Genomic DNA, 56396 nt, shown 5'->3' with positions numbered 1-56396 from the left:
AAGCAGCAATCAATTCCTTACCAGCTTCAGATGAGCCCGATGCAGCTGCGCGGTTCGCAGAAGTTGAGCGCGTTCTTGCAGCGTCCAAACGCCATCTGGGTGACGAGCTGCATGGTCAGTTCAGCATTACCCTGGCGGATATGAAACCGGAATACGTGGACTAACGAGATTGGGAGGGTAAACCCTCCCTCAAGGAGAAGAAATGCGACTGATTAATCGCAGTAAGCAATCCCCTTTGGCTCGCCAGGCATGTGATGCCGCTCTCGCGAAGCACGTCGAAACTTACGGTGAATTCGCCAGACAGAAAACCAAGACCACATACACCGTAGTGGTTGATGGAATAAAGGTAACAGTGGAAGTCGTTAACCGCCGGGCCAGCTACGTTGCGACAGCCATGAATGGTGCCCGCAGGCTGCGCAATCTGCCGGGACAATGCAACTGAGAGGTGCAATATGAATGAAACAACTTATACGAATGTTGATATCTTGATCACCAGTGAAGTTTTATCAAGATACAAAATTTCGCGGAGCACGCTGTACTTTTGGAGCACCCCTTCCAGAATGCCGGCATATTTTTCACAACCATTTCCGAAGCCGAAGATAAATGGAAGCCCGAAGCGCTGGAGACTTTCAGACCTCCTGGAGTGGGAAGAAAAAGTGGGCATCAAACCAGAGGATGACCAACCAGTTTCTCCAAATGGTTCTGCCATACCGCAAGCCAATGGCGCTGATCATCAATGTAGTCATGCAGGTTATACCTCGCCATGACACCTGCCATATGATGTCCAAGCAGTTTCTCAACAACATGTGGCGGCGCACCTAATTCAGAAAGTCGCGTCGCCACTGTTCGTCGAAGGTCATGGAGGGACCACGGCTTCATTCCTGTCTTGGAAATTATTTGGGCAGAAAATAACGCAACGTTAGGCTGAAGAGGCGGCCTGTCATCCTCTGGCCCCTTATAGCGTGACAACGTAACAACATAGTTTGACAATGATGTTTCTTTATGAGATTTCATCATCTTTACAACAGCATCCGGCAACGCTCTCCTGACAGATTTACCTGTTTTATAATCACTTGCTGGAATGGTCCATGTTTGATCCATAAAATCGAACCATTCCCACTTTGCCGTTCTTATTTCCGTACTCCTACAACCGGTCAGAATGAGAAATTTCATGATCAGCTGTTGTCGTTCCCTCATTTCAGGCAAAGCATTCAAGACAGTTTTGATCTCCTCGTCGCTCAATCTTCGGTCTTTAACTGCCGCGGTAAGCCCCACATCAGATCGCCTGAGACTCTCAATTGGGTTAAGGTTGATTATTCCTCTGTTAGAGCAGAAACGAAAAACACGCTGCATCAACCCTAACATTTGCCCTGTAACCACCCTTCTTCCCATACCGTCGAACAGGCTAAGCCAATGTGCCTTTGTGGTCTGATCTACAAGCATATTCCCCAGCACAGGATTGATATGGTTGTTGAAGTCCCGGCGGTTCACGTGGATTTTTACCAGGCCTTCAGGAACGCAGTAATGCTTTTCCCAGTAATCAAAGGCTTCTTTCACGGTAATCGCATCAGTTCTTTTCTGTTTCTCCAGTACGGTCTGTCGTCTCGGATCGAACCCCTCTTTAAGCCAGATTCTGAACTGCTGTCGACGCTCTCGCGCCTGAGCTAATGATATGGTCGGATAATCGCCGATCGTCAATTGAGCCGCTTTTCCGTTCCATCTGTAGCGGTAAAAGAATGTTATACTGCCGGATGTAGACAATCTGACATTCAAGCCGTGAGCGTCTGAAATGACCTCGATTTTGTCTCTCTTTTTGCCAAGAGCTTTTCTCAGTTTTGTATCGGTTAGCAATGTGTACACTCCGGGAAAAGATATACACAATAGTGTACACATTTTGCGTAAATTGATAACCTTCAAATTAATGCGCGATATACAAAAATAAAGCACTTAGAGTAGGCAAGATGTTGATAATGGCGGAATTTTTCAAAAGACATGAAGCATGACAAACAAACTTAAAACGGATTCATATGCCCTACGATAGCGTATACAGTGAAAAGCGCACGCCCGGTGCGCTACGTACCGTGTGGCGTAAATTCTATGGTGACACCACGGCAATGATCGGCCTGTACGGCTGTGCCGGGCTGGTATTGCTTTGCGTGTTTGGATCGTGGTTTGCCCCCTATGGTATCGACCAGCAGTTCCTCGGCTATCAGTTGTTACCTCCGTCGTGGTCGCGCTATGGGGAGGTCTCCTTCTTCCTGGGCACCGACGATCTGGGTCGTGATGTGCTGAGCCGCTTGCTGAGCGGCGCCGCCCCGACGGTGGGAGGTGCGTTTGTGGTGACGCTTGCCGCCACAGTCTGCGGCCTTGCGCTGGGCATTTTTGCCGGCTCGACACACGGTCTGCGCTCGGCGGTGCTGAACCACATTCTGGACACCCTGCTCTCTATCCCGTCGTTGCTGCTGGCAATTATCGTGGTGGCCTTTGCCGGGCCGCACCTTTCGCATGCCATGTTCGCCGTCTGGCTGGCTATTCTGCCGCGTATTGTTCGTTCTGTTTACAGCATGGTGCATGACGAGCTGGAGAAAGAGTATGTCGTTGCCGCCCGTCTGGACGGCGCTACCACGCTCAATATTCTGTGGTTTGCCGTCCTGCCAAATATCGCGGCCGGCCTGGTCACCGAGATCACCCGCGCCCTGTCGATGGCGATTCTGGATATCGCCGCGCTGGGTTTCCTCGATTTGGGTGCGCAACTGCCGTCACCGGAATGGGGCGCGATGCTGGGCGATGCGCTGGAGCTTATCTACGTTGCCCCCTGGACGGTCATGTTACCGGGTGCGGCCATCATGGTCAGCGTGTTGCTGATTAACCTGCTGGGCGACGGTATTCGCCGCGCAATTAATGCGGGGGTGCAATAATGCCGCTTCTTGATATCCGCAACCTCACCATCGAGTTTAAAACCGGTGAAGGCTGGGTTAAGGCCGTCGACCGTATCAGTATTACCCTTGCAGAAGGCGAAATACGCGGGCTGGTCGGTGAATCCGGCTCAGGGAAAAGCCTCATCGCCAAAGCCATTTGTGGTGTTGCGAAGGACAACTGGCGCGTCACCGCCGACCGAATGCGTTTTGATGATATTGACCTGCTGCGCCTCTCTCCACGCGAGCGTCGTAAGCTGGTGGGTCATAACGTCTCAATGATTTTCCAGGAGCCACAATCCTGTCTTGATCCATCCGAGCGTGTCGGCAAGCAGCTGATGCAGAACATTCCCGGCTGGACCTATAAAGGCCGCTGGTGGCAGCGTTTCGGCTGGCGAAAACGCCGCGCCATTGAGCTGCTTCATCGCGTCGGGATCAAAGATCACAAAGACGCGATGCGCAGTTTCCCCTACGAACTCACCGACGGTGAATGCCAGAAAGTGATGATTGCCATCGCGCTGGCCAATCAGCCGCGTCTGTTGATTGCGGATGAGCCTACAAACGCAATGGAGCCCACCACGCAGGCACAGATATTCCGCCTGCTGACGCGGCTGAATCAGAATAACAACACCACCATTTTGCTGATCAGCCATGACCTGCAAATGCTCAGCAAATGGGCGGATAAAATTGATGTGATGTACTGTGGGCAAACGGTGGAAACCGCCCCCAGTGAAGATCTGGTCACCACGCCGCACCACCCTTATACGCAGGCGCTGATTCGTGCAATCCCGGATTTTGGCAGCGCCATGCCGCACAAGAGCCGTCTGAACACGCTGCCCGGTGCGATCCCGCTGCTGGAGTCATTGCCGATAGGCTGTCGTCTTGGGCCACGCTGCCCGTATGCACAGCGTAAGTGTATTGAAACGCCGCGTCTGACGGGGGCGAAAAACCACCTTTACGCCTGTCATTTCCCGCTGAACATGGAGAGAGAGTGAAATGGTCGAAACCTTACTGGAAGTGCGCAACCTGAGTAAGACCTTTCGCTATCGCACTGGGCTGTTCCACCGCCAGACCGTGGAGGCCGTGAAGCCGCTGAGCTTTACGCTGCGCGAAAAACAGACCCTGGCGATCATTGGCGAGAATGGTTCCGGCAAATCCACGCTGGCAAAAATGCTGGCGGGCATGGTCGAGCCAAGCGGCGGTGAAGTGCTGATTGACGATCATCCGCTGGCATTCGGTGATTACTCCTTCCGCAGCCAGCGTATCCGCATGATCTTCCAGGATCCCTCCACCTCGCTTAATCCGCGCCAGCGCATTTCGCAGATCCTGGATTTCCCGCTGCGGCTGAATACCGATCTGGAGCCTGACGCTCGCCGTAAACGTATTTTTGAAACCCTGCGTATGGTTGGGCTGCTGCCCGATCACGAGAGTTACTATCCGCATATGCTGGCCCCGGGTCAGAAGCAGCGTCTTGGCCTGGCGCGTGCCCTGATTTTGCGCCCGAAAGTGATTATTGCTGACGAAGCCCTCGCCTCTCTGGATATGTCGATGCGTTCGCAGTTAATTAACCTGATGCTCGAGTTGCAGGAAAAACAGGGGATCGCTTATATCTACGTCACGCAACATCTTGGCATGATGAAACATATCAGCGACCAGGTGATGGTCATGCACCAGGGTGAGGTCGTCGAGCGCGGCAGCACGGCGGATGTGCTGGCTTCCCCACTCCACGATTTAACAAAACGCCTGATTGCCGGACATTTTGGTGAAGCGCTAACTGCTGATGCATGGAGAAAGGATCGGTAACCGCCCGTCAGGTGTCTCCCGCGACAGCGAATATTTCGACTCAGAACGTCAAAGGATTAAACAGGACGTTTAATCCTTTTATTTTGCGTTGCACATCGCCATCCGCTTTATAAGCGGCTCTCCATTTCTCCTCCATACTCCAGGCAATAAAAATCAATCCTTCTCCTTCAGAATATGCAGATATTTCGGAGGAAAGAATGAACAAAATCACATATTATTTAAAAAGCCTGGAGTATCTGCTCAGGAAGTGTCGGTCTTATTTAATATCTGACATTAACTTTCATCTGTCCCGTCTCAAAGAAATTCACGGTGACACATTTGATATAAAATCACCTGCTACCCTGAACGAAAAAATTTGTCATCGACTGGTCTATGACCATAATTCACACTATACGCTGCTGGCTGATAAACTGGCGGTGAGGGAATATGTGCTATCGAGAACGCAACGACTAAACGTAGTGCCATTGATTGGCGTATACCGTCGCGTTGAGCACATTGACCTGACGAAACTGCCGAATAAATTTGTATTAAAATGCAACCATGACAGTGGAAGTGCGGTCATATGCACAAACAAAGCAGAGTTTGACCTCAAAAAAACGCAAAACAAACTCCGGCTGGCATTAAAGAGAAATTTATATTACACCACAAGGGAATGGCAATATAAAAACATCCTTCCTGTTATTCTGTGCGAGCAGTACATCGACCTGTTTAATAACACCGACAAAAGCACAACATCAGAGATGTTAAGGATCCATTGTTTTCATGGCATCGCGCAGTTCGTGGAAGCGGATTTTACCGATGAAAGCGGCAATGGATTTATCAACATTTACGATCGGCACTGGCAATTGCAGCCTTTCCAGATGGAATATCCTAACACCCCGCAGGACATCCCCAGACCTGCGTCTTATCAGGAGGCAGTGCTGGCGGCGCAAGACCTGGCCCAGGGGATTGATTATTGCCGTGTCGATCTCATGCTCACGCAGGATGAAATCTATTTTAGTGAAATAACGTTAAGCCCGAAACGAGGCAAACTTACCATCACGCCCCCGGAATGGGACGCCAGGTTGGGCGAAATGTGGCAAATGACGCCTGTCACAAACAGGCTCATTTGAGTCATGCCGCAACCGGCCAGGTTAATTTGAATAGCGAGTGGTTTCGCTTCGTCAGAACATAGGTAACATCGCCACCGTGCGCAAGCATGATGGCTTTTACCACCGACAATCCTAAACCACAGCCTTCAGGATTCAGTTGTCTGGCCCCTTTGTCGCGCTGAAAGGGCTGGAAGAGAAAATCATGAAATTCCCGGGGTATGCCTGGCCCCTCATCCTGAATCAGGATGTAATTTTCTTTACCATACACCCCGTTTTTTATGATGAGTTTACGTGATGTCGAGTAATGCAGCGCATTGTCAAATAACACGGTCAGACATTGATTAATACGTAGCGGATCGCAGATACACCGCTGTGTTTTAAGTTCGGTATGAATATCATATTGCTTACGCTTAAACTCAGGCCTGAAGGTCTCAAGTGCTGTTTCCAGGGTGTCCTTAAGATCGATTTCGCTCTTGCATAACGTATAACCCGCGCCGCCGTCCGAGCTGACAACACGGAGATCCTCTATCAGGCGAGCCAGACCTTCGGTTTGCTTTAGCAGGTTATTGAATAAAGCCGGATCTGGTGCAAACACACCGTCGACAAGACCCTGAAGCCGCCCACGTAAAATCGTGACGGGTGTTCTCAGTTCATGCGCAATCGCCGCATTCCAGGATTTGCGCTGAATATCCAGCGTTTGCAATTTTTCAGCCATTTCGTTGAAGTCGTTGACGAGATGATTTATCTCGCCAAGCTGTGAACTCGCGCACCAGGCCCGGGCATCCAAATCGCCCTGAGAAATGCGTTTCAGGCTGGAGGCTACCGCGTTCAAAGGCGTCAGAATTCGTGATGACAGTTTTACGGTCAAAAAGAGAGAGATCATCAAACTGATTGTCGAGACCGTTACGAGCCACAACCAGTCCCACATCGTCATATTCTCTTCGCTGCCAGCGGCGGTACCTCCCGGGAGGTAATCCAGCACGAAGCTGTAAAACAGCCAGGAGCCCAGAATAGCGATGGCAATAATAATCAATGCCAGCGTAACCATATAGGTTAAGATTTGGCGGCTCAGAACAGATTCTTTACTCATTTCTTGTCACCCAGCCGGTAACCCATCCCTCTTATGCTTTCAGGCACACCATGAAGACCGGCAAGTTCCAGTTTTTTGCGCAGCTTACTCATGTGGCTGTCCACCGTTCTGTCTAAGGTATCGCCCTCCGGCAGACAGGCGTTAAGTAACTCTTCGCGGGAGCAGACCTTTCTCGGGTTCCTGACCAGATAGGTCAGCAGTTTAAATTCTGTGGTGGTCAATACAGGACATACCACCTCCTCCCCAACCGTGACTTCAATATAGAAATCATCCGGGTAGACCGTAATAAAGGATGTCCGGAGCGGCATTGCTGCAACCTGTTGAACGTTGGCCTTCGTTCTGCGCAGTACGGCTTCCACTCTCGCGACAACTTCAGAGGGATTGAATGGCTTTATGACGTAATCGTCAGCGCCCAGCCGCAACCCCATCAGCTTATCCACATCCTGATCGAGGGCGGTGACCATAATGACGGGCACCGTACTCTCCCGGCGCAGCGTGGTAAGGACGCTCCAGCCATCAAATACCGGCAACTGGATGTCCAGCAAAATGAGATCCGGTTTATGCAGACGCGTCATGTTAATCGCCTGCGCACCATCTGTTGCCCTTAAGGTTTTCATTCCTGCCCGCTGCAGGTAGCTCATCAGTATATCGGCGATTTCATCTTCATCTTCGGCGACAAGAATTAAATTATTTTGGTACATTTTCTCTCCACAGGTACGGGAAGGCGTCTCTTTTATGTTGCGAAATCATGCTAAGCGCCATTTTATAAAAAGCTCAGACCTACGCATGACAAAAAAGTGCCGTTGTGTTGTGACTTTTTTATAAGCATTCCTGCAAAAAACAAAACCCTTGATGTTATTGCCTCCACACTTTCTCCACATTTCGGATATAAACACTCCATATAAACAGTTGAATCTTTTTATTCAGAAAAAAAAGCGACCAAAGAGAATAAACCATTGAACTTCTCGTATGTGGCTCGGTCTATCAATTGCTTTCATTAATACCCAAAGACACTCAAAATGAATATTAATAGATATGTCTCACCTGCTAACGTTGGCACGTCATGTTTGTTTCTTATTGTATCGTGGGGATTATTGCATCTTTGGATGATCCTGATACATGAAGTCGATGAAAAAGTGGCGACAACCATTATCTCCTCACCTGTTATTTATGGTTGTATCGCAGCAACATCGTTTTTTCTTGCGATTCAACATAAAGGAGGCGGATTGTCGGAACTCCTTGTCATGGCCCTGTGCCTGGCATTGATTTTTATCTACCTGATCATCATTTTCAGTATTTTGTTAAACATCGCACCTGATATCGCCGATCTGGTGTTTTACTGCGAATGTTTTCTCATTATATTTTTTGTTGGCTCACCCATTTATCTCATGTTAAGGATGATTTAAGTTTACTGTCTCCATATAACCTCCACAAATTGCACATCAGTACTAAACATGCGCTGTATAAAGTAACGGTTAATGGATAAATTTCTGACGGAATTCCCCTGCTCTCTGGCATTAATAACTCGAAAATATGATCCTTAAAAATACTCATCGTCCTCCGGTCGTTTCCGGGGTTGTTGGCTCGCTCAAGGCACTTGCCGTGCGACACCGCAAGAAGCTGTTTATTACCTTCTTTCTGGTTATTGCCGAAAATGTGACCTTTTTACTCTATCCCGTACTTGCGGGGATTGCGATAAATGCCATTCTCGCCGGGGATACCGTGAGCGCTGCACTGTATGGGCTAATGGTCCTGTTTATCTGGTGCATTGGTGCCGCCAGGCGCAGCGTGGACACGCGCACCTTCGCACGGATTTACGCCGGGCTTGCGGTCTCTGTTGTGCTGGCTCAGCGAAAATACCAGCTTAATCATTCGACAATCGCGGCGAGAGTTACCTTGTCGCGTGAGTTCGTGGATTTCTTTGAAATGCATCTGCCCATGCTCATTACCTCAATGAGTTCGCTTTTTGGTGCAGCCATTATGCTGCTGATCATTGAATTCTGGGCTGGCATCGTCTGCACCATCGTCGTCTTGATCCTGATGGGATTTGTTTCCGGTTTCACCCATAAGAATGAATTGCTCTTCAGACGCCTCAATAACCGCCTTGAGAAAGAGGTCGATTATGTACATAAAGCGGGCTCTGCGACCCTCAAACGTCATTATTCTACGCTTGCACACTTGCGTATTGCGCTCTCTGACCGCGAAGCGTGGGGATATTTACTGATTGGCTCGCTGATCGCCCTGCTTTTTACGCTGACCATCATCCTGATGACCCACACAACGGGGATTACCGCCGGTCACATTTATTCCGTGATGACGTACATGTGGATGTTCGCGACAAGCCTGGATGACGCCCCGCAACTGCTGGAGAAATTTTCACAACTCAGAGACATCGGCAAGCGGGTATCGACCAGTGATGAGACATCGCACACCTGATGCGTTTTACTGTGAGTTGACTGGAAGTAATCTTTATGCCGCAATTTTTTATTGATCGTCCTGTTTTCGCCTGGGTCGTGGCGCTTTTTATTGTGTTGACAGGGGTATTGTCGATTCCCAGGCTACCGGTGGCGCAGTATCCGGCTGTTGCGCCGCCAGGCATTATTATTACTGTCTCGTATCCCGGCGCCAGTCCTGATGTGATGAATACGTCGGTCGTTTCCCTTATCGAGCGTGAAATATCCGGCGTGGATAATTTGCTCTATTTTGAATCATCGAGTGACACCACCGGCTCAGCCTCGATTACGGTGACCTTTAAACCAGGCACCGATATCAAACTGGCGCAGATGGATCTCCAGAATCAGATAAAGATTGTCGAGCCGCGCCTACCTCAGTCGGTCCGGCAAAACGGCATTAACGTCGAGGCGGCAAACGCCGGTTTTCTGATGATGGTGGGGTTAAAGTCCACCTCCGGGACATTTCAGGAAGCGGATTTGAGCGATTATTTTGCCAGAAATATCAGCGATGAACTTCGCCGCGTGCCGGGGGTTGGCAAAGTCCAGCTTTTTGGTGGTGAGAAAGCGCTACGTATCTGGCTCGATCCGATGAAGCTTCATAGCTATGGGCTGTCGGTAAGCGATGTGCTTACCGCGGTCAGCCAGCAGAACACCATTGTTTCCCCCGGCAGAACGGGCGATGAACCGGCAACAGAAGGCCAGGGAGTGACTTATCCGATTACGGTTAAAGGACAACTTTCTTCGGTCGAGGCATTTCGCCATATTACCCTTAAATCCGATACCACAGGGGCCCGCCTGCAGTTGTCGGACGTTGCCCGCATTGAGTCCGGCCTACAAAGCTATGCGTACGGTATTCGCGAAAACGGCGTTCCGGCGACGGCAGCCGCAATCCAGCTGTCGCCGGGCGCGAATGCCATCAGTACCGCCTCAGGGGTGCGGGCACGGATTGATGAACTGTCTCACGTGCTTCCGGAGGGAATGACCTTCACGGTGCCTTTTGATACGGCGCCCTTCGTAAAGCTTTCAATTATGAAAGTGGTTCAGACATTTGTTGAAGCGATGGTACTGGTGTTCCTGGTCATGCTGCTTTTTCTGCACAAGATACGCTGCACGCTTATTCCGGCAATTGTCGCCCCCGTGGCGCTGCTGGGCACCTTTACAATAATGCTGCTTAGCGGCTATTCCATCAATATTCTGACCATGTTCGGGATGGTGCTGGCTATCGGTATTATCGTTGATGATGCCATCGTCGTTGTCGAAAACGTCGAAAGGCTGATGGAAGAAAAAAAGCTTTCCCCACGCGAAGCAACGCGGCAGGCCATGCATGAAATCACTCCTGCCATAGCGGGTATCACGCTGGTGCTTACGGCGGTGTTTATCCCGATGGGCTTTGCGCAGGGTTCGGTGGGGATCATCTATCGACAATTCTGTATTTCAATGGCGATTTCCATTTTGTTATCGGCATTCCTCGCGCTGACGCTGACCCCCGCGCTTTGTGCCACGTTACTCAAGCCCCACGCGGCGAACAAGAGAGGTGCCGGAAGATTTGCAACCTGGTTTAACACCCATTTCCATGCCCTCACGGCAGTGTATGCGTCCAGCCTGGGCGCGGTGCTAAAAAAAACGGGGCGCATGCTGCTGCTGTATGTTGCCCTTTGCGCTGCCCTGTTTATGGGGTTGTCTTCTTTGCCATCCTCATTTTTGCCGGATGAAGATCAGGGCTACTTCATATCATCCCTGCAACTGCCTTCTGACGCGACCATGCAGCGTACCCTTAAAGTGGTTGAAAAATTTGAAGAGGAAATTGCATCGCGACAGGCGATTGAAAGCAACATCATGATCCTGGGCTTTGGCTTTTCGGGTTCCGGCCCTAACTCGGCCATGGCCTTTACCACGCTTAAGGACTGGAAAAATCGACAAGGGATCACCGCCCAGGGGGAAGCAGACGCTATCCAGTCCCGCATGGCTGGCGTTTCTGATGCCGTCACAATGAGCTTACTTCCTCCGGCTATTTCGGATATGGGGACCTCATCCGGATTCACTTACTACTTGCAGGACAGAGCGGGTCTGGGATATCAGGCCTTAAAAAATGCCGCCGATGAGTTTGTTCAGCATGCAAATCAGCGCCCTGAACTGAATGATGTCTACATTGATGGCCTGCCTGAGGGAACCAGCCTTGCACTGCAGATTGACCGGGAAAAAGCAGAGGCCATGGGCGTCTCGTTTGATGAAATTAATCAAACTCTGTCTGTCACCATGGGCTCCAGTTACGTTAATGACTACACCCATAACGGTCGCGTTCAACAGGTCATTGTACAGGCCGATGCGCCATACCGTATGCAACCTGAACAATTGTTAACCTTATCGGTAAAAAACCGGACAGGTCAGATGGTGCCGGTATCTACGTTTGCAACACTGTCATGGAACGTTGCGCCTCAGCAGTTGAACCGATACCAGGGATATCCTGCGATACGGATTACGGGAAGTGCCGCCTCGGGTGAGTCCAGCGGTACGGCAATGAAAATCGTGGAAACGCTGGCAAAAGAGCTGCCTGCGGGTATCGCAGGCGACTGGGCCGGGAGTTCACTGCAGGAGAAAGCGTCTGAGTCACAGCTTCCTGGCCTGATTGTGCTGTCAATCCTGGTGGTATTTATGGTTCTCGCCGCCCTTTACGAGAGCTGGTCGATTCCCTTCGCGGTCATGCTGGTCGTTCCACTGGGTCTTATTGGCGCGGTTGCAGCCGTATCCATTGCAGGTATGACTAATGATGTTTTCTTCAAGGTTGGTCTGATCACCCTGATTGGGCTTTCCGCCAAGAACGCCATTCTGATTGTCGAGTTTGCCAGGCAGCTTCAGCGGGAGGGGCAAACAACCGTCGCGGCAACATGCCAGGCCGCCAGTCAGCGCTTGCGCCCCATTTTAATGACCTCGTTAGCCTTTACGCTAGGCGTTGTCCCGCTAATGCTGGCCACCGGGGCGAGTGACAGCACGCAGCATGCCATCGGCACCGGCGTATTCGGCGGCATGATTAGCGGTACGCTTCTCGCCATCTTCTTCGTACCGGTTTTCTTTATTGTCGTCGCGCGTTTCATTGAGCGCGCCAGGAAAAGGTGAAACGCTGTGCAGGATCACGCTTCCACGCTGGTTGGATGAGGCGAAGCTTAACCCGGGTGATATACTGGACGAATGGCGAAATTTTAAGACCTGCGTCACCCGTGTCTGCCCCTTTCGGGACCCCGTTCATGGGCAATGCGCGAGAAATAGCGTGACACAAGGGGCAGTGAGTGGGCTATAATTTCGAGCTGATTTCGAATAATTTTGAAATACTGCCTGTAACGCTATGATTTACAAGGCAAAAAACAAGCAATGAATATAAGGATTAAAGCTATGGGTTTTCTTTCCGGTAAGCGCATTCTGGTAACCGGCGTTGCCAGCAAACTGTCCATCGCATACGGCATCGCACAGGCTATGCATCGCGAAGGCGCTGAGCTGGCGTTCACCTACCAGAACGACAAGCTGAAAGGCCGTGTTGAAGAGTTTGCCGCGCAGCTGGGTTCCAGCATCGTTCTGGAATGTGACGTTGCTCAAGATGAAAGCATCGATGGCATGTTTGCTGAACTGGCAAAAACGTGGGACAAATTCGACGGTTTCGTTCACTCCATCGGCTTCGCACCTGGCGACCAGCTGGACGGCGACTACGTTAACGCGGTTACCCGTGATGGCTTCAAAATCGCGCACGACATCAGCTCCTACAGCTTCGTTGCGATGGCGAAATCTTGCCGCGCCATGCTGAACCCGGGCTCCGCCCTGCTGACGCTGTCCTACCTGGGCGCAGAGCGTGCTATCCCTAACTACAACGTTATGGGTCTGGCTAAAGCGTCTCTGGAAGCAAACGTCCGCTACATGGCGAACGCAATGGGCCCTGAAGGTGTGCGCGTTAACGCCATCTCTGCAGGTCCAATCCGCACCCTGGCCGCTTCTGGCATCAAAGATTTCCGTAAAATGCTGGCACACTGCGAAGCGGTTACGCCGATTCGTCGTACCGTTACCATTGAAGATGTGGGTAACTCTGCAGCATTCCTGTGCTCTGACCTTTCCGCGGGTATCTCCGGCGAAGTGGTTCACGTTGATGGCGGCTTCAACATCGCTGCAATGAACGAGCTGGAAATTAAATAAGTTTGTGACTCTCTTCCCGCCCGGGAAGAGAGTTTTTCTCCCCCCGCCGCCTCTCGTTATTCCGTTCTGCTATTTGTTATCACCTAACAATATTTTTCCCCTCATCCGCCTTACGCCAGGATATTGATCGCCATTTTGAGATCAAGGAACGCCCATGGAACAACGCCGTTTTTCCGGCAAAGGCCACTGGTATCACGAAACCCAGTCAAACCACGCGCAGACGGATGTCCTGCCCCTGGTGCCCGAAGCCGCTAACGTCGACGATCGTTTTTTGCTCGATTTAGCCTTACCTGATGAGATTGTCGCCGCCTGTTCTGGCTGGCTAACCCCTGCCAGAGCCTTATGTCATCTGCTGTTCCCGCTCGATATCCCCGTCAACCGCCTGCACACATTAAGTGCTTATGACAGGCTGAGCACCGCGCTGACGGTCGCGCAGGCCTGTGGGGTTCAGAGGCTCTGTAACCATTACGCCGCCCTTCTCGCCCCACTTCCTGGCCCGGACTCGTCACGTGAAAGTAACCGCCGTCTGGCACAAATCACGCAATATGCCCGCCAGCTTGCCAGCTCACCGGATGTTATTGATGATAAAGCGCAGAATCAGCTCGATGAGGTGGGCCTGACAACGTATGACATCGTGCTCATCAGCCAGATTATTGGCTTCATCGGTTTTCAGGCCCGCGTAGTCGCGGTGTTTCAGGCGCTACTGGGGCACCCCGTACGCTGGCTGCCAGGACATCATATTCAACCGCACACACTGCCCGTCAGGCCCGGCGCCTGGATCGCTCTCCTGCCTGTGGTGGAACTGCGCTATGCCAGTGCGCATCAACTCGAGTCCCTTTCACGCTGGCAAGCCGAGCCTGCCCTTCAGGCGCTAACGCCTGTGCTGTGCCATGAACCCATGCTGCTCGATCTGACGGGGGAAATCCTGAATCATTGCCGTGAAGAAGCCTGGGTAACCTCGCCGGCGCTCTCGGCGGCCGTGGAGTTGTTAACACGTTCTCCGGACCGTTTCAGTGCAGCACAGTTTAACCCGCTCACGGAGGAAGGACTTCCCGCTGACCGGGCGATTGCGCTGCTTACGCGAAGCGCGTTTGATGGCTGGCTTGAGCGCCTGAAAGTCGCGCTTGGCAAAGCGGAATAACCATACTATTTACCCAAAGACCGCTTGCTGTGGCAGTGAGAATCGCGTAAAACTGTCAGCCGCTCAATGGCTACGAAAATAGAACATTATGTTTCAGGACAACCCGCTGCTAGCGCAGCTTAAACAGCAACTGCATTCCCAGACGCCGCGTGCAGAAGGGGTCGTAAAAGCCACGGAAAAAGGCTTTGGTTTCCTTGAAGTCGACGCGCAGAAAAGCTACTTCATTCCGCCACCGCAGATGAAGAAAGTGATGCACGGTGACCGCGTCATGGCTGTCATTCATACTGAAAAAGAACGTGAATCTGCCGAGCCGGAAGAACTGATCGAGCCGTTCCTGACCCGTTTTGTGGGCAAGGTGCAGAGAAAAGACGACCGTCTCTCTATCGTGCCAGATCATCCCCTGCTGAAAGACGCCATTCCATGCCGTGCCGCTCGCGGCGTTGAGCATGATTTCAAAGAAGGTGACTGGGCCGTGGCGGAAATGCGCCGTCATCCTCTGAAAGGCGATCGTGGGTTCTATGCGGAACTGACCCAGTTCATTACCTTCGGCGACGACCATTTCGTGCCGTGGTGGGTTACGCTTGCGCGCCATAATCTTGAAAAAGAAGCCCCGAACGGCGTAGCCACCGAGATGCAGGATGAAGGGCTGGAGCGTAGGGATCTGACCGCACTGGAGTTTGTCACTATCGACAGCGCCAGTACGCAAGATATGGATGATGCGCTGTATGCTGAAGAGCGCGCCGATGGCAAACTGCTGTTAACCGTCGCCATTGCCGATCCTACCGCCTGGATTGCCGAAGGCAGCAAGCTGGACGATATCGCGAAAGTCCGTGCGTTCACTAACTACCTGCCTGGCTTTAACATCCCGATGTTACCGCGTGAACTCTCCGACGATCTCTGCTCGCTGCGTCCGAATGAAGTGCGTCCGGTTCTCGCCTGCCGCATGACCATTGCTGCGGACGGCACGATTGAAGACGATATCGAATTCTTTGCTGCCACCATTGAATCAAAAGCCAAGCTGGCTTATGACGACGTTTCTGACTGGCTGGAAAATACCGGCACCTGGAAACCGGAGTCAGACGCCATTGCTGCACAGATTCGTCTGCTGCACCGCATCTGTCTGAACCGCAGTGAATGGCGTCAAACCCATGCGCTGGTATTCAAAGATCGTCCGGACTATCGCTTTGTTCTGGGTGAAAAAGGCGAAGTGCTGGATATCGTGGCCGAGCCGCGCCGTATTGCAAACCGCATCGTCGAAGAGGCGATGATTTCCGCCAACATTTGTGCCGCACGCGTGCTGCGCGACAAGCTGGGCTTCGGTATTTATAACGTCCATACCGGCTTTGATCCGGCCAATACCGAAGCGCTGGCCGCCCTGCTGAAGAATCATGACGTGCATGTTGACCCGGAAGAGGTGCTGACCTTGCAGGGCTTCTGCAAGCTGCGTCGCGAGCTGGACGCACAGCCTTCTGGTTTCCTCGACAGCCGTATTCGTCGGTTCCAGTCCTTTGCTGAAATCAGCACAGAGCCTGGCCCGCACTTCGGCCTCGGCCTGGATGCCTACGCGACCTGGACATCTCCAATTCGTAAGTACGGCGATATGGTTAACCACCGCCTGCTCAAAGCGATCATCAAGGGCGAATCCATTGCACGTCCTCAGGATGACACGACCCTGCAGATGGCAGATCGTCGACGCCTGAACCGCATGGCGGAACGTGACGTGGGTGACTGGTTGTACGCCCGCTTCCTGCAGGATAAAGCCGGTACAGAGACTCGCTTCGCCGCAGAAATCATTGATATCAGCCGTGGGGGTATGCGTGTGCGTCTGGTGGATAACGGGGCGGTTGCCTTTATCCCTGCACCGTTCCTGCATGCCGTTCGCGACGAACTGGTCTGTAGCCAGGAAAATGGTACTGTGCAAATCAAAGGTGAAACGGTTTACAAAGTCACGGACGTGATTGACGTCACTATCGCCGAAGTCCGCATGGAAACCCGCAGTATTATCGCGCGCCCTGCCGCCTGATAAGCTATTCAAATGTCGGCCCTTTCCTTACAGGGCGGGCCGACATTTTTTTCTTCCACGCCGCTCTGCAAAATCATCATTTTTTCTTACTATTTTCAGTCTTCTTCCGCCCAATTTCGCCATAATTATCTACAGTAAAAGAGTGCCGTTATATCCGGTTACGTGAATTTTTATTGGCTGAGTATCCTTTTTTACCTGACTCGTTTTATTATAAGAAAACCGGGAAAAAACAATAAGTTCACATCGGTTCAGCCGTGGTCTCACCTCGGAAAAGCCGATCGCAAATGAATAAATTGTGCGCTAACAGGCAGCTTCAGGAGAAAACATGATGGACGATTTGGAGCAGAATTTGCTGTTTCGTTACATGGGAACTCACAGCCCCTGGTGGCGACTGACAGCGGACAGCAATGCTCTGCACCTTGCCACCAGCGAAAATGCCGATGTGACTCAGGTGGTGGCGCTGGATGATGAACAGGCCGAACTTATCCGCCAGTTAACCGTCATTACGTCCAGCATCTCAATGACGCTCTCGTTGTATGGCGAAGATGTGCCTGTTCACCTTGTCGGACGCAAAATAACCCGTAATGAATGGGCCGGTACCGCCTCTGCGTGGAACGATACGCCTTCCGTGGCCCGCGACCTGGCTCAGGGCCTGTCCTTTGCTGAGCAGGTCGTCTCCGAAGCCAACTCCGTTATCGTCATTCTCGATCAGAATGGCAATATTCAGCGGTTTAACCGCCTGAGCGAAGAGTACACCGGTCTCAAAGAACAAGAAGTTATCGGCCAGAATGTGTTTAAGTTGTTTATGAGCCGCAGTGAAGCCGCAGCCTCAAAGCGCAACATTACCGGTTTCTTTCGCAACGGCAGTTCTTACGAAGTCGAACGCTGGATCAAAACGCGAAAAGGACAACGCTTGTTTCTGTTCAGAAACAAATTTGTCCACAGCGGCAGCGGTAAAAATGAAATTTTTCTTATCTGTTCCGGCACCGATATTACGGAAGAGCGCCGCGCCCAGGAGCGCCTGCGGGTGCTGGCCAACACCGATACCATCACCGGCTTGCCGAACCGTAATGCGATCCACGAACTGATTTCAGACGCCATCGACAACCGTGGTGAGACGCAGGTTGGCGTGGTATATCTCGATCTCGATAACTTCAAAAAAGTGAACGATGCCTACGGGCATATGTTTGGCGATCAGCTCCTGCAGGCGGTTGCGCTGGCCATTCTGAGCTGTCTGGATGAAGGCCAGGTACTGGCGCGACTCGGCGGCGATGAATTTATTGTCATGGCCACCCATACCTCTCAGGGTTCTCTGGAAGCGATGGCATCACGCATTCTGACCCGTCTGCGCCAGCCGTTCAGAATTGGTCTGATTGAAATTTACACGGGCTGCTCATTAGGGATCGCCCTCGCCCCGCAGCACGGCAACGATCGGGAAAGCGTCATCCGCAATGCCGATACCGCTATGTACACCGCCAAAGAGAACGGCCGGGGCAAGTTCTGCGTCTTCTCACCGGAAATGAACCAGCGCGTGTTTGAATATCTCTGGCTGGATACCAACCTGCGTAAAGCACTGGATAACGATCAACTGCTGATCCACTATCAGCCCAAAGTCACCTGGCGCGGCGAAGTCAGAAGCCTGGAAGCGCTGGTGCGCTGGCAATCCCCAGAACGCGGATTAATTCCTCCGCTGGAATTTATCTCGTATGCTGAGGAGTCAGGGCTGATTGTGCCGCTTGGCCGCTGGGTCATGCTTGACGTGGTTCGTCAGGTGGCCAAATGGCGCGATAAGGGCATTAATCTGCGTGTGGCAGTGAACGTCTCGGCTCGTCAACTGGCCGACCAAACCATTTTTAGTGATTTAAAACAGGCCCTGAAGGATCTGGATTTTGAATACTGCCCTATCGACGTGGAGTTGACAGAAAGCTGTCTCATTGAAAACGAAGAGCTGGCGTTGTCAGTGATCAAACAGTTCAGCCAGCTTGGTGCACAAATTCATCTGGACGATTTTGGGACCGGTTACTCGTCTTTGTCCCAACTGGCACGATTCCCAATCGATGCAATCAAGCTTGATCAGTCATTTGTCCGGGATATTCATAAACAGTCCATTTCCCAGTCGCTGGTGCGGGCCATTGTCGCGGTGGCGCAGGCACTGAACTTACAGGTCATTGCTGAAGGTGTGGAGAGCGCAAAAGAAGACGCCTTTCTGACTAAGAACGGCGTCAACGAACGGCAGGGTTTTCTCTTTGCTAAGCCCATGCCCGCTGCCGCATTCGAGCGATGGCTAAAGCGATATCAGTCGCGTAAACAGCGTTAACTGGCTTTGCGTAATCCCGCCGCATGGTGACGGTTTTGCAGCATCACCAGACGCTCCATATAGGCGATATCTTTTGGCTCAAGGCAGAATGCCGCATCGACCCAATCTTCCGTGATGTCCATCAGCTCACTGCGGGGCAACTGCAGCACGCGTGTACGGGCGCGTAACATCGCCCTTACGCCGTTCAACTTCGGCCGCAGCGTGTCGATGAACGTTCTGACAGAGACGTAGCTTTGTCCAGGTTCGAACAGCACATCCACTAAACCGTGCTGTTCATACCACTCTGCCGTATGAGACTCCCCTTTATAGATGAGTTCCTCTGCCAGTTTCATGCCTGAACGGCGTGCGACCAGCGAGTATCCCCCCATGCCGGGGAAAAGATTGAAGGCGATCTCAGGGAAGCCTAAACGGGCATCGCGCTGGGACAGCACGAAGTGGTGCGCCAGCGCGGCCTCAAATCCGCCCCCTAACGCACTGCCTTCAACCATCGCCAGCGTGATAGCCCCCGTATCAAAACCCCGTGACGCCGCATGGACACAATCAACGCAGGCACGAGCATAGGCCCGTAACGCTTCGCGACGTCCATTCTGGATGCATTCTACGAAGAACTGTAAATCACCTCCCGTATTGTACATCTCGGGCACCAGCGAACCGGTTACCCAAAAATCGACCGCAAACCCGGACTGGCGAACCAGCCATGAGAGGTTCATGATCTCCTCAATTAACGCATGGTTGAAACAGGGTCGTGGCTGCGCCCGCAACATCATCCAGACTGTGCGGCGCTCCTCTTCGTAATACCCTGACAACTGAGTGAAACGTTCAGTATCGGTAAACAGTGTGCAGGTAGTCTGATTGATAACTGTCATAGTCTAATTCCTCATATAAAAAAGCGCCTTGCGCGCAGTTTTAGACTAATCCACTCATTCATCACGCTGCATGCGGGGGAATAAATTTATTACTTTCATTTATGTAATTTAGTTATTGCATTTTTTCCCTTCTCTTTTGAATCCATTTTCTGCATCATTGAAAATATTAACTTTTCGTACCCGGGATGAGATTATGTCTAACATTGATGCGCAGGCCGTAGCCCAACGAATTGATACCGTGCTGGATATACTGGTGGCGGGCGATTATCACTCTGCGATCCGTAACCTTGAGATCCTGAAGTCTGAACTTCTTGCTCAGAATGGCGCCGAAACTGCACCAGAAAACAGACAGCCAAAAGCCCCGTGGGAAGTTTAACCCCACCCTTTCCGCCCTCGTTTCGCTTTATTAAATGGATGCTATGAATTCCCGACAACAAATCATTCTGCAGATGGTCATCGATCAGGGACGCGTAAGCGTCGTCGATCTCGCTAAAACGACAGGCGTTTCTGAAGTCACAATCCGTCAGGATCTGAATCTGCTGGAAAAACAGAGCTACCTGCGTCGTGCGCATGGGTATGCGGTCCCGCTGGACAGCGAGGACGTTGAAACCCGCATGATGAACAACTATGCCCTCAAACGTGAACTGGCTGAGTTTGCCGCGTCCTTAGTGAACAATGGCGAAACGGTCTTTATTGAGAACGGCAGTAGTAACGCCCTGCTGGCCCGCACCCTGGCCGATCAAAAAGACATCACCATCATAACCGTGAGTAGCTATATCGCTCACTTGCTGAAGGAGACACGCTGTGAGGTCATTCTGCTGGGCGGCATCTACCAGAAAAAAAGTGAGAGCATGGTAGGCCCACTGACGCGTCAGTATGTTCAGCAGGTGCATTTTAGTAAGGCCTTCATCGGTATTGACGGCTGGCAGCCAGAAACCGGCTTTACCGGACGGGATATGATGCGTTCAGACGTAGTGAATGCGGTGCTGGAAAAAGAGTGTGAAGCTATCGTGCTGACCGACAGCTCAAAATTTGGCGCGGTCCATCCCTATACGATGGGGCCAATTTCCCGATTCAGTCGCGTAATTACCGATGACCGGCTGAGCGATGCACACCGGAATAAACTCGAAGAAGACGGCCTTATCGTCGATATTATTAAAAAACCCGCATGATGCCAGGTGCGCCTGAAATTCAGGCGCACCTCAAACGCTCTCTGAGATGATTCCTAACCTCCCTTTAAGAGTTTTTACCTGTTTAACCTGCCCTAAAGTCGTAAAATTAATGTTAGCGATATAACAGGAAGTGACTATCACTTGCGTGATTACGTAACACCTGCGCGACCAGCTTTCACGGAGAACAGAATTTAAGTATTCAGCTAGTCTATACTTAAAACGTACATCTTTCCGTGAATCGATAATTCAGGAGAAAGTATTATGACCTTAACCAGCAAAAAATTAGCCGCCTCTGTTCTGGCAATCACTGTAGCGATGTCCCTGAGCGCATGCTCTAACTGGTCTAAACGTGACCGTAACACCGCCATTGGCGCCGGTGCTGGTGCAATCGGTGGTGCAGTATTAACAGATGGTAGTACGCTGGGTACATTAGGTGGTGCTGCTGTTGGTGGTATTATCGGTCACCAGGTAGGCAAATAATTATTATACGCCCTGACGGGCTTTGCGTTATTTAACGCATTTCAGGTCTGACTTACGCACGTATAAAACAAGAGCCACGGTAATTACCGTGGCTCATTTATTTTAACCGCCCGCCAGTTTCACTTTCATCCCTTTGGCTTCAAGATGCGATTTAATGACATCGCGTTTATCGCCCTGGATTTCGATTATGCCGTCTTTTACGGCACCGCCGCAGCCACATTTCTTTTTCAGTTCAGCCGCCAGCTTTGCCAGCTCTGCGTCATCCAGATCAATACCCGAGATCAGACATACGCCCTTTCCTTTACGACCGCTGGTCTGGCGCTGGATGCGAACAATCCCATCGCCTTTCGGGCGCTCCGCTTTCGCTTTCGGTTCGTCAATACGCCCGGTTTCGGTTGAATAGACCAGACGACTGTTGGAGTCCGTCATTACGCCCCCTTTTTCAGTGATGCATTGATAGCCTTAAGCGTCTCTGCCGGATTAGCAGATTGGGTCACCGGACGGCCAATGACCATGTAATCCACGCCTGCCGCCAGCGCCTGCTCAGGGGTCATAATACGGCGCTGATCGCCAGCCTCACTGCCCGCAGGACGGATACCCGGCGTGACCAGTTTGAAATTCTGGCCCAGTTCCGTTTTGAAACGCACCGCTTCCTGCGCAGAACAGACGACACCATCCAGACCGCAATTCTGGGTCAGACGGGCAAGGCGTTCTGCGTGATCGGCAGGTGACAACGTCACACCCAGGTCGCGTAAGTCGTTTTCGTCCATGCTCGTCAGTACCGTTACCGCAATCAGCAATGGCGCATCCTTACCAAACGGCAGAAGCGCTTCACGCGCGGCTGTCATCATTCTCGCCCCACCCGATGCATGCACGTTGACCATCCATACACCCAACTCGGCGGCGGCAGCAACGGCGTGTGCCGTGGTGTTAGGGATATCATGGAATTTGAGGTCGAGAAAAACGTCAAAACCGCGTTGTTGCAGATCGCGCACGATTTGCGGTCCAAATAACGTGAACATCTCTTTGCCCACTTTCAGACGGCAGTCGCGAGGATCGATACCGTCGACAAAAGCCAGAGCGGCGTCACGCTTATTATAATCGAGAGCAACAACAACAGGAGAATCAGTAACTACGCGGGAAGTGGAGGAAGTAACAGACGTCATGACCAGCCCTTTTCGTCTATGGGCGCGCAGTGGCGCGGAACAGATAAACGGCGTGCATTCTACCTGTCAGCGCCACAAATTGACAGGACCGTTTTACTTCCTGCCCGGCTGGCAAACCGCACGGTGCTGAGCAGGTTTGTAAAAGCGATAAGTATGTTGTAACTAAAGTGAGGTGTTTTAAAAAATCACTGCCCATCGAGACCGCGAATGGGCTTGATGGTTGACCAGGCCCGGCATGAAGGACAGTGCCAGTAAAGCGTATAGGCGGTGAAACCACACTTCTGACAGCGGTAGCGCGGTTTGCTGCGCACCTGTTCGCCAACCATGTCACGCAGCACCATCAGGCTCTCTTTGGCGCGCCCTTCTTCTGCGTCGTTCAGGTGGTAATCCATCAGCTTGTGGAAAACCCGCATTGTAGGGTGACGCTGTAGCTGACGCGTTATATAAACCTGTGCCGTGTCGCTGCCCTCATGTTGCTCAACCACGTCGGAAAGCATCAACTCTGCGGTGGCCCCGGTGTTCTCTTCCACACAGCGACGCAGGAACGCAACCCATTCATCCTGTTTATCCAGTTGCTGATAACAGGTCTGCAGCATTTCAAGGGTTTCACTGACCAGCTCTTTGTCCTGGTCAATGACGCGCAGCAGGCTTTCAACGGCTTTGGCATAGTCGCCACTCGCCATAAAGACGCGCCCCATCATGATGGAAATACGCGCGCTGTTGCGATCTGCGGCGGCCCCTTTTTTCAACAACGTCATGGCTTTATCCATGTCGTCGTTCCCCATCTGCTGCAGAGCCAGTTCGCAGTAAAAATGGGCTATCTCAACGCGCTGTTTGTCTTTACCCAGCTTCACCAGACGTTCAGCGGTATCAATGGCTTTCTGCCAGTCGCTGGTGGCCTGGTAAATCTGCAATAACTGCTGTAGCGCGCCAATGCGGAAATCTGTTTCGTCCACCAGCTGCGAGAACATGTCTTCGGCACGGTCATACAACCCTGCCGCCATGTAATCACGTCCCAGCTGTTGTACCGCCAGCAGACGCTGATCATAGGTCAACGAGGCGCTTTCCATGAGGGTTTGGTGAATGCGAATGGCACGGTCAACTTCGCCGCGCGAGCGAAACAGGTTGCCCAGGGTCAGGTGTGCTTCAACGGTCCCGGTGTCCTCTTTTAACATGTCGAGGAACAGATCAACCGCTTTGTCCTGCTGATTGCTCAGGAGGAAGTTCACCCCCGCAACGTAGTCGCGGGAGAGTCGGTTCGCCTCATCCTGTTTTGTTTGTTGCGCACTTCTGCGGCCCATATACCAGCCATAGGCAGCGGCTACAGGCAAAAGCAGAAACAACAACTCCAGCATATTCGATTATTCCTTGACGACCGGCACACCAGAGCTTTCCGGAATGTCGGACGCAGGCGCAATTTGATGTTCGAGGCGTTTAATTTTACGTTCCGCACGCGCAAGTGAAACACGCACTTTTAACCAGAACAGGCCACAAACCAGCCAGCCAATGGCGAAACCGGCTGCGAACAAGACCGCCAGCAGGCTTGAAACACGATACTCGCCCTGCGCCAGCAGATAGTTAAACGTTACCTGTTGATCGTTTTGTGCACCCAATGTGACTGAAATGACAAAAATCGCCAATACCAGTAAGAAAATGAGTAAATATTTCACATTACTTCCCGTTATGTGGTTCAAGCGAATAAAGTGTGTTCAACTCACCGCAATCAGCCTTATAAACTACCATTTTAGCGACGGGCGCGAAACGGAAAAAGTGACGCGCCAGTCATGGATTTATGGGCAAAATGCGCAAAATCAACCATCAGACGCCGCTGTGCTCCCTTTCGGCGATCTCTTCTCTCTCTTCCGGCGGCGGCGTTAACGGACCGCAGAGCCGTTCAGCAAGCCAGGTTGCCAGGGTCACCAGCAGCCATGAAATGAGCGTCGCCACCACTAAATCACGTGGCCAGTGCATGCCCAGCAGTAAACGGCTCCCCATCACTCCCGTCGCCCAGACCAGCAAGATGGCGATAGTCACCGTACGACGCCGCGGCCACAGCAGCCCGACACCCAGAAGTGCCCAACTGGCGGCAAACATGGTGTGTCCGGATGGAAACGCAAAGCCGGTCTCTTTTTGCCAGTGCTTACGTAAGAATTTCGGGATATCCTGCTGTTCCGCAAGCTGTTCTTTCACCAGCGCACCGCGATCTTTACGTTTTAAATTGTAGAACTCATTCACCGGAACATGATGCGTTTTTTCCAGCCAGACCACAAAAGGACGCGGCTCCTGGACATGATCTTTCACCCAGGATTTCACCCCCTGGCCTACCAGAATCGCCCCACCGAGGATAGCAAAGAGCACCAGCGCTGCGCGTAGACGAAAGCGCAAGCACCACAAAAACCAGGCGCAAAGCAATACATGAGTAATGATGCCCCAGGGTTGGGTAACGGTCTCTGTTATCCAGTATAAGGTTTTCAGCCACATGGCGTTTTGCCCGGGCTGCCACATCCAGCCTGATACCCATACGGCCAGTGGCATAATCAGTAATAGGGCTGCACCTGCTGCCGTTCGTCTGGCGATTGAAAGCATGTCTTCTCCTTTTTCGCTAAGCATCACAATCATAACTGAAATTCATCCGATGGGTGGATATGTCGGATCGTGCGTTTAACGTTCGTATAGCATGGCAGCCATTAGGCGAACTCGCTGAGCTTGTGGCAAAATGAACGGATACAGAAAGCAAAAACAGGCGAAAGACACGAAAGGTGTCAGCCTACTCTGGAGAATCACATGCAGCTTAAACGTGTGGCAGAAGCCAAACTGCCAACCCCATGGGGCGATTTCCTGATGGTGGGATTTGAAGAACTGGCTACCGGACAAGATCACGTCGCCCTGGTGTATGGCGACATTTCAGGGCAGACCCCGGTACTGTCTCGCGTTCATTCGGAATGTTTGACCGGCGATGCGTTATTCAGCCTGCGCTGTGATTGCGGTTTCCAGCTGGAAGCAGCACTCTCTCATATTGCCGAAGAAGGCCGTGGCGTGCTGCTTTATCACCGCCAGGAAGGGCGTAATATTGGCCTGCTGAATAAAATCCGCGCCTACGCACTGCAGGATCAGGGTTACGATACGGTGGAAGCGAATCACCAGCTTGGCTTTGCCGCCGATGAGCGTGATTTCACGCTGTGTGCGGATATGTTCAAGCTGCTGGGCGTGGATGAAGTGCGACTGCTGACCAATAACCCGAAAAAGGTCGAAATTCTGACCGAGGCGGGGATCAATATCGTTGAGCGTGTACCGCTTATCGTGGGACGTAACCCGAAAAACGCGCATTACCTCGATACCAAAGCCGCCAAAATGGGGCATCTGCTGAGCGAGTGATCGCGAAATGCCCGGCCACGCGCTCGCGTACCGGGCTGGTTTCATCAATCCAGCATCTTACGAATCACGTAATGTAAAATGCCGTCGTTCTGGTAATAGGTAAGCTCTGTTGCCGTATCAATGCGGCACCGGCATTCGAGCACCTCTGTTTTACCGTCTGCACGCGTTAATTTTACTGGCACCGTTTTACCCGGCTGCAGAGTTTGCAGGCCGCTGATGTCAATCTGCTCTTCCCCGGTGAGGCCCAGCGTTTTGCGGGTGACGCCCTGCGGGAACTCAAGCGGCAGGATCCCCATCCCAATCAGGTTTGAACGGTGAATACGTTCAAACGATTCGGCAATGACAACGCGAACGCCAAGCAGACGCGGGCCTTTCGCCGCCCAGTCACGGCTGGAGCCGGAACCGTATTCTTTACCGGCAATCACCGCCAGCGGCGTGCCTTCCTGCTGATATTTGACGGCCGCGTCATAAATTGAGATCACTTCACTGCCCGGCAAATGACGCGTCATGCCCCCTTCCACTCCCGGCACCATTTCATTGCGGATACGGATATTGGCAAACGTGCCGCGCATCATCACTTCATGGTTACCACGACGTGAGCCGTAGGAGTTGAAATCCCGGCGCTCCACGCCCCGGCTCTGCAGATAACGGCCAGCGGGACTGTCGGCTTTGATGCTTCCTGCAGGCGAGATGTGGTCCGTGGTGACGGAGTCTCCCAGCATCGCCAGAATGCGCGCGCCGTGAATATCTTTCAGCGGCGCAGGTTCAGCCAGCATCTCATCGAAGAACGGCGACAGGCGGATATAGGTCGAATCATCCTGCCAGTCGTAGGTGTCTGAACCCACGACGTCGATGGCTTTCCATTCCGGCGTACCTTCAAACACCTCCGCATACTCTTTGCGGAACATTTCGGTAGAGACCTTCTCAACGGCCAGCGCGATTTCCCGGGCAGACGGCCAGATATCTTTCAGATAGACCGGATCATTCTTGCGATCGTGGCCAATCGGATCGGTGACCATGTTGATATTCATATTCCCGGCCAGAGCGTATGCCACGACCAGCGGTGGAGACGCCAGCCAGTTGGTCTTGACCAGCGGATGAATTCGACCTTCAAAGTTACGGTTACCGGAAAGGACGGCCCCGACGGTGAGATCGCCCTGCTTAATGGCCATTTCAATCGGTTCAGGTAGCGGGCCAGAGTTACCTATGCAGGTGGTACAGCCGTACCCTACCAGGTTAAAGCCCAGTTCATCCAGATACGGTGTTAATTTGGCCTGTGCCAGGTAATCTGAAACCACTTTGGAACCCGGCGCCAGAGAGGCTTTTACCCACGGCTGCGGTTTCAGCCCCAGCTCTACCGCTTTCTTCGCCAGGAGACCGGCCGCCATCAGCACGCTGGGGTTCGACGTGTTTGTACAGGAGGTGATGGCTGCAATGACAACCGCACCATCCGGAAGCTGATACTGATGTCCGTTCATGACATAATCGATTGGGCGGTGATCTTTTTTCGCCGTGTTGACCTCCAGTTCATTACTGGCGGCAAAGGCTTTCGGTACGTCCGTCAACGCAACCCGATCCTGTGGACGTTTTGGCCCCGCCAGGCTTGCCTCGACGGAGCCCATATCCAGTTCAAGTGTGCTGGTAAATACCGGTTCATCGCCGGGATTGCGCCACATCCCCTGCGCTTTGGTATACGCTTCAACCAGTGCCACCTGCTCTTCGCTGCGGCCACTCAGGCGCATGTATTCGAGCGTGACATTATCGATAGGGAAAAAGCCGCAGGTGGCACCATACTCCGGCGCCATATTGGCGATGGTGGCACGGTCAGCAAGCGGCAATGAATCCAGCCCGTCACCGTAGAATTCGACAAATTTCCCTACCACGCCATGCTTACGCAGCATCTGCGTAACGGTTAGTACCAGGTCGGTGGCGGTAATGCCTTCCGACAGTTTGCCGGTAAGCTTAAAGCCCACCACATCAGGGATCAGCATCGATACCGGCTGGCCGAGCATGGCGGCTTCGGCTTCGATCCCGCCAACGCCCCAGCCCAGAACGCCCAGGCCGTTAATCATGGTGGTGTGCGAATCAGTGCCCACCAGGGTATCCGGATAGGCCACCCACTCTTTATCCTGCAATTCACTCCAGACCGCTTTGCCCAGGTATTCAAGATTCACCTGATGGCAGATACCCGTACCGGGTGGAACGACGCTAAAGCGGCTAAAGGCCTGCTGCCCCCATTTGAGGAAGACGTAGCGTTCGTGGTTACGCTCCATCTCCAGACGCACGTTTTCGCCAAAGGCATCGTCGTCACCGAAGTGGTCCACGGTGACAGAGTGGTCGATAACGAGATCAACGGGAGAAAGCGGATTCACTTTTGCCGTATCGCCGCCAAGGCGCTTCACCGCTTCACGCATTGCCGCTAAGTCAACCACGGCAGGTACCCCGGTAAAGTCCTGCATCAGGACCCTTGCTGGTCGATAGGCAATTTCTCTGTCAGCATGGGCATGCTTAAGCCATCCTGCCAGCGCCTGGATATCCTCAAGGGTGACAGAATCACCATCCTGCCAGCGTAAAAGATTTTCCAGTAAAACTTTCAAGGACTTGGGTAAACGCGAAATGTCCCCAAGCGTCCTGGCTGCCAGCGGCAGGCTGTAGTAGTGCCAGGTTTTATTTTCTGCCTGTAATGTGTCCTTACTGGCTTCGCGTAGGGTTACCGACATAAGCTCCTCCTTAATTACAGAGATGTCCTGACAATCATCAGGGCTGTAATTAAAGATAACACAAAGATGTCGTAACGTTTTGATAACAACCCGAAATGATAAATCCAGGAATGTTCCCGTTCAGGGGGTAAAACAAAAAACCCCGCCGAAGCGAGGTTTTACGATTTAGTGGAAGGCCAGCCAGATAAGCTGAGACCAGAACAGAATCGACGCGGAAAAAACGCCGAGCCATGACCAGTATTTCATAGACATCATGTTATTCATCATAGGGACACCAGGCATTATTATTAAAGGTTCCGAGGTCTGTCCTCAGTTCAATATTGCTGATGTGTATTTATTAAAGAGTACAAAAGCATTGAGCCGTTATTCAGACTATTTGCATCATTACGCAATTTACTAAATTATTGTTTTTTGGGTTCGTCTTCTGCGAACACATCAATAAACGCTTGCTGCTGCGGCGTCAGTTTCCAGGACGCGGGTACGGCAGTGGCAGGTGCTTTGCGCACTTTGTGGCCGCTGTCACGAAGCTGACACATCTGTTTAACTGTTTCTGTACGTACCGTCACTGCCATATTCAACCCCAATAGTTCCAGGCCAGGAGAGCAACCACCACCCAAAACAGGGCGGAGACGAGAAAGACCGCCAGCCAGGCTTTACGCTTGAGCGCTGGATCCCTTTGCGGTTCTTCACTTCCTGAAGGCATTGCTAACCTCATACAATCGATATCGCTTATCATTTAGAGACCAAACAATTGGTACAATTAATCATCTGTTGAGATAAATCCTAAAGAAACTTTAGCCGAAAAGCCAGTGAATTTACGTATCTATTGATGGGAAATATTCATTCTTTTGACCAGAAATAAATATTTGAAAGGAAATATTTGCGAAGCTAAAAATTAGTTCTACTTTTGTCGCCAATTCACGACATTATAACCTTACTAATTAAATGGTTAATGACATTATATGGCAGGAAACTGCAGATGATGATAATTCTAATTTAGCTTTGAGAGGTTATTTCGGTATCTTTCCTGGAGGGAAAGATACCGGGAGTGATTATTTTGCCGGAAGTTTGATGTCTTTAAACATCTCTTCGATATCTTCATTTGAACGTAATGCCACGGCCGTGTCGACGACATCACGCGTTAAATGTGGGGCAAAGCGCTGAATAAAATCATACATATAGCTACGCAGGAAGGTGCTACGGCGGAAGCCAATCTTGGTGGTGCTATGGCTGAAAATATCGTGCGCATCAAGACGGACGAGGTCAGGGTCTGACACCGGATCGACCGCCATGCTGGCAATCACGCCCACCCCCAGTCCAAGCCGAACATAGGTCTTAATAACGTCAGCATCCGTTGCGGTAAAGACGATACGCGGCGTTAGTCCTGCCCGGTTAAAAGCCGTATCAAGCTCAGACCGCCCGGTGAAGCCAAAGGTATAGGTCACTAAAGGATACTGTGCCAGCTCTTCAATCGTCACCGACCCCTTGCCCGCCAGCGGGTGATCGGGCGTCACAACAATTGAGCGGTTCCAGTGGTAGCACGGGAGCATCACCAGATCGTCATACAGGTGAAGGGCTTCCGTAGCGATAGCAAAGTCCGCATTGCCCTTCGATACCGCCTCGGCGATTTGCGTTGGCGAGCCCTGATGCATATGGAGAGAAACTCGCGGATAACGTTCAATAAAGCCCTTGATGACGCCCGGTAGTGCATAACGCGCCTGGGTATGGGTGGTGGCAATATACAGCGAGCCTTTATCCGGCCAGGTATGCTCCCCCGCCACGGATTTTATGGCATCGACTTTAGAAAGGACTTCCCGCGCGATGCGGATAATCTCCTGCCCCGCGGGCGTCACCTGGGTGAGGTGTTTACCGCTACGAGCAAAAATCTGAATACCTAACTCATCTTCCAGCATGCGGACCTGCTTGCTGATGCCCGGCTGGGAGGTATATAGCCCCTCAGCGGTAGAAGAGACGTTAAGGTTGTGATTTACCACCTCAACGATATAACGAAGCTGCTGTAATTTCATGCCAGACCATCCGATTTAGCGCACGCGGTCAATCGCTTAAGACGATTTGATAATAAGAAAAGGGTTAACTATAACCACTATATCATTTATAGCCTGACTGTATAGTACGGAACAAAAAATAATAACAAGGTAATAAAAAAGGGCCGGAAGTCCGGCCCTTTAACAGGTAAGTTACGGTAAGGAAAGATTATTTCTTGCCTTCAACCCATTTACCATCAACAAAGAATGCTGACCAGCCGGTTGCCTTACCCTCTTTCTCCGCCGCAACATACTGCTGCTTCGTTTTACGGCTAAAACGCACAACGGTTTTATTGCCTTCCGGATCCTGCTGTGGCGCATCGGCCAGATAGCGCAGTTTCTCAGGCAGGCGGTCGCGGAAACGGTACAACTCTTCCACCAGTGGCGCACGGGTTTCGCGCGATTTCGGGAAGGTGTTTGCCGCCAGGAACACGCCGGCAGCACCATCACGCAGCACGAAGTAAGCGTCGGACTTCTCGCACGGCAACTCTGGCAGCGGAACCGGATCTTCCTTCGGCGGCGCGACTTCACCGTTACGCAGGATTTTACGCGTATTCTTACACTCGTCGTTGGTACAGGCCATGTACTTACCGAAGCGCCCCATTTTCAGGTGCATTTCAGAACCGCACTTCTCACACTCAACGATCGGGCCATCGTAGCCTTTAATGCGGAACTCACCCTCTTCGATCTCATATCCATCACAGGTCGGGTTATTACCGCAGACGTGCAATTTACGTTTTGGATCGATGAGGTAGCTGTCCATCGCGGTGCCGCATTTCTTACAGCGACGTTTGGCACGCAGGGCGTTGGTTTCCGCATCATCACCTTCCAGCACGTTGAGCACTTCGTTCTCAGGTACCAGGTTAATGGTGGTTTTGCAGCGTTCTTTCGGCGGCAGAGCGTAACCAGAACAACCCAGGAAAACGCCCGTGGTCGCAGTACGGATCCCCATTTTACGGCCGCAGGTTGGGCAGTCGATGCTGGTCAGGACCATCTGATTCGGCAGCATGCCGCCCTCTTCAGGGTCTTTTTCGGCTTTTTCAAGCTGGTTGGTAAAGTCGCTGAAGAAGCTGTCGAGAACCTTTTTCCACTCAGCCTGGTGGCTGGCAACCTGATCGAGGCTGTCCTCCATTTGCGCGGTGAAGTCGTAGTTCATCAGTTCGCGGAAGTTGGCTTCCAGGCGGTCAGTGACGATCTCGCCCATTTTTTCCGCATAGAAACGACGGTTTTCAACACGAACGTAACCGCGGTCCTGAATGGTCGAAATAATCGACGCATAGGTGGAAGGACGGCCGATACCGCGTTTTTCAAGCTCTTTAACCAGAGACGCTTCGCTGAAACGCGCAGGCGGCTTGGTGAAGTGCTGGGCAGGCACGAGGTCGACCAGAGAGAGCTCATCCCCTTTGTTTACCGCAGGCAGCGTTCTGTCTTCATCACCCTTACGCAGCGCAGGCATCACTTTCGTCCAGCCATCGAAGCGCAGGATACGGCCACGCGCTTTCAGGCGGAAATCACCCGCGCCTACAGTCAGCGTGGTGGAGTCATACTGTGCAGGCGTCATCTGACAGGCCACGAACTGACGCCAGATGAGCTGATACAGCTTCTGGGCATCCGCTTCCATATCTTTCAGCGATTCGGCTAACACGGAGACGTCAGAAGGACGAATCGCTTCGTGCGCTTCCTGTGAGTTCTCCTTGCTGGCGTACTGGTTTTCACTCGCTGGCAGGTATTTCTTGCCGAAGTTGTCACTGATGTAGCCGCGCACCATGTTGACGGCATCCTGACTTAGGTTGGTCGAGTCAGTACGCATGTAGGTGATATAACCAGCTTCATAGAGACGCTGGGCCATCATCATGGTTTTCTTCACGCCATAACCCAGGCGCGTGCTCGCCGCCTGTTGCAGCGTAGACGTAATAAACGGTGCGCCAGGTTTGCTGCTGGTCGGTTTGTCTTCACGCTCAAGAACCTGATAGCGTGCTTTTTCCAGCAGCGCCACAGCAGCCATGGTCTGGTCACGGTTTTCTGGACGGAACGGTTTGTCATTCTGATGACTCACCTGCAGCGGCAGTGCATCTCCGCCTGGCGTGGTGACATTGGCATCCACTTCCCAGAACTCTTCCGGGACGAAGGCTTTAATTTCACGCTCACGCTCAACAACAAGACGCACGGCAACGGACTGCACACGCCCTGCGGACAGGCCGCGGGCAATCTTTTTCCACAGCAGTGGAGAAACCATGTAGCCCACAACGCGGTCCATGAAACGGCGTGCCTGCTGCGCGTTAACACGGTCAATGTTCAGTTCACCCGGCTTCTCAAACGCCTGACGAATCGCATTCTTCGTAATTTCGTTAAACACTACACGGCTGTAGCGTTTGTCATCACCCCCGATCACTTCCCGCAGGTGCCAGGCAATGGCTTCCCCTTCGCGGTCAAGGTCGGTTGCGAGATAGATGTGGTCTGCTTTTTCAGCAAGCTGCTTCAGCTCGTTAACGACTTTTTCTTTGCCGGGCAGCACTTCATAGTGTGCATCCCAGTTATGCCATGGGTTAACACCCATGCGGTTGACAAGCGCGCTACGTTCATCCTTTTTAGGCTTTTTAGCCCCTTTGGTGGAGGTAGAGTCTGCGCTCTTTTTGCTGGCTGAGCCACTGGTCGGCAAATCGCGGATGTGACCGACGCTGGACTTAACCACGTAGTCATTACCCAGATACTTATTGATCGTTTTGGCTTTTGCCGGGGACTCAACGATGACGAGAGCTTTACCCATATTCACCTTTACCTAATTTAATTCTTCCAGGAATACGCCGCATGTTGATTTCCCTTCCGCTGACGACGAGCCATTGATATTGCGACTGCGTCAGGGGATATCAACCCCTTTGTCTAACTGAACGTCAAAGCGTTAACGCCCAGGTGATTGAGTTATCGGGTATTTTTCTCACATCGGATGTAATTCGTGACGAATTCCCGCTTGAATGTCAAGCAATTCTGTTGCCAGAATGACGAAAGCGCACACTCTACCTGATAAAATTCGTTACGCAACTTTATTAGCATGCAAAAGCAAATCCCGCCAGCCAGGTCACCGCGCCTTACCCCCTCACATTACAGGGAAAATTTGCCCCTAAAGCGCCCCGGGCGTAGACTATTGTCACTGTTTAAGGAGTGGATTATGCAGAATACAACCCAACCGATTGATCGAGCCTCACTGCTTATCGAAGCAAATAAGCTGATTCGTGACCATGAAGACACCCTGTCGGGCATTGAAGCGACCGGCGTGGAACAACGTAACGGCGTGCTGGTATTCAGCGGCGAATACTTCCTTGACGAACAAGGGTTACCTACCCCGAAAAGCACCGCCGTGTTCAATATGTTTAAATACCTGGCGCACACGCTTTCAGAGAAATATCACCTGGTCGATTAACGTAAAACGCGAGGCACTGGCCTCGCGTTTTTGTTTACAGCAACGGTTTTTGTCCGCGTTGCAACCAGCGGAGCAGCAGGCGATCCGCGCTTTCCGCCGCGCTATTCGTAAAGCGGTCAAGCAGTCGCTTACGCTGGGTAAAGCGCACGCCAACCAGTTCACGCCCTTCCATCAGATTCAACAGCAGGTCGTCACTGGTGCCCACGTCATCCACCAGCCCTTTTTCCTGCGCCTGCGTACCGCACCAGTGCTCACCTGTTGCCACCTGCTCAATATCAAGCGCCGGGCGCATACGGTGCACAAAGTCTTTAAAGAGGTGATGGGTTTCATTGAGATCTTCTCGGAATTTCTGACGTCCTTCTTCCGTGTTCTCCCCCAGCAGCGTCAGGGTACGTTTGTACTGACCCGCCGTATGTAATTCAATGTCGATCTCTTTGCTTTTCAGGAAGCGGTTAAAGTTCGGGATTTGCGCCACCACGCCGATGGAGCCAATAATAGAAAACGGTGCCGCGACAATTTTATCCGCCACGCAGGCCATCATATAACCGCCGCTCGCTGCGACTTTATCCACCGCGACGGTCAGCGGGATCTGTTTTTCACGCAGACGCTGTAGCTGCGAAGCCGCCAGCCCATAACCATGAACGACCCCACCCGGACTCTCGAGACGGACAACCACCTGATCCTGCGGTTTAGCCACGGCAAGCACAGCGGTGACTTCTTCACGCAGGGAGGCAACTTCATGGGCATCCATACTGCCTTTAAAATCGAGCACGTAGACGCGTGGTTTAGCCTTTTCCTGCGCCGCATTAAGCTTCGCTTTCGCTTTTGCCGCTTTGGCGTCCTGTTTATGCTTTTTCTTCTGCGCTTTGTGCCACAGTTTCTGTTGATGACTATCAAGCAGAGCCAGCGACATCTCTTCCTGCATCTCTTGATACTGTTCGCTCAGGCGGGTAATGCGTAACTCACCACGCTGACGTTTGCGCTGCGTCAGGTTGACAACCAGAACGGCAACCACCGCAATGGCAATCACCACCGTCGCGATTTTTGCCAAAAACAACCCATATTGAGAAAGTAATTCCACGCGTTCCACCTTGATTTAACCACGAATCTTTCACGGCAGTGTACAACAGCCCTGCCCATGCGTCTCGCTCGTGACATTACCTCTGCGAGCCGTCTTCAGGAATCCCCCGATTCTGGTTTAAATATTTGCAAATTGTTAATTTCACAGCAATGCGTCCTGTAGACTGATTGAATTCTCATGCTAATTCGGGCATAAAGCCGAAAAGTCATAAAAGAAGGCGTCTTTGAGTTACTGTGCGCCAGGGGGTCACCGTGCATTATCAACCGCAAAAAAATCTGCTGCAGAACCGCATCATTCTTGTCACCGGTGCCAGCGATGGAATTGGCCGCGAAGCGGCACTCACGTACGCTGAATATGGCGCAAGCGTCATCCTTATTGGCCGTAACGAAGAAAAACTGAAAGGTGTGGCTCAGGAGATTGAAGCCGCAGGCGGCTCTTCCGCCCGCTGGTATACGCTCGATTTGCTCACCTGCACACCCGCAACATGCCAGGAACTTGCCCAACGTATCAGCACCCACTACCCACGGCTGGATGGCGTACTGCACAATGCCGGCTTGCTTGGGGAAGTTCGCCCAATGGATGAACAGGATCCTGAGATTTGGCAGCAGGTCATGCAGGTCAATATCAACGGAACGTTTTTCCTGACCCAGGCACTGCTTCCTTTATTACTTAACTCTGATTCCGGCTCACTGGTGTTCACCTCCTCGAGCGTAGGACGCGAAGGTCGCGCAAACTGGGGGGCGTATGCCGTCTCAAAATTCGCGACCGAAGGGATGATGCAGGTGCTGGCGGAAGAGTATCAAAGCCGTCATCTGCGTGTGAACTGCATTAACCCAGGCGGAACGCGTACCAAAATGCGCGCCAGCGCCTTCCCGACGGAAGATCCACAGAAGCTAAAAACGCCGGCAGATATCATGCCACTCTATCTCTGGCTGATGGGCGATGACAGCCGCCGCAAAACCGGGATGACCTTTGATGCCCAGCCAGGCCGTAAACCCGGGATTTCGCAATGAGTGAAGAACGTCATCAACAGCGCCAGCAGCGCCTGAAAGAACAGGTTGATGCCCGTGTTGCCGCTGCGCAGGACGAGCGCGGGATTATCATCGTGTTTACCGGCAACGGCAAAGGCAAAACCACCGCCGCGTTTGGTACGGCCACGCGCGCCGTAGGACACGGGCAGAAAGTGGGCGTGATTCAGTTCATTAAAGGCGAATGGCCCAACGGTGAACGTAATTTACTCGAACCGCTCGGGGTTGAGTTCCAGGTGATGGCAACAGGATTTACGTGGGATACACAGAACCGGGAGACTGATACAGCCGCCTGTCTCGCGGTCTGGGAGCATGCCAAACGAATGCTGGCGGATCCCACGCTAAACATGGTGCTGCTGGATGAGCTCACCTACATGGTCGCCTACGATTATCTGCCGCTGGACGCCGTGCTGGAGGCGTTGAAGAACCGCCCGGCGCATCAGACGGTGATCGTCACGGGGCGAGGTTGTCATCGGGATATTCTGGAGCTGGCAGATACCGTCAGCGAATTGCGCCCGGTGAAACATGCTTTTGATGCCGGTATAAAAGCGCAAATCGGTATTGATTACTAAGAAAAAAGCCCGGCGATGTTAGCCGGGCTTTTATTTTTAACCGTTGTTATTACGGCTGCCAGAGCGGCGATTGTTGCTTACCTGGCTGTGACGTTTCACCGCACGGCGGATCTGGTTCGCCTTCATGCGACGACGATCTTTCTCTACCGCCACTTTTGAGGTGGTTTCTGGCGTCAGGCCAACCAGCTCACGCAAGTAGTTGGTCTGGGTCAGGTCCAGTTCGGTATACCCACCGCGTGGTAAACCTTTTGGCAGCAGAATGTCGCCATAGCGAACACGGATCAGACGGCTAACCTGCACACCCACCGCTTCCCACAGACGACGAACCTCACGGTTACGGCCTTCGGTCAGGGTGACGTTGTACCACTGGTTGATGCCTTCGCCGCCGGTAAATTTGATCGTTTTGAACGCCGCAGGGCCGTCTTCCAGTTGGACGCCACGAGACAGGTCGCGCAGTTTGTTCTCATCAACCTGGCCAAACACGCGCACGGCGTATTCGCGTTCCACTTCACGGCTTGGGTGCATCAGACGGTTTGCCAGCTCACCATCCGTCGTGAACAACAGCAGACCGCAGGTGTTCACATCCAGACGGCCAACGGCAATCCAGCGTGCGCCACGCAGTTTAGGCAGACGGTCAAATACCGTCGGACGCCCTTCAGGGTCGTTACGCGTACACAGCTCACCTTCCGGCTTGTAGTACGCGAGCACGCGGCAGATCTGTTCAGCAGATTCTTTGACCGAGATAAGATGACCGTCGATACGGATCTTAAGCCCCGGAACGATTTCTACGCGGTCACCCAGCGTGGCGATTTTACCGTCCACACTCACGCGGCCGGCTTCAATAATGGCTTCGATTTCACGGCGTGAGCCGTGGCCGGCACGCGCCAGCACTTTCTGTAACTTCTCGCTCATTGAGCTTCCTCAGGTGTCGCCTTCACAGGCGTCGAATCAGGTCAAACCAGGGCCATGCCCCGATTTGATGGCCGCGTAGTATAGCTGCTTACACCCTTACAAGAAAGGCTTAACATCACCCACACCTTCACGAATCACTTCCGGTGCATCTTCAGTTAAGTCGACCACTGTGGTCGGCTGTTGGCCAAGATAGCCACCGTGAATAATCAGTTCAACCACCTTCTCCAGACGATCTTTAATCTCTTCCGGATCGGACTCGGTGAATTCACTGCCGGGCAGCATCAGCGAGGTCGAGAGCATCGGCTCGCCAAGGGTTTCCAGCAAGGCCTGGGCAATTGGGTTAGAGGGTACGCGCATCCCGATGGTTTTGCGCTTTTCCTGCAACAGACGGCGTGGAACTTCCTTCGTCCCTTTCAGGATGAAGGTGTAGTTGCCCGGCGTGTTATTTTTAATCAGACGAAATGCCACGTTATCAACATAAGCATAGGTCGACAATTCGGACAGGTCGCGACACATCAGGGTAAAGTTGTGGCCGTCCGGCAACTGGCGAATGCGGCAAATACGCTCCATCGCCCCTTTATCTTCAATCTTGCAGCCCAGAGCGTAACCCGAATCGGTCGGGTAGACGATAACGCCACCTTTTCGCACGATCTCCACGGCCTGATTAATCAGACGCGGCTGCGGGTTATCCGGATGAATATAGAAAAACTGACTCATACTTCCCTCTCTTCAAGTTGCTGTGGCTGTTCCCAGAGCTGCCAGACAGGATCGACGCCTGCGGGTAGCCAGAGCTTACGTCCCAGCTCGATCCACGCACAGGGCTGATGAAAATCTGAACCTTGTGACGCCAGCAAACCGAACTGACGCGCGTAGGTCGCAAGCTGCGAACGCTCGTTGGGCGCCTGCTGACACTGGGCGACTTCCATCGCCTCGCCACCGCATTCGGCAAAATGCGCCAGCAGTCTTTTCAGCCATTTAGCAGAAAGATTATACCGCCCCGGATGGGCCAGCACGGCCTTACCGCCAGAATGATGAATCACATCAATAGCTTGTTTTATTGTACACCACTGTGGCGGAACGTATCCGGTTTTCCCGCGAGCCAGATAGCGTTTAAAGACATCCGCTATCGTCGTCGCCTTGCCCGCGTCCACCAGAAAACGGGCAAAATGGCCGCGCGTCACCGCTCCACCGTTCGCCAGCTTTTGCGCACCTTCAAGTGCGCCCGGAATATGCGCCTTTTCAAGACGCTCACCGATCATTGCTGCACGCTGGTTGCGGCGCGTTTTTTGTTCTTGCAAAAACGCACACATTACCGGATGGTCTATATCGATATTCAGGCCAACAATATGAATTTCGTGATTCTCCCAGACGGTCGATATCTCGACGCCGGGAACCAGATTGAGCGCCAGACCGCTGCGGGCAATCTCAGCGCGCGCAGCCGGAATCGCATCGGTTGTATCGTGATCGGTTATGGCTAGCGTGCCGACACGCATCTCAACGGCACGATGAACCAACGCTTCGGGCGTCAGCAGACCATCAGAAGCCTGGGTATGGCTGTGTAAATCATAAATTACGGCGTAGGTGGTATCGCTCAAAGCACTTCCCGTCACAGGTTAAAGACATCTTAAAAGCCCATGATACCGACTTGCCACGAAATTCTGAAATCAAGGGTTGACAACACGCCATCGAACTAGTTAACTAGTACGCAAGTTCACACGAGAAAGGTATCTGAAAATGACTGCACATTTTACTCTGCACGGTTGGTGGCGCACTTCCTGACTTTCGGGCAGTGTCACACGTCTGCGTACAGCAAACAGATACCCGCCCGCTCACCAGCGGGCTTTTTTTTGAACAGAATAAATGAGAACAACATAATGCAAACAGCCAAACCACACCTCGAATTGCTGACCAGCGAGGCGGCCTATCGCCACAACCCAACCGCGCTGTTTCATCAGGTCTGCGGTGCGCGTCCAGCCACGTTGTTGCTGGAGTCCGCTGATATCGACAGCAAAGACGATCTCAAGAGCCTGCTGTTGGTCGACAGCGCACTGCGCATTACCGCGCTAGGTGACACTGTCACTATCAGGGCGTTGTCAGACAACGGTGCGGCCCTGCTGCCATTGCTGGATGCGAGCCTGCCTGCTGGTATCCAGAATGAACACCATCCGGAAATGCGGGTTCTGCACTTCCCGCCGGTGAGCCAGTTGCTGGACGAAGACGCGCGCCTTTGCTCTCTTTCCGTTTTTGATGCCTTCCGCCTGCTGCAAAATCTGGTCACCGTGCCGGAAGACGAACGCGAAGCAATGTTCTTCGGCGGGCTGTTTGCCTACGACCTGGTAGCCGGCTTCGAAGATTTACGGGAGATCGAACAGGGTAACCGCTGCCCGGACTACTGCTTCTATCTGGCCGAAACCTTACTGGTGATCGACCACCAGAAAAAATACACCCGTATTCAGGCAAGCCTCTTCACGCCATCAGCAACGGAGAAAAAACGTCTTGAGCAGCGTATTGCGCAGTTACAGCTGAAAATGACTGAAGCGCCGCCTGAGTTGCCTGTACAGCGCGTCGAGAAGATGACCTGCGATGTTAATCAGAGCGACGATCAGTACGGTGCCGTGGTTCGCCAGATGCAAAAAGCGATTCGCGCCGGAGAAATTTTCCAGGTGGTTCCGTCCCGTCGTTTCTCTCTGCCCTGCCCGTCGCCGCTGGCGGCCTATGAGGTGTTGAAAAAGAGCAACCCAAGCCCGTACATGTTCTTTATGCAGGACAACGATTTCACCCTGTTTGGTGCGTCGCCAGAAAGCTCACTGAAATATGACGCCACCAGCCGCCAGATTGAGATCTACCCGATTGCCGGAACCCGTCCACGCGGCCGTCGCGCCGATGGAACACTGGATCGCGATCTCGACAGCCGTATCGAGCTGGAGATGCGTACCGACCATAAAGAGCTCTCCGAGCATCTGATGCTGGTTGACCTGGCCCGTAACGACCTGGCACGCATTTGTACCCCAGGGAGCCGCTACGTGGCGGATTTAACCAAAGTTGATCGTTACTCGTTTGTCATGCATCTGGTGTCCCGCGTGGTGGGCGAACTGCGCAGCGACCTCGACGTGCTCCACGCCTACCGCGCCTGTATGAACATGGGTACGCTGAGCGGCGCGCCGAAAGTCCGTGCTATGCAACTGATTGCTGCAGCTGAAGGACGCCGTCGCGGAAGCTACGGCGGTGCAGTGGGATATTTCACCGCCCACGGCGATCTGGATACCTGCATTGTGATCCGCTCCGCCTACGTCGAAGACGGTATCGCCACCGTGCAGGCGGGCGCAGGCATTGTTCTTGATTCTGTTCCGCAGTCTGAAGCTGACGAAACCCGCAGTAAAGCCCGCGCGGTATTGCGCGCCATTGCTACCGCACATCACGCACAGGAGATTTTCTGATGGCTGACATTCTGCTGCTCGATAACATCGACTCTTTTACCTATAACCTGGCAGATCAGCTGCGTGCGAATGGTCATAACGTCGTTATCTATCGTAACCATGTTCCGGCACAGACGCTGATAGACCGTCTTGCAACCATGCAAAACCCGGTGCTGATGCTCTCCCCTGGCCCCGGCGCCCCCAGCGAAGCAGGCTGTATGCCGGAGCTGCTGACCCGTATGCGCGGTAAACTGCCGATTATCGGCATCTGCCTGGGTCACCAGGCGATAGTGGAAGCCTATGGCGGCTACGTGGGTCAGGCAGGCGAAATTCTGCACGGCAAAGCCTCCAGCATTGAACATGACGGCCAGGCGATGTTTGCCGGGCTGCCGAATCCACTGCCGGTTGCGCGTTACCACTCGCTGGTAGGCAGTAACATCCCTGCCGGCCTGACCATTAACGCCTCGTTTGAAGGGATGGTGATGGCCGTGCGCCACGATGCGGATCGCGTCTGCGGCATGCAGTTCCATCCGGAGTCGATTCTCACGACCCACGGCGCGCGTCTGCTGGAGCAGACGCTGGACTGGGCGTTGCAGAAACTGGAGCAGACCAACACGCTGCAACCGATTCTTGAAAAACTGTATCAGGCGCAGACCCTGAGCCAGCAGGAGAGCCACCAGCTCTTCTCCGCCGTGGTTCGCGGTGAGCTGAAACCTGAACAGCTGGCGGCCGCGCTGGTAAGCATGAAAGTGCGCGGCGAAAGCCCGCAAGAAATTGCCGGTGCCGCCACGGCCCTGCTGGAAAATGCCGCCCCCTTCCCACGCCCGGATTATCAGTTCGCGGATATCGTCGGCACCGGGGGAGATGGCAGCAACAGCATCAATATCTCCACCGCCAGCGCCTTCGTGGCCGCAGCGTGTGGCCTGAAAGTGGCAAAACACGGTAACCGCAGCGTCTCCAGCCGCTCGGGGTCATCCGATTTGCTGGCTGCCTTCGGTATTAACCTGGATATGAACGCCGAACGCTCCCGTGAAGCGCTGGACGATTTGGGCGTCTGCTTCCTGTTTGCGCCGAAGTATCACACTGGTTTCCGCCACGCGATGCCGGTTCGCCAGCAGCTTAAAACGCGCACGCTGTTTAACGTGCTGGGGCCACTGATCAACCCGGCTCATCCGCCGCTGGCACTGATCGGCGTTTACAGCCCGGAGCTGGTCCTGCCGATTGCAGAAACCCTGCGCGTGCTCGGTTATCAGCGCGCGGCAGTGGTTCACAGCGGGGGGATGGATGAAGTGTCGCTTCACGCGCCAACCCTGGTCGCGGAACTGCGCGACGGCGAGATCCTGAGCTACCAGCTTGAAGCCGCTGACTTTGGTTTAACGCCATATCACCAGGAGGCACTGGCAGGCGGCACGCCAGAAGAAAACCGTGACATTCTCACGCGCTTATTACAAGGTAAGGGAGAGGTCGCCCATGAGGCTGCCGTGGCAGCCAACGTCGCCATGCTGATGCGATTGCACGGCGAGGAGGACCTCAAAGCCAACGCACAAAAAGTTCTGGACGTACTGCGCTCTGGTGCAGCTTACGATCGCGTTACCGCACTTGCGGCAAGAGGGTAAAGAATGCAGACCGTTTTAGCGAAAATCGTTGCCGATAAGGCCATCTGGGTGGAAGCCCGCAAAGCGCAGCAACCGCTTGCCAGTTTTCAGAACGACGTCGTCCCAAGCAGCCGTCGTTTCTATGATGCCCTGCAGGGCGCGCGCACCGCATTTATTCTTGAGTGCAAAAAAGCGTCCCCATCGAAAGGCGTTATCCGCGAGGATTTCGATCCGGCGCGTATTGCCGGCATTTATAAGCATCATGCGTCCGCGATCTCCGTGCTGACGGATGAGAAATATTTCCAGGGCAGCTTTGATTTTCTGCCTGTGGTCAGCGGCATCGCGCCGCAACCGATTCTGTGCAAAGACTTTATTATCGACCCGTACCAGATCTGGCTGGCGCGTTTTTACCAGGCTGACGCCTGCCTGCTGATGCTCTCAGTGCTCGACGATGAGCAGTATCGCCAGCTGGCTGCGGTGGCGCACAGCCTCAACATGGGCGTGCTGACCGAGGTGAGCAACGAAGAAGAGCTGGAGCGAGCCATTGCACTGCAGGCGAAAGTGGTCGGGATTAACAACCGCGATCTGCGCGATCTGTCAATTGACCTGAACCGTACGCGCCAGCTGGCACCGCGTCTGGGTTCTGGCGTGACCGTTATCAGTGAATCCGGGATCAACAGCTACGCCCAGGTGCGCGAACTGAGCCACTTCGCCAACGGTTTCCTGATTGGCTCCGCGATGATGGCACATGACGATCTCAATGCCGCAGTGCGTCGCGTGTTGTTGGGTGAAAACAAAGTGTGCGGCTTAACCCGCGAACAGGATGCCCAGGCCGCCTATGAGGCGGGGGCTATTTACGGCGGGCTGATCTTTGTGGACTCCTCACCGCGTGCGGTGAGCGATGAGCAGGCACGCAAGGTGATCGCGGCCGCCCCACTCAGCTATGTGGGCGTCTTCCGTAACGCTGATATTGCTGACGTGGCGGCAAAAGCCGAAGCGTTATCCCTGAGCGCAGTACAGTTGCACGGTGATGAAGATCAGGCGTACATCGATGCCCTGCGTGCCGTGCTGGCTCCTCAGGTTCAGATCTGGAAAGCGCAGAGCGTCGGCAGTGTCCTCCCCGCGCGTAACCTGAATCATGTTGATAAATACGTGCTCGATAACGGCCAGGGCGGTACAGGCCAGCGTTTTGACTGGTCACTGCTGAACGGTGAAGTGCTGGACAATGTCCTGCTGGCGGGTGGACTTAGCCCGGATAACTGTGTGGAAGCAGCCAAAACCGGCTGCGCAGGCCTCGATTTCAATTCAGGCGTAGAGTCGCAACCGGGCATCAAAGATGCCAGTAAGCTGGCCTCGGTATTCAAAACTCTGCGTGCATATTAAGGAAGAAAAAATGACGACATTACTAAACCCGTATTTTGGTGAGTTCGGTGGAATGTACGTTCCGCAGATCCTGATGCCCGCGCTGCGCCAGCTTGAAGAAGCGTTTGTGAGCGCACAGAAAGACCCAGCGTTTCAGGCTGAATTTACTGACCTGCTGAAAAACTACGCGGGACGTCCAACGGCGTTGACCAAATGCCGTAACCTGACCGCTGGCACCAAAACCACGCTGTACCTCAAGCGTGAAGACCTGCTGCACGGTGGCGCGCATAAAACCAACCAGGTGTTAGGACAGGCGCTGCTGGCAAAACGGATGGGCAAAACCGAGATCATCGCCGAAACCGGTGCGGGTCAACACGGTGTGGCATCGGCACTGGCCAGCGCCCTGCTCGGCCTGAAATGCCGCATCTATATGGGAGCGAAAGACGTTGAGCGTCAGTCTCCAAACGTGTTCCGTATGCGTCTGATGGGTGCAGAAGTGATCCCGGTGCACAGTGGTTCAGCCACGCTGAAAGATGCCTGTAACGAAGCGCTGCGCGACTGGTCTGGCAGCTATGAAACCGCGCACTACATGCTTGGCACGGCCGCTGGCCCACACCCGTTCCCGACTATCGTGCGTGAATTCCAGCGCATGATTGGTGAAGAGACCAAAGCCCAGATCCTTGAAAAAGAAGGTCGTCTGCCGGATGCGGTGATCGCCTGCGTGGGCGGGGGATCAAACGCTATCGGGATGTTCGCTGATTTTATCGACGAAACCCGTGTTGGTCTGATTGGCGTGGAGCCTGCTGGTCACGGGATTGAAACCGGTGAGCACGGCGCACCGCTGAAACATGGCCGCGTGGGGATCTACTTCGGCATGAAAGCGCCGATGATGCAGACCGATGAGGGCCAGATTGAAGAGTCGTACTCTATTTCTGCCGGTCTGGACTTCCCGTCCGTCGGGCCACAGCATGCGTTCCTGAATAGCACCGGACGCGCGGACTACGTCTCCATTACCGATGACGAAGCGCTGGACGCGTTTAAGACGCTGTGTCGTAACGAAGGGATCATCCCGGCGCTGGAGTCCTCGCATGCCCTGGCGCACGCGCTGAAAATGATGAAAGCAAATCCGGAAAAAGAGCAACTGCTGGTCGTTAACCTTTCCGGTCGCGGTGACAAAGATATCTTCACCGTTCACGATATTCTGAAAGCACGAGGGGAAATCTGATGGAACGCTACGATAACGCATTTGCACAACTGAAATCCCGCCAGGAAGGCGCGTTCGTTCCCTTCGTCACCCTGGGCGATCCGGGCCCGGAGCAGTCGCTAAAAATTATCGACGCCCTGATAGAAGCCGGTGCCGATGCGCTGGAGCTGGGGATCCCGTTCTCTGATCCTCTGGCGGATGGCCCGACCATTCAAAACGCCACCCTGCGTGCCTTTGCCGCGGGTGTGACTCCAACGCAGTGTTTTGAGATGCTGGCCGCGATCCGCCAGAAGCACCCGACCATTCCGATTGGCCTGCTGATGTATGCCAACCTGGTCTTTAACCGCGGAATCGACGAATTTTATGCCGAGTGCGCGCGGGTCGGCGTTGACTCCGTGCTGGTGGCCGACGTCCCGGTTGAAGAGTCTGCACCATTCCGCCAGGCGGCTATGCGTCACAACGTAGCGCCGATTTTCATCTGCCCGCCAAACGCGGATGACGAACTGCTGCGCCAGATTGCCTCTTACGGCCGGGGTTACACCTACCTGCTCTCCCGCGCGGGCGTGACGGGTGCAGAGAACAAAGCCGCGCTGCCGCTGCACCATCTGGTAGAAAAACTGGCTGAATACCACGCAGCACCTCCGCTGCAGGGATTCGGGATTTCATCCCCGGATCAGGTTACGGCGGCAATTGACGCAAAAGCGGCAGGCGCGATCTCCGGCTCTGCTATCGTCAAAATCATTGAGAAGAACGTGGACAAGCCCGAGCAGATGCTGACTGAACTCAAAGCATTTGTTACGGCGATGAAAGCCGCAACGCGTAAAGCATGACCCTTCCACCGTCTGGCGACTCAGCCAGACGGTCTTCCTCTTATATTCCCGCTATCACTTAAGCGTTACGCCAAAATTGATCCCATCGATATTTTCGGCGTGAATGGCTTTTCAAACCTTGCCGTAAGCGTATGATTTGGTCTCTTTTCAGCTTTAAACCTTCTGAGTTCAAAGAAACAAGAAAAGAATAACTTTCCCTTTTAATTCAAAAAGATAAATCCATTTTCAGTCTGTTTTTTGATGCATTTTACGTTGCGTGAACGTAAGCATTATCATGCACTTACGCCTAGGTTTGGAGAATGATTTTTTGACCGACGTTGACATAAAAATGATTTTTTCCAATACTCGACCTGCACCAGCAAAATCTGGTGTCGGGATTGGCGTCCTGGATAGAGACCGCGACAACAACACACCGCAAGCGTGTTTTTGATTGTCGTTTGCATAGTCACATCTTCGCATTATGGTGGGCTGTGTGGGGGCGGAGCAATCCGCGCCGGTTGGTTTCTCCGGTTACGCCAACCCTGCACAGTTCACCACCTAACTGATTGGCGTCAGCGGTGGTGATTAATCATGAAACCAAATGAGGGCGTCACTATGACCACTCAACTTATCCCCCTCTTTAACGGCAAGATTTGCAATGAAACTACCCTTCTCTGTGGTGCGCGCGATCTCCATGCGTTCTTATCAGTCGGAAAAGTTTTTGCAGCCTGGATAAAAGATCGCATTGCCGATTATGGCCTCATTGAAAATCAAGACTACGTTTTGCTTTCCAATCCTGGAAAGCAAAATTCTGGACGAGGTGGCCACAACCGGAAGGATTACCATCTCACACTCGACACCGCCAAAGAACTGGCTATGGTAGAACGGAACGATAAAGGCAGAGAGATTCGCCGCTACTTCATAGAGTGTGAAAGAAAGTTAAAACAGCAAACTTCCAGCCCCACTCATCAGGGTAATTACGCAGTAATCACCTACTTCGAAAACGTTCTGCCCGTGGCCTGTCACCCTCTTATGCCTGGCGAAGTGGTTATGAACCCCGATTCGTGCCTGGAACATGTGATCCGTTCCGGCTATGTGGTAATGCCGTGCGATGAAGCGGAAAAATTCATGCTCGGCGAGATACAGAAAATGATCTCCATAACACGGCAAGCGCGTGATCGGTGGATGCAACCTTAACCACACAGGGCAGCCCGCTATTGCATATAACGAGGCTGCTCAGGTAGCATTAAGTAATTACTGACAGGCGACAGAGCCAGGAAAACGCGTGATTTGGGCGCTATTTTAAGGATTTCCATAATGATTTATGACTGCTTTCTCTACTACGATGAAGATATGTTGCTAGACATCCGACTACACACGTTGGCTAATGTTGTAGATAAATTTGTTATTGTTGAATCAAAGTACACTTTCACGGGTCGCCCCAAACCACTCAATTTCAATATTGATAAATTCAAGGCGTTCGCTGATAAAATTATCTATGTTGTAAACGACACTGAACCGACGAAATTACCAGGAACAAAATACAGCCCTGATTATGAAGTTGATCCATGGGAAGTAGAAGCGAGCCACCGTAATAGCATTATGCAAGGTCTGGTAGATGCAAAGCCTGACGATATAATTATTGTTTCTGACGTTGATGAAATTTTTAAGCCAGAAGCGATAAAAAAAATTAATCCACGTCATTTGTGCACTACCATCCATCAAAATTTTTATAACTATCAGTTCAACATGCAAGTGTTCAACAAAGATGGTACTCCCCGTAAGTGCACACTTCCAAGGGCTACAACATATAAGAACCTGTTGGAGTTTTTTGATGGTGAACCAGAGACATTCAGAAACATCAAGCGTAACCGCCTATCTAAAAAATGGTCATGGTTCAAGTGGAATTGGTTCAAATTCAACAATAAAGTTATCGATAATGGTGGCTGGCACTTTTCATGGGTAATGACTCCTGAACGCATCTCTGAAAAGATGTCTACCATCTCGCATCAAGAATATAATACACCTGACTTTAACAACCCTGAACATATCATGAAAGTTTTAAAAAATGCTGAAGATATCTGGGGGCGAGATAGAAAACTAATCCAACAGGACCTTAAAACACCAGAGTTCCCTGAGTATCTTGTTGACAACAAGAACAAATATAAAGACTTCATTCTATGACCAGTGTAAGGACGTTGGCCTCGCGTTGATAAGATGCTTTGCAGTCGGTTGTTACATCGATAACCATCTTATATTAAAGTCCTGTTGTTTTATGCAACAGGACTTCAACCCCAAACATAACAAGACTCACATAAAAAAGAGCTTTCATAGATGAATAAGAAAATCTTAAAAAATCACCTACATGAATGCCTTCGCCAAGAAGTCATAATGAACAACAAATCGTTTTCATGGTTTAAAGTGCTACATAAAGCATACAAATGCCCGGATAGACGCTTTAATTTCTGGTGGAGAATTGCATCTTACCTCTTCCAAAGCGGCGGTTCATTTAAGAAAAATATGGCCCGACATATCAACAGAAAATTAATTCAAAAATATAACACAGAAATTCAACTAGCCGCAACAATCAAACCCGGGCTTGTTGTAACTCATTTTTTATCAGTAGCGATAAACGGTTCTTCTGTAATTGGCAGTAATTTTAAAATCCGCCACAACTGCACTATCGGCATTGGTGGCGGAGTTGGTGAGCATTTTAGTGATCCAATTATAAGAATCGGTGATAATGTTGAGATCGGCACCGGCACATGCATAATTGGTCATAACCTAACCATTGGGGATAATGTGTCAATTGGGGCCATGAGCTTTATAAATAAAGATATCCCCGACAACACAGTTGTTTTTACTGAGAAGAAACAGGTTATTAGGTTAAAATAATCAATTTTATTTCGGGATTTCGGGCCAATCTATTTCCGGTGCTTCTTTAACATCAATCCGATTGAGGAGCACCCGATATTTTTTCCATGCTAGTAACGATTCTTTTTCTTCACTTGTTGCAATACCTAAATCAACAGCATCCTGAAGGGGGGCAGTTGCACTATCCGCAGCCCTCATCAATTCACTTTTCTTTCGCTCCGCAACTTCATTATCACCTGGGCGGATATCAATAAAAGCGCCCTCAGAAAACTTAAAATTCCCCAACACATTGGCAGGCACGCTTGAAGGGTCTACTTCATAAACATCGCGGCCTTCTTGTATACCCATATATGACACATCTGTTTCATATGCAATAACAATTCCATCATCATCTAGCGAGATAGCACCTTTCCAGGAACGAAGGGTTTCATACCAGTCCCGTCCGTGGATGTCCTGGAAATACAGGCCAGTCCGCATCATTCCATCAATTTCCACATGCTCATATCTGTAAATGGTTGGGTTAATGAACTTATCCATAATTAATCTCCTACGTTTACCCAGGCACCAGTTTGCTTATTGAGATATTGCATCTGGCGGTAATAAACGCCTAGTTTGCGTCCGTCACTTCTGTTTTCCATCGTTATACCCGTCACAACACAACCAGCAGGTGATTCCCAGTTACCAAAAAATGCATCAGTGGGATTTCGAAGCTGCTGACCACCACGTCTCATGGCATTTACAACACCATAGCGCGCATCAGTCTCAGCTTTCGTATAAGATGCACCGACTAACGCATAATTCCCCTTTAACTGATATTTACCATCACTCTCAGCTTTGGTGTAAGCCTGACCGGCAGGGGTGTAGTTTCCTTTGGCCTGATAGCGGGCGTCAAAGTTGGCATAGCTACCTGGAACAACCTGTTTTGGACAAGTCAGGTTTCCATCCTCACCAAACACCCATTCCCCTGAATTAGTGGTATTCCCTTTGTCTTTATCAGGTGTCGCGCAATTAATTCTGACGCCGGGGCGGCGATTTGGGGAATCAACACCATCTTTATAGATGTAGCCGTCAGTAACCCAAGTGCCATCATTTTTGAGGTACTCAAAACGAATATGGCGGTTTACGAGGTTACGCAGAAAGTAATCCCCAGTGTTACTGACTCCCGGAACCGTTAACGCTCCAGTCATAGTGTCGCCCGTTTTGGCAACCGCGCCAACATCTCCGGCAGTCGGTTTATTCCGTGTGTGGTAAAGCTCTCCCCATGGATTCCATGCCCCAACCGCATCGCCGTTGCGTGTGCGAAATGCAATGTGGTTCCCGTTGCCGTTATATTGGGCTGCAATTTGAACCCTGTACCCTCCATTGGTACCGGAATAATCTATTACAGAACCAGTAAATCCGGGGGAATTTGTTGCATCGGAATATCCAAAACTCACCGAATTTCCAGGAAGGTCATCAAAGTCAGTAACTGGCCTCCCCGCCCCCGCCAGCACTGTCCGCAAAGCCAGTGCGCTACCATTGACCAGAACACGTCCGACGGTGACATCATCTTTTGATGTCTGGATGTCAGCCACAGCGGCTGTTTTTAACTGCAGGTTAGCGCGCGCCAGCACTTTATCTGCTAGGTCAGACAGGTTGTTATTTTTCTGCAGAGCATTAACAATTCGCGTGTCATCGCCTGCCGCAACAGTATTGGCAACTTTCCCCACGTCCAGTACGGCAGCCCCCTTCAGGCCCAGGCTTTTTCGTGACTTAACAACATCCTTCACATCGCTCAGGTTCGCATCCTGTCGCAGAAACAGGCCATCGCCGGTTGCCACCTTCAGCTCAATGCTCGCAGTTTCAGAGACCGCAAGGCGGTATTGCAGGTTGACGCTGACACCGTTTTCCGGTTTCTCGATGGCCGCACAGTTCGCAACGGAATACAGTTCCCCTGAATCGGTCAGCAGGCCAACCTCCCTCACCACAAACCCGCCTAAACCTGTCGCTAACACCAGCTGAGCAATAAACTGGTTCGTCTGGTCTGGCGAAACCTGCAGCGCCGATATCGCGTTGCGATAGACTTCACGGACCAGTTTCGTCTGTGCCGGATCCGGCTTAACGGGCTGGCCGTTCCCGTCGCCCACCGCAAAATCTTTAATAATGACGGGCTTCCCGGTCGCAGAGGACTGCGCCTCCAGCTCCTTGCCCCGGTTGGTCAGAATGCTGTAATACTTCTCAGCCATGGCTAAACTCCTGCCTCAATATCAACATCAATCCAGGCGGTGACAGCACCGCCCGTGTAATAGGTTCCCTTCGCGCCCAGATCGGCGATCACATCAATGGTGGTCAGCAGGCTGCGCAGGTTTTTGGCTTTATCCACCTGACGGCGTATGCGCTGATACAGCGCCTCATCAATTGCCTGGAGGCTGTAGACCTCCACCCGGAAGGTATACGGGGGCTTGCGGGGCTCATCCTCCCTCCACTCCACGACGGTCGTCGGCAGACTGACGGCACTCAGTGACCGTCTGACCGCGCCGGCGGTACCGCGGTGCTGATGGACGTACGCGGCATCCTTAATCACCTGCCGTTTTTCTTCCTCCGTCCAGGCGTCTTCCCATGAATCCACCGCAAATTCCCAGGCGAGCCAGGGCAGCAGATGTGCAGGGCAGGTATCAGGGTTTTTCACCTTCCGGACCATGTCCGTATCCAGCCCGGTGATCTGCTCCGTGCCGGCCTGCTCCAGCGCCCGCTCCGGATGAATGGCTGAAGGGGGAAGGAGAGATCGAAATTTATCCACTGGTGCCTCCTTTGCGCGTGACGTTTATCGCGCTGCACCACGGCGCCTGCCCGGCAGCCGCTTCCAGATCGGCCGTCGGGCTGATCAATTTGACCCGGGATACGCCGGGCTGCTGTAGCGCTGAGTAAATCGCTGAAAGCGGTACGATGGCGTTAATACGATGGGAAAGCTGGGTATAGCTCGTCAGCGTGCTGATGGCATTCTCCAGCACCGTCTGCGCATCCGGCCCGTCAGGAATATCGAGTTCAGCCGTGACGGCATAGCTGGCCACAGTGGCACTTTTCACGCTCACATAATCGGTCAGCGGCCTGACTTCATCGGCACTCAGTTTGTTCATCACGGTTTCGATAAGAATCAGGCCCGCCTGACCGTTGCCCGTTCGCGACAGCACATACACATCCACTTCACCGGGTCGGTTATGCGTCTCCGGCCCGTAGGCATCCGCGTCAAGCACATCGTTATCGGCCGATTTGGCATGAAAGCGGTACGCGTTACGCGCGCCGGCAGTGTTCAGCTGCGCCCACGAAAGCTGGATGCGTTCGCGAAAAGCGTCATCATTTTCATAGACAGGTTCGACGGGTGGTACCGCATTCGGATCGCCGGGGACAATCACCAGGCGGGAAACGTTGAAGGCCGCGCCCAGCTGGTCGAGATCGGCTCCTCTGGCGCTGGCAAGGAAAACAGCCCTTACCGCGTCGTTGACACGCTGAAACGCCAGCGTCAACTGGTATGCGTTGATCTCCCCCTGTTTATACGCCGGGTCAGATTCGACCAGGGCGTCGAACTCCGGATCCAGTTCGCGCAGGCGCGCCAGCCAGCGGGTAAAAATATCGGCGGCATCCGGTACCACAATGGCATCCGGTACCGCCAGCGCGGACAGGTTAATTACGTCGTAACTACTTGCCATAAATCTGTATGCCTCCGGTGCTGACGGGAAGATTATTCTCTTTGTTGATCCCCTCGATATCGACGACACACCCTGTTTCATCGGCCGGGAAAGTAACCATCACACGCGTAACCCGCAACCGGGGCTCCCAGCGTGCCAGCGCTGAAGCCGTGGCCGCGATAATCCGTAGTCGGGTGAGATCGTCGCGAGGGTTGTCCACCAGCGAAAACAGGTCACTGCCGTAATCACGCACCAGAACGCGACTGCCGAGCGGTGTGGAGAGGATGTCGCTGACGGACTGGCGCAAATGATCGCTGCCGGACAGGCGTTTACCGGTCCGGTTGTTTACACCGTTCATAATGTTTTTCCGTATGAGGATCGCCAGGTGGCGGAGAGTTAACCGAAATAATCCGGGCCGGTTTTATCCTTGCTGCCGGATTTTTTTGAGGATTTCGCAGGCTTGCGGATATCCACCACCAGGTTGTACGTGTAGCTGAACCCGGCAGGCGTCAGGGAATAGACCAGCTATTCCACCACCCAGGAACGATCTTCCCGCTCGCCAAAGCCGGAAGTGGAGACGCCGGATTCTGCTGTGAGCGGGACATGCTTCCGGCGGCACGGTCCTGTCACCGTCATTTTCTGCTCATTGCGCCGGGCCTGCGTTTTTTTCGATTTGGCCTGCTGGTCAGCAGTGGCCTTTGCGGGCTGGGTATAGGGATTCGCCATCGAGGGGCCGTCATGGTCAACCGTGGTGGTTTTGGTCTTCCCGTCCGCTTCATCATAATAACGCACACCGATTTTGCCCGATGACTTACCGCTGCTGCCGGTGGCTTTACCCGTCGAACTCCCCCGCTCGCCCTCACTGTATGACCAGTTTGAGACTTCCTCCGGGGTGATAACCAGTTCCCCGGTCTGCTCACCTGAGGCGTTAGCCGTTGCGCCCTGCCGGAGAAAAAGCCAGTATCCGCCAGAGGGTTTACTGACGGCATTCCAGGTCCGGGCCAGTCGGGTCAGCAGGTTGGCGTCAGACTCCGCCACCTGATCAACATGGTCAATATGGATATTCGCAAGCTCCGTGGCCACTTTCGGTACCAGACCGTTTTCGGTGGCCACGGTTTTAACCAGATCCGCCAGTCGCAGATTATCCCAGCTTCGGGTCTTCTGGCTCAGCACATCACCGGGCTGTTTCTGCGCGTTCATGGGCGCGGCCGTGGCATAAATTTCCACACGTCGTGGCGGACCACTGCTGCCGACGCCGGAGACCACGAACCAGCCCTTATCCACTAACTGGTCGTTGAAGCCCAGCGCCACGCGTAACCGCGCGCCTTTTGTCGGTAAAGGGAGGGTTTCTGAAAGTAACGTGATTTTCAGCTCATCCGCTTTTGCCGTGGCGCCACCGTAATCGGTCAGCGTCATCTCTGCCAGGCTCTGCTGCAGCGCGCGGGTGATATCCTTTCCCTCCGCGCTGACGCTGAACGCCGGCGCGTATTCCGGTTTCACAATCTGTTCAGTCATATTAATCCCACAGGCTGAAGGCGGAGTCCTGAACCGGCGGTGCCAGATCCGGCAGGGTGATAAAGAGACCTGACGGGTAAACCGCGCCGGCATCAGCCAGCCCCGGATTCGCTTCAAGCACTTGTGTCACGATATAAGACAGGTTTTCCGTGCCGTAATGCAACGCGCAGACAGCATCCAGCACATCACCGTCACGGGTTTGATATGTCGTCGGCATAATGTTTCAGCGTCATCGTCCAGTTTTTATTTCGGTGGCCGCCACCGGGCAGGAAACGGTTTGTCGTGTCGGAGAAGTCGATCACCACCCACCAGCCCAGCACATCCCCTTCACCGCTGACCAACTGCTGTGGCTTGTTCTGGTCGGCGAGATCGTAGAGATCGTTAACGGCATCCACCCCCTTACGGAAGAAGGCATGCGATTCACCTTCAAGCCGGACGGTTCTCCCTGGCTTGCCGGTATACTGCAGCAGGTCCTGTTTGCCGATACGCTCCTGCTCGCTCCATCGCCAGCTGGCCTCACGGGTCAGCTGGTTATAGGCCGTGGTATCGATGGAAAAGGCGAAATCGCCCAGCATCATCATCACCCGGGCGGCCTGTGCACCACGCGCCGCGCTGGCCCCTGCCTGCCCGAAGTCTTCAAAGACAGGAATGATTTCACTCACCAGATTTGCCCTCCGTCCAGCATGCTGCTGTCACCCGTAAAAGCCGGGCTGCTTTTCGTCACAGCTTCCACCTCGTCAGCAATCCCCCGCTCGTCCTGCCCCGGTGCGCCGTGAATTTCAAACCGGTATTCGAACCGGCGGTTGTCTGTCAGTTGCCGTGGTGCGGGTGCGGCGTCCGCTGCATCCAGTTTCTGCAACAACATATCCCAGCGGCCTTCCGCATCCATGCTGGCATTCCCCCGGCCGTCGTCAGCATTACCTGGAAGCGGAACGGTGCGCGGTACGGCAGTCTGCCCGGGTTTGCCCTGCTCCGTTATGCCCGGTACCATCTGCGGGGATGTTTCTGGCGGTAATGGCGCCAGCAGGGTCCGGGGATAATTATCCCATACCGTCGGGCCGGTACCGGGTGTGACAGGCTGCTGTACCGGCTTCACTAACCCGTCCGGTCCGAACAGTCCGCCGCTGTTCTCCGGGGTCAGATACTTATCGAGGGTGGTGTTGAATGTCTCCTCGTCATCACGGAAAAAGCCCCGCGTATCCCGATAAGATTTTTTCACATCGTCAGGCAGGTCAGGCTTTTCCTTCAGCTGCTGTTCAAACCATTCTCCCTGGCCGTTTCGCTGCGCCGTCATCCGGGCGATATCGACCGATCCAGTCATGGCCAGCGATTTAAGGACATCCCGCTGATCGCTTCGCTCATCCGGCAGCAGCCAGGACAGTTTTTTTGCCAGCGCGTATGCCACCTTCCCGACAAAAACAATTCCCTGCCCGAACGTCAGCACGCCCGGATAAAGATCATTACGCAGGAAACTGACAATGCGCTTGATCCCGCCGCCTTTAAACCACTCTGCCAGATCATCAGTAAGACGGCGCACATCCGGTGCCAGCTCGTTACCCAGCTGGCCGGAAATTTCCGCCACTGCAGAAGAGAACACGGTCTGCAGGTTAGTAATGGCGCGGTTGCCTTCCATTGCACCTTCTGCGCCCTCTTTCGTGACTAGGTTATACCGGCGCTGCTCGTCCATTAGATCGCGGTAACTCTTCCCGGACTGCTTCAGCAGCATCAGCATTTTGCTGGCCTCACCGCCAAACAGGGAATCGAGCGCAAACGAGGCTTTCGATTCATCCTGCAGGCTGAGCGCACGCTCAACGATTTTCTCAAACTGCGCCATATCGCTGAGCCCGGCAAAATCGCCCGCCTTAACCCCAGCGTTTCAAACGCGTCCTGCAGCGCCCCCTGCTTGCCGTTCTGCTTGTACTCCCCCGCCTTATGCAGATACTCCTCGAACAGATCGCCGATGTTCTCCCCGTTCATGTCGTACTGTTTTGCGAGCGTGTCCCAGGCATCAAACGTCGGAATATCCACGCCATAGCTATTCGCCACGCCGGCTCGCCGGGCCGTCTCCGCGTTGGTGGCCGCCGGGGCAATCAGGGTGCCCAGCGCGGAAGC

Annotated in this window: 56 protein-coding genes, 2 pseudogenes and 1 other annotated feature (2 of these 59 only partly in view); of the genes and pseudogenes, 29 read left to right on the top strand and 29 right to left on the bottom strand. The window is 52.9% G+C overall.

The genetic code is table 11. The features are described 5' to 3' along the window. Together ACTJJI_RS14145 and ACTJJI_RS14140 are read left to right on the top strand one after the other, a co-directional pair. Positions 1-164 (top strand): annotated as a pseudogene (locus ACTJJI_RS14145) (recombinase RecT); its annotated part reaches 394 nt to the left of the window's first position; the annotation flags it as partial. Between the two features lie 38 nt (positions 165-202). Continuing rightward, positions 203-442, top strand: a complete 240-nt coding sequence (locus tag ACTJJI_RS14140) for a DUF4060 family protein (protein ID WP_014832196.1) — start codon at positions 203-205, stop codon at positions 440-442. Positions 443-663: 221 nt separating this feature from the next. Here ACTJJI_RS14140 and ACTJJI_RS14135 read toward each other — a convergent pair whose 3' ends face one another. After that, on the bottom strand, positions 664-1893 hold the full coding sequence (locus ACTJJI_RS14135; RefSeq protein WP_440654531.1) for a tyrosine-type recombinase/integrase: 1230 nt from the start codon (positions 1891-1893) through the stop codon (positions 664-666). A gap of 134 nt (positions 1894-2027) precedes the next feature. Between ACTJJI_RS14135 and sapC the strand changes: the two genes are divergently transcribed. The 4 genes from sapC to ACTJJI_RS14115 all read left to right on the top strand — a co-directional run bounded on the left by sapC (position 2028) and on the right by ACTJJI_RS14115 (position 5830). Continuing rightward, positions 2028-2918 carry a putrescine export ABC transporter permease SapC gene (gene sapC, locus ACTJJI_RS14130; RefSeq protein ID WP_014832199.1) on the top strand — a complete coding sequence of 297 codons (891 nt, stop codon included), beginning with the start codon at positions 2028-2030 and terminating at the stop codon, positions 2916-2918. Continuing rightward, positions 2918-3910, top strand: coding sequence for a peptide ABC transporter ATP-binding protein SapD (sapD, locus tag ACTJJI_RS14125; protein ID WP_014832200.1), 993 nt, complete (start codon positions 2918-2920; stop codon positions 3908-3910). Before sapC ends, sapD begins: the two co-directional genes overlap by 1 nt. 1 nt (position 3911) lies before the next feature. Continuing rightward, positions 3912-4718, top strand: coding sequence for a putrescine export ABC transporter ATP-binding protein SapF (gene sapF / locus ACTJJI_RS14120; protein WP_014832201.1), 807 nt, complete (start codon positions 3912-3914; stop codon positions 4716-4718). A 197-nt stretch (positions 4719-4915) separates the two neighbouring features. Next, positions 4916-5830 (top strand): ATP-grasp fold amidoligase family protein, encoded by a 915-nt coding sequence (locus ACTJJI_RS14115; RefSeq protein WP_440654511.1) that lies wholly within the window; start codon positions 4916-4918, stop codon positions 5828-5830. A 1-nt stretch (position 5831) separates the two neighbouring features. Here ACTJJI_RS14115 and ACTJJI_RS14110 read toward each other — a convergent pair whose 3' ends face one another. Together ACTJJI_RS14110 and ACTJJI_RS14105 are read right to left on the bottom strand one after the other, a co-directional pair. After that, a complete protein-coding gene (locus tag ACTJJI_RS14110; RefSeq protein ID WP_046887723.1) occupies positions 5832-6899 on the bottom strand; it encodes an ATP-binding protein in 1068 nt (355 codons plus the stop codon). Further along, the gene (locus ACTJJI_RS14105; protein ID WP_153907262.1) at positions 6896-7600 is read right to left on the bottom strand and encodes a response regulator; all 705 of its coding nucleotides are present in this window, start codon (positions 7598-7600) and stop codon (positions 6896-6898) included. Before ACTJJI_RS14105 ends, ACTJJI_RS14110 begins: the two co-directional genes overlap by 4 nt. A 318-nt stretch (positions 7601-7918) precedes the next feature. Between ACTJJI_RS14105 and crrC the strand changes: the two genes are divergently transcribed. The 7 genes from crrC to pdeR all read left to right on the top strand — a co-directional run bounded on the left by crrC (position 7919) and on the right by pdeR (position 19009). Next, positions 7919-8305: a colistin resistant protein CrrC gene (gene crrC, locus ACTJJI_RS14100; protein ID WP_063411390.1), complete on the top strand. Its 387-nt coding sequence runs from the start codon at positions 7919-7921 to the stop codon at positions 8303-8305. 127 nt (positions 8306-8432) lie between these two features. Beyond that, on the top strand, positions 8433-9335 hold the full coding sequence (locus tag ACTJJI_RS14095) for an ABC transporter six-transmembrane domain-containing protein (RefSeq protein WP_047361586.1): 903 nt from the start codon (positions 8433-8435) through the stop codon (positions 9333-9335). 35 nt (positions 9336-9370) lie between these two features. Further along, complete coding sequence (locus ACTJJI_RS14090) at positions 9371-12466, top strand: multidrug efflux RND transporter permease subunit (protein WP_440654508.1); 3096 nt, start codon at positions 9371-9373, stop codon at positions 12464-12466. A gap of 273 nt (positions 12467-12739) precedes the next feature. Further along, positions 12740-13528 (top strand): enoyl-ACP reductase FabI, encoded by a 789-nt coding sequence (gene fabI, locus ACTJJI_RS14085; RefSeq protein WP_014832208.1) that lies wholly within the window; start codon positions 12740-12742, stop codon positions 13526-13528. 154 nt (positions 13529-13682) lie between these two features. Further along, on the top strand, positions 13683-14669 hold the full coding sequence (locus tag ACTJJI_RS14080; protein ID WP_014832209.1) for a CMD domain-containing protein: 987 nt from the start codon (positions 13683-13685) through the stop codon (positions 14667-14669). A gap of 88 nt (positions 14670-14757) precedes the next feature. Next, positions 14758-16692, top strand: a complete 1935-nt coding sequence (locus ACTJJI_RS14075; RefSeq protein WP_083021432.1) for an exoribonuclease II — start codon at positions 14758-14760, stop codon at positions 16690-16692. Positions 16693-17017: 325 nt separating this feature from the next. After that, the gene (gene pdeR / locus ACTJJI_RS14070; protein WP_014832211.1) at positions 17018-19009 is read left to right on the top strand and encodes a cyclic di-GMP phosphodiesterase; all 1992 of its coding nucleotides are present in this window, start codon (positions 17018-17020) and stop codon (positions 19007-19009) included. On the opposite strand, the gene ACTJJI_RS14065 is transcribed toward pdeR, so the two are convergent. Further along, positions 19006-19875, bottom strand: coding sequence for a crotonase/enoyl-CoA hydratase family protein (locus ACTJJI_RS14065; protein ID WP_014832212.1), 870 nt, complete (start codon positions 19873-19875; stop codon positions 19006-19008). The genes pdeR and ACTJJI_RS14065 overlap by 4 nt on opposite strands. 193 nt (positions 19876-20068) lie before the next feature. On the opposite strand from ACTJJI_RS14065, the gene ACTJJI_RS14060 reads away from it, so the two are divergent. The 3 genes from ACTJJI_RS14060 to osmB all read left to right on the top strand — a co-directional run bounded on the left by ACTJJI_RS14060 (position 20069) and on the right by osmB (position 21527). Beyond that, complete coding sequence (locus ACTJJI_RS14060; protein ID WP_014832213.1) at positions 20069-20251, top strand: YciZ family protein; 183 nt, start codon at positions 20069-20071, stop codon at positions 20249-20251. Between the two features lie 43 nt (positions 20252-20294). Then, positions 20295-21047, top strand: a complete 753-nt coding sequence (gene yciT, locus ACTJJI_RS14055) for a DNA-binding transcriptional regulator YciT (RefSeq protein ID WP_014832214.1) — start codon at positions 20295-20297, stop codon at positions 21045-21047. Positions 21048-21308: 261 nt separating this feature from the next. After that, a complete protein-coding gene (osmB, locus tag ACTJJI_RS14050; RefSeq protein WP_440654501.1) occupies positions 21309-21527 on the top strand; it encodes an osmotically-inducible lipoprotein OsmB in 219 nt (72 codons plus the stop codon). 102 nt (positions 21528-21629) lie between these two features. Here osmB and yciH read toward each other — a convergent pair whose 3' ends face one another. From yciH to pgpB, 5 genes are all read right to left on the bottom strand, one after another. Then, positions 21630-21956 (bottom strand): stress response translation initiation inhibitor YciH, encoded by a 327-nt coding sequence (gene yciH, locus ACTJJI_RS14045; RefSeq protein WP_014832216.1) that lies wholly within the window; start codon positions 21954-21956, stop codon positions 21630-21632. Beyond that, on the bottom strand, positions 21956-22693 hold the full coding sequence (gene pyrF / locus ACTJJI_RS14040) for an orotidine-5'-phosphate decarboxylase (RefSeq protein ID WP_014832217.1): 738 nt from the start codon (positions 22691-22693) through the stop codon (positions 21956-21958). Before pyrF ends, yciH begins: the two co-directional genes overlap by 1 nt. Before the next feature lie 185 nt (positions 22694-22878). Next, a complete protein-coding gene (gene lapB, locus ACTJJI_RS14035) occupies positions 22879-24048 on the bottom strand; it encodes a lipopolysaccharide assembly protein LapB (protein ID WP_014832218.1) in 1170 nt (389 codons plus the stop codon). 6 nt (positions 24049-24054) lie between these two features. After that, positions 24055-24363, bottom strand: coding sequence for a LapA family protein (locus tag ACTJJI_RS14030; protein ID WP_013096374.1), 309 nt, complete (start codon positions 24361-24363; stop codon positions 24055-24057). Between the two features lie 148 nt (positions 24364-24511). Further along, positions 24512-25279 carry a phosphatidylglycerophosphatase B gene (gene pgpB, locus ACTJJI_RS14025; RefSeq protein ID WP_046887823.1) on the bottom strand — a complete coding sequence of 256 codons (768 nt, stop codon included), beginning with the start codon at positions 25277-25279 and terminating at the stop codon, positions 24512-24514. A gap of 198 nt (positions 25280-25477) precedes the next feature. Between pgpB and ribA the strand changes: the two genes are divergently transcribed. After that, positions 25478-26068: a GTP cyclohydrolase II gene (gene ribA, locus ACTJJI_RS14020; protein ID WP_013096372.1), complete on the top strand. Its 591-nt coding sequence runs from the start codon at positions 25478-25480 to the stop codon at positions 26066-26068. A 44-nt stretch (positions 26069-26112) separates the two neighbouring features. On the opposite strand, the gene acnA is transcribed toward ribA, so the two are convergent. The 6 genes from acnA to topA form a co-directional block, all read right to left on the bottom strand. Beyond that, positions 26113-28788, bottom strand: coding sequence for an aconitate hydratase AcnA (acnA, locus tag ACTJJI_RS14015; protein ID WP_440654497.1), 2676 nt, complete (start codon positions 28786-28788; stop codon positions 26113-26115). A 165-nt stretch (positions 28789-28953) separates the two neighbouring features. After that, positions 28954-29052: a small membrane protein YmiC gene (gene ymiC, locus ACTJJI_RS14010; protein ID WP_014832221.1), complete on the bottom strand. Its 99-nt coding sequence runs from the start codon at positions 29050-29052 to the stop codon at positions 28954-28956. Between the two features lie 137 nt (positions 29053-29189). Continuing rightward, complete coding sequence (locus tag ACTJJI_RS14005) at positions 29190-29324, bottom strand: hypothetical protein (RefSeq protein ID WP_072095078.1); 135 nt, start codon at positions 29322-29324, stop codon at positions 29190-29192. Between the two features lie 38 nt (positions 29325-29362). Further along, complete coding sequence (locus ACTJJI_RS14000; RefSeq protein WP_216595843.1) at positions 29363-29503, bottom strand: YmiA family putative membrane protein; 141 nt, start codon at positions 29501-29503, stop codon at positions 29363-29365. A gap of 337 nt (positions 29504-29840) precedes the next feature. After that, a complete protein-coding gene (cysB, locus tag ACTJJI_RS13995) occupies positions 29841-30815 on the bottom strand; it encodes an HTH-type transcriptional regulator CysB (RefSeq protein ID WP_006175683.1) in 975 nt (324 codons plus the stop codon). A 187-nt stretch (positions 30816-31002) separates the two neighbouring features. Beyond that, positions 31003-33600, bottom strand: a complete 2598-nt coding sequence (gene topA / locus ACTJJI_RS13990; RefSeq protein WP_046887713.1) for a type I DNA topoisomerase — start codon at positions 33598-33600, stop codon at positions 31003-31005. Positions 33601-33999: 399 nt separating this feature from the next. On the opposite strand from topA, the gene ACTJJI_RS13985 reads away from it, so the two are divergent. Next, entirely contained in the window at positions 34000-34251 is a 252-nt protein-coding gene (locus ACTJJI_RS13985; protein ID WP_248062048.1) for a YciN family protein, read from the top strand. A 34-nt stretch (positions 34252-34285) separates the two neighbouring features. On the opposite strand, the gene sohB is transcribed toward ACTJJI_RS13985, so the two are convergent. Next, positions 34286-35332 carry a protease SohB gene (gene sohB / locus ACTJJI_RS13980; RefSeq protein WP_440654494.1) on the bottom strand — a complete coding sequence of 349 codons (1047 nt, stop codon included), beginning with the start codon at positions 35330-35332 and terminating at the stop codon, positions 34286-34288. A 251-nt stretch (positions 35333-35583) separates the two neighbouring features. On the opposite strand from sohB, the gene ACTJJI_RS13975 reads away from it, so the two are divergent. Together ACTJJI_RS13975 and cobO are read left to right on the top strand one after the other, a co-directional pair. Beyond that, a complete protein-coding gene (locus ACTJJI_RS13975) occupies positions 35584-36345 on the top strand; it encodes a YciK family oxidoreductase (RefSeq protein ID WP_014832225.1) in 762 nt (253 codons plus the stop codon). Next, positions 36342-36932, top strand: coding sequence for a cob(I)yrinic acid a,c-diamide adenosyltransferase (gene cobO / locus ACTJJI_RS13970; RefSeq protein WP_063427619.1), 591 nt, complete (start codon positions 36342-36344; stop codon positions 36930-36932). The genes ACTJJI_RS13975 and cobO overlap by 4 nt, the downstream gene beginning before the upstream one ends. A 36-nt stretch (positions 36933-36968) precedes the next feature. Here cobO and rluB read toward each other — a convergent pair whose 3' ends face one another. The 3 genes from rluB to rnm all read right to left on the bottom strand — a co-directional run bounded on the left by rluB (position 36969) and on the right by rnm (position 39439). Continuing rightward, complete coding sequence (rluB, locus tag ACTJJI_RS13965) at positions 36969-37844, bottom strand: 23S rRNA pseudouridine(2605) synthase RluB (protein WP_014832227.1); 876 nt, start codon at positions 37842-37844, stop codon at positions 36969-36971. 96 nt (positions 37845-37940) lie between these two features. After that, positions 37941-38561: an L-threonylcarbamoyladenylate synthase gene (locus ACTJJI_RS13960; protein WP_003856793.1), complete on the bottom strand. Its 621-nt coding sequence runs from the start codon at positions 38559-38561 to the stop codon at positions 37941-37943. Next, on the bottom strand, positions 38558-39439 hold the full coding sequence (gene rnm / locus ACTJJI_RS13955) for an RNase RNM (protein WP_014832228.1): 882 nt from the start codon (positions 39437-39439) through the stop codon (positions 38558-38560). The genes ACTJJI_RS13960 and rnm overlap by 4 nt, the downstream gene beginning before the upstream one ends. A 139-nt stretch (positions 39440-39578) precedes the next feature. On the opposite strand from rnm, the gene trpL reads away from it, so the two are divergent. The 9 genes from trpL to ACTJJI_RS13910 all read left to right on the top strand — a co-directional run bounded on the left by trpL (position 39579) and on the right by ACTJJI_RS13910 (position 49125). Next, complete coding sequence (gene trpL, locus ACTJJI_RS13950; protein WP_106993556.1) at positions 39579-39623, top strand: trp operon leader peptide; 45 nt, start codon at positions 39579-39581, stop codon at positions 39621-39623. Beyond that, positions 39600-39693 (top strand) — a sequence feature (Trp leader region). Its footprint overlaps the gene before it by 24 nt. Before the next feature lie 25 nt (positions 39694-39718). Further along, a complete protein-coding gene (locus tag ACTJJI_RS13945; protein ID WP_440654490.1) occupies positions 39719-41281 on the top strand; it encodes an anthranilate synthase component 1 in 1563 nt (520 codons plus the stop codon). After that, on the top strand, positions 41281-42876 hold the full coding sequence (trpD, locus tag ACTJJI_RS13940; RefSeq protein WP_047361576.1) for a bifunctional anthranilate synthase glutamate amidotransferase component TrpG/anthranilate phosphoribosyltransferase TrpD: 1596 nt from the start codon (positions 41281-41283) through the stop codon (positions 42874-42876). Before ACTJJI_RS13945 ends, trpD begins: the two co-directional genes overlap by 1 nt. 3 nt (positions 42877-42879) lie before the next feature. After that, complete coding sequence (trpCF, locus tag ACTJJI_RS13935; protein ID WP_047361575.1) at positions 42880-44238, top strand: bifunctional indole-3-glycerol-phosphate synthase TrpC/phosphoribosylanthranilate isomerase TrpF; 1359 nt, start codon at positions 42880-42882, stop codon at positions 44236-44238. A gap of 10 nt (positions 44239-44248) precedes the next feature. Beyond that, positions 44249-45442, top strand: coding sequence for a tryptophan synthase subunit beta (trpB, locus tag ACTJJI_RS13930; protein WP_014832232.1), 1194 nt, complete (start codon positions 44249-44251; stop codon positions 45440-45442). Beyond that, positions 45442-46251 (top strand): tryptophan synthase subunit alpha, encoded by an 810-nt coding sequence (gene trpA, locus ACTJJI_RS13925; RefSeq protein ID WP_046889826.1) that lies wholly within the window; start codon positions 45442-45444, stop codon positions 46249-46251. Before trpB ends, trpA begins: the two co-directional genes overlap by 1 nt. Positions 46252-46845: 594 nt before the next feature. Beyond that, entirely contained in the window at positions 46846-47427 is a 582-nt protein-coding gene (locus tag ACTJJI_RS13920) for an antA/AntB antirepressor family protein (RefSeq protein ID WP_440654487.1), read from the top strand. 120 nt (positions 47428-47547) lie between these two features. Further along, positions 47548-48414 (top strand): benzoate transporter, encoded by an 867-nt coding sequence (locus ACTJJI_RS13915; RefSeq protein ID WP_440654485.1) that lies wholly within the window; start codon positions 47548-47550, stop codon positions 48412-48414. Between the two features lie 207 nt (positions 48415-48621). Next, on the top strand, positions 48622-49125 hold the full coding sequence (locus ACTJJI_RS13910) for a serine acetyltransferase (RefSeq protein WP_440654483.1): 504 nt from the start codon (positions 48622-48624) through the stop codon (positions 49123-49125). Positions 49126-49131: 6 nt separating this feature from the next. Here ACTJJI_RS13910 and ACTJJI_RS13905 read toward each other — a convergent pair whose 3' ends face one another. The 10 genes and pseudogenes from ACTJJI_RS13905 to ACTJJI_RS13860 all read right to left on the bottom strand — a co-directional run. Then, on the bottom strand, positions 49132-49641 hold the full coding sequence (locus tag ACTJJI_RS13905; protein ID WP_440654481.1) for a tail fiber assembly protein: 510 nt from the start codon (positions 49639-49641) through the stop codon (positions 49132-49134). A 2-nt stretch (positions 49642-49643) separates the two neighbouring features. Then, on the bottom strand, positions 49644-51329 hold the full coding sequence (locus ACTJJI_RS13900; RefSeq protein ID WP_440654479.1) for a phage tail-collar fiber domain-containing protein: 1686 nt from the start codon (positions 51327-51329) through the stop codon (positions 49644-49646). A 2-nt stretch (positions 51330-51331) separates the two neighbouring features. Further along, positions 51332-51883 (bottom strand): phage tail protein I, encoded by a 552-nt coding sequence (locus tag ACTJJI_RS13895; RefSeq protein ID WP_440654477.1) that lies wholly within the window; start codon positions 51881-51883, stop codon positions 51332-51334. Beyond that, positions 51876-52790 (bottom strand): baseplate assembly protein, encoded by a 915-nt coding sequence (locus tag ACTJJI_RS13890; RefSeq protein ID WP_440654475.1) that lies wholly within the window; start codon positions 52788-52790, stop codon positions 51876-51878. The genes ACTJJI_RS13895 and ACTJJI_RS13890 overlap by 8 nt, the downstream gene beginning before the upstream one ends. Further along, the gene (locus ACTJJI_RS13885) at positions 52780-53127 is read right to left on the bottom strand and encodes a GPW/gp25 family protein (protein ID WP_440654473.1); all 348 of its coding nucleotides are present in this window, start codon (positions 53125-53127) and stop codon (positions 52780-52782) included. The genes ACTJJI_RS13890 and ACTJJI_RS13885 overlap by 11 nt, the downstream gene beginning before the upstream one ends. A 38-nt stretch (positions 53128-53165) precedes the next feature. Continuing rightward, positions 53166-54284: pseudogene (locus ACTJJI_RS13880) on the bottom strand (contractile injection system protein, VgrG/Pvc8 family). 1 nt (position 54285) lies between these two features. Next, complete coding sequence (locus ACTJJI_RS13875; RefSeq protein ID WP_048701713.1) at positions 54286-54501, bottom strand: tail protein X; 216 nt, start codon at positions 54499-54501, stop codon at positions 54286-54288. Continuing rightward, positions 54476-54937 carry a phage tail protein gene (locus ACTJJI_RS13870; RefSeq protein WP_369700818.1) on the bottom strand — a complete coding sequence of 154 codons (462 nt, stop codon included), beginning with the start codon at positions 54935-54937 and terminating at the stop codon, positions 54476-54478. The genes ACTJJI_RS13875 and ACTJJI_RS13870 overlap by 26 nt, the downstream gene beginning before the upstream one ends. 5 nt (positions 54938-54942) lie before the next feature. Further along, on the bottom strand, positions 54943-56118 hold the full coding sequence (locus ACTJJI_RS13865) for a hypothetical protein (protein ID WP_440654471.1): 1176 nt from the start codon (positions 56116-56118) through the stop codon (positions 54943-54945). Further along, positions 56010-56396: the 3' portion of a hypothetical protein gene (locus tag ACTJJI_RS13860; RefSeq protein WP_440654469.1), read on the bottom strand. It continues 405 nt past the right edge of the window; 387 of the gene's 792 nt are visible here — the last part of the coding sequence; its start codon lies off the right edge, out of view; it ends in the stop codon at positions 56010-56012. Before ACTJJI_RS13860 ends, ACTJJI_RS13865 begins: the two co-directional genes overlap by 109 nt.

The organism is Enterobacter sp. 22466 (genome assembly GCF_052044775.1).
In the GTDB taxonomy this organism is placed as follows: Bacteria; Pseudomonadota; Gammaproteobacteria; order Enterobacterales; family Enterobacteriaceae; genus Enterobacter; species Enterobacter dissolvens.
The sequence above is the reverse complement of the archived record's forward strand: the minus strand, read 5'-3'. Positions and strand labels throughout refer to the sequence as shown.

Excerpts from the sequence above, each read along its gene's own strand:
- ACTJJI_RS14140 (WP_014832196.1), top strand. The coding sequence starts at position 203 with ATGCGACTGATTAATCGCAGTAAGCAATCCCCTTTGGCTCGCCAGGCA.
- ACTJJI_RS14135 (WP_440654531.1), bottom strand. The coding sequence starts at position 1,893 with ATGTGTACACTATTGTGTATATCTTTTCCCGGAGTGTACACATTGCTA.
- sapC (WP_014832199.1), top strand. The coding sequence starts at position 2,028 with ATGCCCTACGATAGCGTATACAGTGAAAAGCGCACGCCCGGTGCGCTA.
- sapD (WP_014832200.1), top strand. The coding sequence starts at position 2,918 with ATGCCGCTTCTTGATATCCGCAACCTCACCATCGAGTTTAAAACCGGT.
- sapF (WP_014832201.1), top strand. The coding sequence starts at position 3,912 with ATGGTCGAAACCTTACTGGAAGTGCGCAACCTGAGTAAGACCTTTCGC.
- ACTJJI_RS14115 (WP_440654511.1), top strand. The coding sequence starts at position 4,916 with ATGAACAAAATCACATATTATTTAAAAAGCCTGGAGTATCTGCTCAGG.
- ACTJJI_RS14110 (WP_046887723.1), bottom strand. The coding sequence starts at position 6,899 with ATGAGTAAAGAATCTGTTCTGAGCCGCCAAATCTTAACCTATATGGTT.
- ACTJJI_RS14105 (WP_153907262.1), bottom strand. The coding sequence starts at position 7,600 with ATGTACCAAAATAATTTAATTCTTGTCGCCGAAGATGAAGATGAAATC.
- crrC (WP_063411390.1), top strand. The coding sequence starts at position 7,919 with ATGAATATTAATAGATATGTCTCACCTGCTAACGTTGGCACGTCATGT.
- ACTJJI_RS14095 (WP_047361586.1), top strand. The coding sequence starts at position 8,433 with ATGATCCTTAAAAATACTCATCGTCCTCCGGTCGTTTCCGGGGTTGTT.
- ACTJJI_RS14090 (WP_440654508.1), top strand. The coding sequence starts at position 9,371 with ATGCCGCAATTTTTTATTGATCGTCCTGTTTTCGCCTGGGTCGTGGCG.
- fabI (WP_014832208.1), top strand. The coding sequence starts at position 12,740 with ATGGGTTTTCTTTCCGGTAAGCGCATTCTGGTAACCGGCGTTGCCAGC.
- ACTJJI_RS14080 (WP_014832209.1), top strand. The coding sequence starts at position 13,683 with ATGGAACAACGCCGTTTTTCCGGCAAAGGCCACTGGTATCACGAAACC.
- ACTJJI_RS14075 (WP_083021432.1), top strand. The coding sequence starts at position 14,758 with ATGTTTCAGGACAACCCGCTGCTAGCGCAGCTTAAACAGCAACTGCAT.
- pdeR (WP_014832211.1), top strand. The coding sequence starts at position 17,018 with ATGATGGACGATTTGGAGCAGAATTTGCTGTTTCGTTACATGGGAACT.
- ACTJJI_RS14065 (WP_014832212.1), bottom strand. The coding sequence starts at position 19,875 with ATGACAGTTATCAATCAGACTACCTGCACACTGTTTACCGATACTGAA.
- ACTJJI_RS14060 (WP_014832213.1), top strand. The coding sequence starts at position 20,069 with ATGTCTAACATTGATGCGCAGGCCGTAGCCCAACGAATTGATACCGTG.
- yciT (WP_014832214.1), top strand. The coding sequence starts at position 20,295 with ATGAATTCCCGACAACAAATCATTCTGCAGATGGTCATCGATCAGGGA.
- osmB (WP_440654501.1), top strand. The coding sequence starts at position 21,309 with ATGACCTTAACCAGCAAAAAATTAGCCGCCTCTGTTCTGGCAATCACT.
- yciH (WP_014832216.1), bottom strand. The coding sequence starts at position 21,956 with ATGACGGACTCCAACAGTCGTCTGGTCTATTCAACCGAAACCGGGCGT.
- pyrF (WP_014832217.1), bottom strand. The coding sequence starts at position 22,693 with ATGACGTCTGTTACTTCCTCCACTTCCCGCGTAGTTACTGATTCTCCT.
- lapB (WP_014832218.1), bottom strand. The coding sequence starts at position 24,048 with ATGCTGGAGTTGTTGTTTCTGCTTTTGCCTGTAGCCGCTGCCTATGGC.
- pgpB (WP_046887823.1), bottom strand. The coding sequence starts at position 25,279 with ATGCTTTCAATCGCCAGACGAACGGCAGCAGGTGCAGCCCTATTACTG.
- ribA (WP_013096372.1), top strand. The coding sequence starts at position 25,478 with ATGCAGCTTAAACGTGTGGCAGAAGCCAAACTGCCAACCCCATGGGGC.
- acnA (WP_440654497.1), bottom strand. The coding sequence starts at position 28,788 with ATGTCGGTAACCCTACGCGAAGCCAGTAAGGACACATTACAGGCAGAA.
- ymiC (WP_014832221.1), bottom strand. The coding sequence starts at position 29,052 with ATGAATAACATGATGTCTATGAAATACTGGTCATGGCTCGGCGTTTTT.
- ACTJJI_RS14005 (WP_072095078.1), bottom strand. The coding sequence starts at position 29,324 with ATGTGTCAGCTTCGTGACAGCGGCCACAAAGTGCGCAAAGCACCTGCC.
- ACTJJI_RS14000 (WP_216595843.1), bottom strand. The coding sequence starts at position 29,503 with ATGAGGTTAGCAATGCCTTCAGGAAGTGAAGAACCGCAAAGGGATCCA.
- cysB (WP_006175683.1), bottom strand. The coding sequence starts at position 30,815 with ATGAAATTACAGCAGCTTCGTTATATCGTTGAGGTGGTAAATCACAAC.
- topA (WP_046887713.1), bottom strand. The coding sequence starts at position 33,600 with ATGGGTAAAGCTCTCGTCATCGTTGAGTCCCCGGCAAAAGCCAAAACG.
- ACTJJI_RS13985 (WP_248062048.1), top strand. The coding sequence starts at position 34,000 with ATGCAGAATACAACCCAACCGATTGATCGAGCCTCACTGCTTATCGAA.
- cobO (WP_063427619.1), top strand. The coding sequence starts at position 36,342 with ATGAGTGAAGAACGTCATCAACAGCGCCAGCAGCGCCTGAAAGAACAG.
- rluB (WP_014832227.1), bottom strand. The coding sequence starts at position 37,844 with ATGAGCGAGAAGTTACAGAAAGTGCTGGCGCGTGCCGGCCACGGCTCA.
- ACTJJI_RS13960 (WP_003856793.1), bottom strand. The coding sequence starts at position 38,561 with ATGAGTCAGTTTTTCTATATTCATCCGGATAACCCGCAGCCGCGTCTG.
- ACTJJI_RS13945 (WP_440654490.1), top strand. The coding sequence starts at position 39,719 with ATGCAAACAGCCAAACCACACCTCGAATTGCTGACCAGCGAGGCGGCC.
- trpD (WP_047361576.1), top strand. The coding sequence starts at position 41,281 with ATGGCTGACATTCTGCTGCTCGATAACATCGACTCTTTTACCTATAAC.
- trpCF (WP_047361575.1), top strand. The coding sequence starts at position 42,880 with ATGCAGACCGTTTTAGCGAAAATCGTTGCCGATAAGGCCATCTGGGTG.
- trpB (WP_014832232.1), top strand. The coding sequence starts at position 44,249 with ATGACGACATTACTAAACCCGTATTTTGGTGAGTTCGGTGGAATGTAC.
- trpA (WP_046889826.1), top strand. The coding sequence starts at position 45,442 with ATGGAACGCTACGATAACGCATTTGCACAACTGAAATCCCGCCAGGAA.
- ACTJJI_RS13920 (WP_440654487.1), top strand. The coding sequence starts at position 46,846 with ATGACCACTCAACTTATCCCCCTCTTTAACGGCAAGATTTGCAATGAA.
- ACTJJI_RS13915 (WP_440654485.1), top strand. The coding sequence starts at position 47,548 with ATGATTTATGACTGCTTTCTCTACTACGATGAAGATATGTTGCTAGAC.
- ACTJJI_RS13910 (WP_440654483.1), top strand. The coding sequence starts at position 48,622 with ATGAACAACAAATCGTTTTCATGGTTTAAAGTGCTACATAAAGCATAC.
- ACTJJI_RS13905 (WP_440654481.1), bottom strand. The coding sequence starts at position 49,641 with ATGGATAAGTTCATTAACCCAACCATTTACAGATATGAGCATGTGGAA.
- ACTJJI_RS13900 (WP_440654479.1), bottom strand. The coding sequence starts at position 51,329 with ATGGCTGAGAAGTATTACAGCATTCTGACCAACCGGGGCAAGGAGCTG.
- ACTJJI_RS13890 (WP_440654475.1), bottom strand. The coding sequence starts at position 52,790 with ATGGCAAGTAGTTACGACGTAATTAACCTGTCCGCGCTGGCGGTACCG.
- ACTJJI_RS13885 (WP_440654473.1), bottom strand. The coding sequence starts at position 53,127 with ATGAACGGTGTAAACAACCGGACCGGTAAACGCCTGTCCGGCAGCGAT.
- ACTJJI_RS13875 (WP_048701713.1), bottom strand. The coding sequence starts at position 54,501 with ATGCCGACGACATATCAAACCCGTGACGGTGATGTGCTGGATGCTGTC.
- ACTJJI_RS13865 (WP_440654471.1), bottom strand. The coding sequence starts at position 56,118 with ATGGCGCAGTTTGAGAAAATCGTTGAGCGTGCGCTCAGCCTGCAGGAT.